Source organism: Microbulbifer salipaludis (assembly GCF_017303155.1).
Lineage (GTDB): Bacteria > Pseudomonadota > Gammaproteobacteria > Pseudomonadales > Cellvibrionaceae > Microbulbifer > Microbulbifer salipaludis.
Genome location: NZ_JAEKJR010000003.1, coordinates 57,672 through 115,342, shown reverse-complemented (window position 1 = coordinate 115,342; position 57,671 = coordinate 57,672). Strand labels below are relative to the sequence as shown.

The window sequence follows — 57,671 nt, the reverse complement described above, 5'->3', positions numbered from 1 at the left end:
GACCCTGACAGCCTGGTGCTGACCCTGCCCCTGCAGGCGGGGCACAGTACGCTCACCATGCTGGCGTATATCGGCGGTTTCTCGGCGGCCACCGGGATGGTGATTGTTGCCGTACTCACCCTGGCGGTTATGGTGTCCAACGAGCTGGTGGCGCCAGTGTGGCTTTATCTCAGCCGCTTTACCCGCCTGACGGCGGTCTCTCTGGGTACCCACCTGCGCCTGATTCGCAGCCTCAGTATTCTGCTGCTGATGCTGATGAGCTGGGGCGTGCACCTGGGGATTTCCGGCACCGAGGCGCTGGCGTCCATTGGCCTGGTGTCTTTCGCGGCGGCCGCACAGTTGGCACCGGCTTTGATTGCGGCGCTGTACTGGCCCGGCGCCCACCGGCGCGGGGTCTGGGCGGGCCTGATGGCCGGTTACGGCCTGTGGTTCTTCTGTCTGGTATTGCCCGCCATGGTGGGAGACGGGGAATTGATGCGCCACGGTCTGCTGGGTATCGAGCTGCTGCGCCCGCAGCAGCTGTTTGGGCTGTCTGGGCTGGATCCGCTGAGCCACGGCGTTTTCTGGAGCCTGCTGGGGAACATCGTGTTGCTGGTGGGTGTGTCCCTGCTGTGCCACCAGGATGACAACGACCGGCGCCAGGCGCAGGCGTTTGTATTTCCTCAGCAGGGCGAGGAACCGACTCCGGACCTGTTGCCCACCGGGATTCGAATGGGGCAGGTGCGCAGCCTGTTGCAGCCGTTTGTTGGGCCGGCGCGGCTGGAAGAAATCTGGAACACGTTTGAGCTGCGCAGTCACCAGCGATTACTCCCGGATGACACCGCGTCGCGCTTTGTGATCGCCGAAGCCGAGCGCATGCTCGCGGGTATCGTCGGCTCTGCGGCCGCACACCAGGTCATGGGCTTGTTGCACAGCAATCGGCCGCTGAAGCTGGAGGACATCGCGCGCCTGGTCGACAGCACTTCCCAGCGCCTGCGCTTCAGCCAGGAATTGCTACAGACCACTGTGGAGACCATCAGCCAGGGTATTAGCGTGGTGGATGCGGAGCTCCGGCTGGTGGCCTGGAACCGGCACTATCTGGAGCTGTTCGATTATCCCGAGCGACTGTTGTACATCGGCTGCCCGGTGGCTTCGCTCTACCGGCACAACGCCGAGCGCGGCCTGTATGGGGATGTAGACGATCCGGCCGCGCTGGAGGCGCATGTGGAGCGGCGACTGGATCTGCTGCGTCACGGCAGCGCACACCGTTTTGAGCGCCGGCTGCCCAGTGGGGCCATTGTCGAGGTGCGCGGCACGCCCATGCCCGGGGGTGGCTTCGTCACCACCTTTACCGACATCAGCGAGTATCGGGCGGCGGTCGACGCGCTGGAGGAAACCCGCCGCAGCCTGGAAGACCGTGTACAACAGCGCACTGCCGAGCTGTCTGAAAGTAACCACGCTCTGCAGCAAGAGAACCGCCGCCGCGCTGAGGCGGAGGTAAAAATCCGCGAGTTACACGCCGCCAAAACCCGCTTCCTTGCCCACACCAGCCACGACTTGCTGCAGCCCATTAATGCCGCGCGCCTGTTTATCGCCTCGCTGCAAAACAAGGCCGCCGCTGGCAGCTGGCGTGAGATGGGGGACGATATTCACCACATCGACAGCGCACTGACCTCGGCGGAACAGTTGATCGGGGCGCTGCGGGAAATCAGCCGCCTGGACGCGGGCAACCTCAAACCGAGGCGGGAGCCTTTTCCGCTGCGGCAGTTGCTGGACGGGCTAAATGCAGAGTTCTCCGCGCTGGCGCGGGAGCGCGGCCTGGCCCTGCACTATGTGCCTACCGACGCCTGGGTGGTCAGCGATCGCCACCTGCTGCGGCGCATATTGCAGAACCTGCTGAGTAACGCTCTGCACTACACCGCCCGTGGTCGCGTGCTGTTGGGGGTGCGGCGGCGGGGTGCGCACGAGGGTGAGCCCACGCTGGAAATCCAGGTCTGGGATACCGGGCCAGGTATTGCTGAAGAGGCCAAGGAGACGATTTTTGACGAGTTTGTGCGCCTTGGCGGCAGTGAGCGCAGCGCCGACAAGGGCCTGGGATTGGGGCTTGCGATTGCGCGGCGTAGTGCAGAGTTGCTGGGGCATCAGTTGGGGCTGGCCTCCACCCCCGGACGGGGCGCCATGTTCAGTATCCGTGTACCGTTGGGTGAGCCTGCTGCCACACAGGCGGAGGTGCCGCGGGTGACGGCCGCGGAGAGTGTAGCGGCGGTGCCGGTATTGTGCATCGATAACGAGCGGCAGATTCTGCGCGGCATGGATAGCCTGCTGAGCGGCTGGGGGTGTCGTGTCACGACCGCTGTTTCCCTGGCAGAAGCGCTCTCCAACTGGGAGGAGCGCGACCCGCCCGCACTGGTGATTGTGGACTATCACCTGGATCACGACGCCACGGGTATCGATGCGTTGGAGGCATTGTGTGCGCACTGGCAGGTAGAGTTGCCGGGTATCGTGGTGAGTGCGGATACGTCGGAAGAAGTGCGCAGCGCGGCGACCGAGCGCGGTTGGTTCTATCTGCCGAAGCCGGTAAAGCCAGCGGTATTGAGGAACCTGGTGCGGCGGCTGGCGCGCGCGGCCAGGAGCGATGTCAGTTGACCGGATTGCTCCTGGTGTCGGTTTTTTGCGGCGGGGTGAATTGCCCCGGCGCTTCCACATCGAGGCGGCTCAGGGCCAGCACCGCCTGGGTGCGGGAGTTAACCTCGAGCTTGCGGAACAGGGCGGTCAGGTGCGCCTTGACCGTGGCTTCGGTGACCTGCATTTCATAGGCAATCTGTTTGTTCAGCAATCCTTCGGCGAGCATGGTGGCCACACGAAACTGCTGTGGTGTGAGGGTGGCGATCACATCCGCCACCTCGCTGTCATCGGTGGCGCCGGCAGACTCGTAGCGCTCCGCCACCGTCGGCGGCAGCCAGATCTCTCCTTGCAGCGTGTCTTGCAGGGCCTGCGTTATCTGTTGCACCGGCGCGGACTTGGGCAGGAACCCGCAGGCACCATGGTCGATCGCCCGGCACATAATTTCCGGCTTTTCGTTGGCGGAAACCACCATCACCGGCAGCTCCGGGTATTGCCCGCTTAAGAAAATCAGCCCGCTGAATCCGTGGGCGCCGGGCATATGCAGGTCGAGTAACAACAGATCACAGTGGGGGTGCTCGGCCACACATTGCTGCAGGCTCTGCATATCACATGCTTCAAAAATTTCGGCATCAGGGAAGTTCTGCTGAATGGACAGGCGCAGGGCGTTGCGGAACAGGGGGTGGTCGTCCGCAATGATAAATTGTCGCGCGGTGTGACCGGCGTCAGTGTGTTGGTTCATCGCTTTGCAACCCTTATCGACGGGATTTTCCCGGGTTTTCCACCCGATGTGCGTGTTGGGTGAAAAGTTTACCGGGAAAAGCCCGCCGATTCCTGTTGTTATTTTTTATCGGGGCCTGCTGCTGGCTTTATGGTGCGGGGTGCCTCAGGCGGTCGCCGCCGCGCGGTTGGCCACCAGGTTGTCCACCACAGCGGGGTCCGCGAGGGTCGAGGTGTCACCCAGCTGGTCACACTCGTCGGCAGCCACCTTGCGCAGGATACGGCGCATGATCTTGCCTGAGCGTGTTTTCGGCAGGCCCGGCGCCCACTGAATCACATCGGGTGTGGCGATGGGGCCAATTTCTGCGCGCAGCCAGTCGCGCAGGGTAATGCGCATTTCGTCACTGGGTTCGATGCCGCTGTTCAGGGTGACATAGATGTAAATGCCCTGGCCCTTGATGTCGTGGGGGTAACCCACCACTGCCGCTTCCGCCACGGCCTCGTGGGCCACCAGCGCGCTTTCCAGTTCTGCGGTGCCCATGCGGTGGCCGGAAACATTGAGCACGTCGTCCACGCGCCCGGTAATCCAGTAGTAACCGTCCTCGTCGCGGCGGGCACCGTCGCCGGTGAAGTACATATTCTCAAAGGTGCTGAAGTAGGTATCGATAAAACGCTGGTGGTCGCCAAACACGGTGCGCATCTGCCCCGGCCAGCTGCCCAGCAGCACCAGGTTGCCCTCGGCGGCGCCATCGAGAATGTTGCCCTCGTTGTCCACCAGCGCCGGCTGCACCCCAAAGAACGGGCGGGTAGCCGAGCCGGGTTTCAGGGCGGTGGCGCCGGGCAGGGGCGTGAGCATGGCACCGCCGGTTTCCGTCTGCCACCAGGTATCCACGATCGGGCACTGTCCGCGGCCGAAGGTGCGGTGATACCACTTCCACGCCTCGGGATTGATGGGCTCGCCCACCGTACCTAAAAGTCGCAGGCTTTCCAGACTCGCCCCGGCGACCGGTTTGTTGCCTTCGGCCATCAGTGCGCGAATGGCGGTGGGGGCGATGTAAAGAATATTGATTTTGTGATCGTCGATGATCTGCGCCACCCGGGTGACGTCGGGGTAGTTGGGTACCCCCTCGTACATGACGGTGGTGGCGCCGTTGGCCAACGGTCCGTAGAGGATGTAGCTGTGGCCGGTGATCCAGCCGATATCGGCCGCGCACCAGTAACGTTCACCGCGGCGATAGTCGAACACATACTCGTGGGTGAGTGATGCGTAGATGATGTAGCCGCCGCTGCTGTGCAGTACGCCCTTGGGTTTGCCGGTGGAGCCAGAGGTATACAGAATAAACAGCGGGTCTTCTGCGCCCATCACTTCCGCCGGGCATTCATCGCTCTGCGCCGCAACCAGCTCGGCGTAGTCGCGATCGATGGCGGGATTCCAGTCGGTGGCGTCGTCGGTGTAATTGAAGACCACCACGTTGTCCACGGTGGTTTCCTTGCACAGGGCCACGGCGCGGTCGACGTTGTTTTTCAGCATCACTGAGCGCCCGCCGCGGCGGCCGGCATTGGCGGTGATCAGGGTGCGGGACTGGCCATCGTCCATGCGTCCGGCCAGCGCCTCGGGGGAAAAGCCGGCAAATACCACCGAGTGCACTGCACCAATGCGGGCGCAGGCGAGCATGGCTACGGCCGCCTCCGGCACCATCGGCATGTAGATAGTGACCACATCCCCTTTCTTGACACCAAGGCTCTTGAGGCCATTGGCGAAGCGGCACACATCCCGGTGCAGCTCCCGGTAGCTGATTTCCCGCGAAACTCCCGGCTCGTCACCGACCCACAGGATGGCGGTGCTGTCGCCGTGTTCGTGCAAGTGGCGATCCAGACAGTTGGCGGCCACGTTCAGCTTGCCATCGGCGAACCAGCGGATATGCAGGTCGTCCCGCGCAAAGGACGTGTCCTGAACCTGGGTAAAGGGAGCGATCCAGTCGATACGCTGGGCCTGCTCGCGCCAGAATCCGTCGGGTTCCTGGATGGAGCGGTTGTACAGCTCGAAATAGCGATCTTCATCCAGCAGTGTGTGGGCCGCATAGGGGGCGGGTACTGGATAGACGTTGGGGGTAGATTCCGGTTTGCTGGTCACGATTCGGCCTCTCATCAGTGCAGATTCTTATGCTGTGCATTCTGGCACTGGGGCTGCGTCAGGTCGTATTAGACAAAAGTCGAAAGGCGCGGGGCGGGGCAGGTGCAGGGGCGGAGAGTGTTCAGTCTCCGGATATCCCCGCGAGGCACCTAGACATTAGTCGAGTTCGGGGAGCATTTAGACTAATGGTTAATACCCATGTGCGCCGCAACGTTGTTTGCTTGGGGGTGTTCGCTGCAAACCCAATAAACAACCGCAAGGACAAAAGGTATGTCGGGAAAAATAATAAAGCACAAACTTGCCAGCGCGGTGGCGCTGGCGGCGATGACAGGTTCACTCTCGGTACTGGCGGCGGAGTCGGAAGAGACCACCGCGGCACAACTGCAACAGCGTATTGCCGAATTGCAGGCGCAGGTTGACCAGCTGGCGGCCAGCCAGCAGGCGCAAACGCTGGAGAATCCGGAGCCGCCCAAAACCACTACTTTTGGTGAAACCAATATCCAGATTGGCGGATACGTAAAGCTGGACAGTATCTTCAGTGACTACTCCGATGGCCGCTCTGCCACCGCGGGCGTTGGTGAAGATTTCCTGGTGCCATCGACCATCCCCATCGGCGGGGAAAGTGGCGAGGTGCACTACAACGCCCATGCAAAGTCCACCCGGTTGTTCTTCAAATCTTCTACCGAAGCGGGTGCGGGCAGTGTGGACACCCACATCGAAATTGACGCCATGGCGGGTGGGCAGGGGGATGAGCGCATCAGCAACTCCTACGCCCAGCGCCTGCGCCACGCCTATGTGAACTGGAAGATGGACGGCGACCGCTCGCTGTTGGCCGGGCAAACCTGGTCCACATTTTTTAACGTGGGCACACTACCGGAAGGGTTGGACTTTGTCGGCCCGGTGGGCACGATTTTCGAGCGTCAGCCGCAACTTCGTTACACCCACGGACTGGGCAGTGGCAAGGTGATGGTTGCCGCGGAAAACCCGGCTACCACCCTCTACAACGGTAGCGAGAACCCCTACGACGATAACAGCCGTCCGGATCTGATCCTGCGCTATGACAACCGTATCGGTGATCTCAGCTATTCCTTCGCCTCCATGAGCCGCGAGCTGGCCTATGACCACGCCGATGGCAGTAACGAATCTGAGCAGGGCTACGCCATCAGTCTGGCGGGCAAGTGGCAGCTGGGGCGCGATGATCTGCGCTTTATGTACAGCTACGGCAATGCGCTGGGCCGCTACCTGGGACTGAACAGTTACCGCGGTGGCATCATCGACCCGGTAGATGGGGGTATCGAGCTGATCGACCAGCACGGTGGTTATGTGGCACTGCGGCATTTCTGGAATGACCAGTGGCGCAGCAACCTGGTGCTCTCCGCGACGGCTGCGGATAACCCGGCACTGGTCTCCGATATGACCCCGTCCGCGTACCAGAGCCTGCACCTGAACCTGATGTATTCGCCAGTTCCGAAAATGACCCTGGGCGGTGAGTACATTTTCGCCAGTAAAGAAGTGGAGAATGCCAGCGGCCTGCTGAGCGATGACCAGGGGGAAATGCAGCGCATGCAATTCTCGGTCAAGTACGTATTCTGAGGGCGTCGATCGCCAAATTTTTTAAGAATAATTGAGGAGAATGAGCGATGAGTTTCAAAAGCAAGCAGGACGCCAAGGCCTATTGGCGCGAGAACCTGAGACTGATGTTCAGTCTTTTGGTTGTGTGGTTTGTGGTGTCCTTCGGATGCGGCATTCTATTCGTCGAAGAGCTGAATACCATTCGCATGGGCGGTTTCAAACTGGGCTTCTGGTTTGCCCAGCAGGGTGCCATCTATACCTTCCTCGTACTGATTTTCGTGTACGTGTACAAAATGAATCAGATTGATCACAAGTACGACGTATACGAAGACGAGGATGCTGCGGAAGCGGCCCAGCCGCAGGCCGCCCCGGAAGCGCAACAGCTGCAGGGAGGGCACTAAGCCATGGACGTCCAGACTCTTACTTTCCTTATTATCGGCGCGACCTTTGTGCTGTATATCGGCATTGCACTTTGGGCGCGCGCCGGCTCCACCAACGACTTTTACGTGGCCGGCGGCGGTGTGCATCCGGTGGCAAACGGCATGGCGACGGCGGCGGACTGGATGTCGGCGGCCTCGTTTATCTCCATGGCGGGCCTGATTTCGTTTATGGGTTACGACGGTGCCGTGTACCTGCTGGGGTGGACCGGTGGCTATGTACTGCTGGCCCTGTGCCTGGCGCCTTACCTGCGTAAATTCGGCAAATTTACCGTGCCGGACTTTATCGGGGACCGCTACTACTCCCAGGCGGCACGTACGGTGGCCGTGATTTGTGCCATCTTCGTATGCTTCACCTACGTGGCCGGTCAGATGCGCGGTGTGGGTGTGGTGTTTTCCCGCTTCCTCGAAGTTGACATTATTACCGGCGTTATCATCGGCATGGGTGTTGTGTTCTTTTATGCCGTGCTCGGCGGTATGAAGGGTATTACCTACACCCAGGTGGCCCAGTACTGCGTGCTGATTTTCGCCTACATGGTGCCGGCCATTTTCATCTCCATCATGATGACCGGGCACGTGCTGCCGCAGACCGGATTTGGTGGCATGTTGTCGGATGGCACCTATCTGCTGGACAAGCTTGACGGCCTCTCGACGGAGCTCGGGTTTGCGGAGTACACCTCGGGCACCAAAAGTACCATTGATGTGTTCTTTATTACTGCGGCCCTGATGGTGGGTACCGCGGGTCTGCCACACGTGATCGTGCGCTTCTTCACCGTGCCCAAGGTACGTGACGCGCGCAAGTCGGCCGGTTGGGCGCTGCTGTTCATTGCCCTGCTGTATACCACTGCACCGGCGGTTGCCACCTTCGCACGGGTGAACATGATCGACACCATCAATGGTCCGGATGGTCAGGGCACCGCCCATGCGGAAGCGCCCAGCTGGGTAACCAATTGGGAAGAAACCGGCCTGATTACCTGGGAAGACAAAAATGCCGACGGCAAGATGTTCTACTCCGGTGACGAGCGCAATGAAATGTCGGTAGACCGCGACATCATGGTGCTGGCGAATCCGGAAATTGCCAACCTGCCGGCGTGGGTAATCGCACTGGTGGCTGCCGGTGGTGTTGCCGCTGCACTGTCCACCTCTGCGGGGCTGCTGCTGGTGATTTCCACCTCCATCTCCCACGACCTGCTGAAGCGTAACCTGATGCCCAACATCAGCGAGAAGAAGGAACTGCTGTATGCCCGCGGTGCGGCAGCGGTGGCCATCTGTATCGCCGGCTACCTTGGGATCAATCCACCGGGCTTTGTGGCGCAGGTGGTCGCCTTCGCCTTCGGGCTTGCGGCCTCGTCCTTCTTCCCGGCGATCATTATGGGGATCTTCTCCAAGCGGATGAACAAGGAAGGGGCGATTGCCGGTATGGTGTCTGGCATCCTGTTTACCGCGGCCTACATCTGTTACTTCAAGTTCATCAACCCGGCCGCCAATACCCCGGAAAACTGGTGGTTTGGAATCTCCCCGGAAGGTATTGGTACCCTGGGTATGATGATCAACTTTGCGGTGGCGGCTGTGGTGGCCAAGGTCACCCGCGAAGCGCCCGGTGAAGTGCAGGACATGGTGGAGAGCATTCGTTTCCCGCAGGGTGCGGGTGCGGCCACCGATCACTAAACCTTTTTAAACGACCAAGCACAAAGAGGCGGGCCCCCGGGTCCGCCTTTTTGCGTTTTCCCCTGGTGACGTATAGAGGTTTGGTAGCGGCCGTGGATGTGCGGCACGAACGAATCGGCAGACCTATACCTGCCAGCCCATCAGCAGCAGTTCCTCTTCGCTGCCGGGCAGGGTGATGGCTTGCTCTCTGTGCAGGCCCAGCTTTTCGAGCAGGCGAATGGAGCTTGTGTTGCCGGGTGCGGCGATGGCAACGATGCGCGCGAGCCCCAGTTCGGCTTTTCCCCACGCCATCACCGCCTCCGCAGCTTCGCGTGCGTAGCCGCAACCGCGGTACTGTGGGAGAAAGGCAAAACCGATGTCCATCGCGTCGAGGCCCTCCCGGCAAATCAGGCCCGCCTGGCCTATCGGGGTGCCATCCTTCCGCTCTACGCAGTACATGCCCACACCATGAGATTGATACATGGCAATGGGGCCGCGCCGCAGGTAGTCGCGGGCATCTTGCAGGGTGCGAACGCCGCGATCGCCGATAAATCGGTGGAAGTCGGGGTCATTCACCAGGGCGAGGGTAAAGCGCGCGTCGTCTTCGCTGTCGCTCAGCATGCGCAGTCGCACGCGTTTTGTGGTGATCGTTGGCAGTTGGCCGGACGGAATGTGCGGTGGAAGCTGGGACATGATGTGCCGAAAACAGTGTGCCGATAACAGTGCGTCGGGAATAGTGTGTCGGGAATAATCCAGCGAGTGTACACGGTTGGGGAAGGTGTTGTTTGGCTCACCAAAAAAAACGCCCACCGAAGTGGGCGTTTCTATAGCACTAAGCAGGCCAGAATCAGAAGCGATAGGTCACATTCACGGAACCGTGCTCGGAGCTCGGACGTGTGGTGAGGTTGGCGCTCACCGCGATGGCGTCCGCCGCCTGCCAGCGCAATCCGACCAAGGCGCCGGCACCGTCAGCAAACAGTCCGCTGTCCTTGCTGGCGTAGCTGGGCATGGCGTTCATGTTACCGGTCATAGATTTAATCCCCACTTCCAGGGAGTCATTCTCGGTGCCGGTGGTGTCTTCGTACCACAGCTGGCCATAGGCACTCACGTTACCCCAGGCTTTGTCGGCGAAGGCACCGAAGCGCATGGTGGTGTAGCGGCGCTCCTGGCTGCCGAAATTCATCCCGAACGGATCTAGTTGCTCGCCACTGGCACCGGTGTAGGTAAATCCGTCCAGTGCTGCTTCGGTGTAGCCGTCCACTTCGGCGGTGACCTTGGTCACACCGGCGAAGGGCCCAAAGCGGGCGTCACTACGGGAGATATTGAAACCGGCAGTGAGGTCCAGGGTGGTGTTCTCGCCGCCGGTTTCACCCATAAGCATCTCGTTGAACTGGCTACCCAGCTGCAGCTGACGGCCAATACGGTCGTAGTCCACGTCGGTCACGGTAGCACTGGCGTCCACAAAGAAGCCCTGGCCGTGGAAGCGGGAATACAGGCTGTAGTTGGTGGAGGTGGAGTCGATATCGCTCCGGTCGTTGCCCAGCGACAGGTCAGACCGGCTGACGGCAAAACCCAGCTGCAGGTTGTCGCGCAATGCGTAGCCAGCGCCGATCAAGCTGCCGGTGGCATCGCCCGAGGCGGAGGGTGCCAGGTTGTTGTCGTAGTCGCTGTTGCCGAATACGCCGCTGACAAATACGCCGGTTTCCGCGGTGCGGTAGCGGCTGCCGGCAAAGCCTTCCTCTAGTGCGCTCACGTGCGCGCGGGACGCCTGCAGGCCCATGTCCGGTAGCTGGCCGGCAACCTGTGCGGCGTTCACCACGGCGGTGTAGTAGTCGCCCAGCAGTCGCTGCGCGGCCTGGGAAGGATGCACCGAGTCATTGAAAATCAGCTGGTCGGCATCCGGGGCGGTGCCATTTTGGCCATAAATCGGGTGTTCGATACAGCCATCGCCGGAGAAGCACAGGGTGTTCTGGTCAAACTCGCCGGAAAATCCGAACGCCGCCGCGTTGGCCAGGCTGACCTTGACGATGCCCTCCATGTCCACCATCAGAACGCCATCGATGTCCCCGGCGTTCGCCAGCAGGGTGGTGTTGAACAGGGTGACCGCGTCACTGGCCTGCGCCAGGGTGGCATCGATGGCCATCGCCAGCTGTGCGTCGGCATCTTCCTGGGTCATTAGCCCTGCCGCTACCGCATTGGCCAGCTGGGCCGCTTCCGGGCTGGCGGCGACCGCCTGGCTGACAGCCGCGAACATGCCGGGGGTATTGCTGATGTCCGGCACGTTGGATACCAGAATGTAGTTGGCGCCGGCGTCCGATAGCGCCTCGGCGCCATCCGCCAGCATGGAGGCGGCGAGCCCCGCCTGGGCGCCGAACTGCTCCGCGGTCATGGCGCCGCTGAGGGAGGCCGTGAATCCGGCCAGCAAATCATTGCCGCCGCCGTTGACCCAGTAGAGCGCCTTGCCGTCTGCGCGACCGCTGGCGGTCTCCAGGTACCCTAGGCCCAGCGGGTGGGGGTTACCGGTTATTCCCGAGTCCGCGACGATCTGGCCCGGCGCCGCGTTGATTTGTGCCTGCAGGCCATCGGCCTGGGCGGTCAATAGTGCGGCGGTGGCGGCATCGCCAGCGGCTGCCGCCTGCGCTGCACCGGCACGGAGTTGCTCAACAACGGCGGGGCCTTGCAGCAGCAGTCCGAGCAGGTCGAGGTTGGCGTACAGGCCGGTGGCGGTTTCGCGGGTGGGGTCGGGGAGCAGTGCGCTGACGAAGCTATGCGTATTGACGTCCAGGGTAAGGCCCTGCTCTGCCAGATATTCCAGGTAGCCGCGGGTGCCGAGTATGTTCAGCAGCACGTCCGCCGCGCGGTGGCCTCCCACGGCCCAGCCGCCGCCCACATTGGGTAGTGCAGCCCGCACCTGGGCCTCGGCCGACGCCAGCAGTTCTTCCTGCGAGAGCGTGGGGTCCACTTCCGGTAGGCACAGGTTCAGGCCGGCGCACGATGGGGTCACCGGGCCGAGACCGAGATTTTGCGAGAGCAGGCTGATGGCGGCTTGCTTGTCATCACCACTGGTGAAAACGCCAGCGTTGCCAACATCGGTGAGACTGTCACCGAATGCAATTACTTGGGAAAAGGGCGAGTCGTCGGCAGAAGCGGTAGCGCTCAGGCCGCAGGACAGGGTGGCTACCGCAATGGCTGCCGCCAGGCTGCGCTTGGCGTTGGGCATGTTGATCTCCTTACATCGCTACGCACAGTGTTATTTGTTGCCATGAGAGGCTTATATGCTGTGCTCGCGTCTTTATTTTTATTGGGCGTTTCATTCGGTTTGGTCCCTGAAGCACCAGGGGCTGTCCGATATTAACCGAGCTGAGGGGGAGATTGAATGATGCGTCAAAACTAAATGTGCCTGACCGGTCACTTTTTATTTGCCGTAGGCAGTGGTTCAGGCGCCATCCGTAGAAATTGGCGTCAATCTGGAAACCAGCTGCCGGATTGGGTCACGAAGGTGGCCGTTTTACCGCGCTAGCGCAGGGTATGCAAAAACTGCAGATGTCGTTCGTATTGGGACACCATGTCGGTGAGTAGCTGATCCTTGGTCCAGCCCATGACATCGTAATCCTGACCGCCTTCAAACAGATGTACATCGGCGCGGAAATAGACATCGGGTGAACCTTCGTCGCGGTCGTCGCTCAGTTCCTGCTCAGGGTTGGCGGCATCGGGTTTTACCGTGGCCTTGGGGTGCAGGCCGTAGACAAAACTCACTTCATCCCCGTGCAGTACTTCCACTTGAACGGAGTGCTTTTCGCCCTTTGTAACCTTTGCCTCGTAGCCATTTTTTTCCATTTCCTCGGCAAATTCCTGCAGTGCCTGGTGTCCGGTCTCTTCGATAAATTCCTGCACTTCCGCGAGCGAAGGCAGTTGCAGGGCATTTTTCAGGCGTCGTTGCCACACCACCGGGTTACGGGCACTGATCGGGGCCACCGGCGCACTCTGCGTGATCCGCTTGGCGGTCTCCGTGCGCAGGGCTTTTACCAGCCCATACATGGCAATGAGCAATATGGCGGAGAAAGGTAGTGCACTGGCAATCACCGCCGTTTGCAGAGAACCGAGCCCGCCGGCGAGCAGCAGTGCTATAGCAACCACGCCAATCAGGAAGCACCAGAATATCCGTTGCCAAAGCGGGGTGTCGTCGCGCCCGTGGGAGGACAGCATGTTGACTACCAGTGCACCGGAGTCCGCGGAGGTGACGAAAAACACGATCACCATGATCACCGCCACAAAGGAGAATACGGCGGAGAAGGGGAACTGCTCCAGGAACTGGAACAGGGCGACCGACTGATCCTTGGCGACCACCTCCCCTAGCTGCGTCAGTCCTTCGTTGAGGATCATGTGGATGGCGGAATTCCCGAAAAATGTCATCCATAGCATGGTGATCATTGCCGGTACCAGCATGGCACCGATGACGAAATCGCGAATGGTACGCCCGCGGGAAATGCGCGCAATAAACAAGCCGACAAATGGCGACCAGGACATCCACCAGCCCCAGTAGAGGATGGTCCAGCCACCCAGCCAGTCGGTGGGTTGATAGGCAAACAGGTTGAAGGTCTTGCCGACTATTTCTGACAGGTAGCTGCCAAAGTTCTGTACAAACGCCTGCAGCAGGTAAACGGTGCTGCCCAGCAGCAGCACCATCAGTAACATGATACCCGCCAGCGCCATATTGATCTGGGATAGTCGCTTGATCCCGGCATCGAGCCCCAATACCACCGATACGGTGGCGAGCAGGGTGGTGACCACAATCAGCGCCACCTGAACGCCAGACCCCACTGGCAGTCCGAACAGATGGTTGAGCCCGGAATTGATCTGCAACACGCCGTAGCCCAGTGTGGTGGCTACCCCGCACACGGTGCCGACAATGGCAAACACATCCACGGTATGGCCGATAGGGCCATAAATGCGCTCACCGAACATGGGGTAGAGCGCCGAGCGCAGCGTGAGCGGCAGTTTGTGCCGGTAACTGAAGTAAGCGAGGATCAGCGCGACGATGGCGTAGATGGCCCAGGCGTGAAAACCCCAGTGGAAAAAGGTAATCACCATGGCCTCGCGCGCGGCCTCCACGGTGCCGGTTTCTCCCACCGGCGGCTGCAGGTAGTGCATCACCGGTTCTGCAACACCAAAAAACAGCAGGCCGATCCCCATGCCAGCGGAGAACAGCATGGCGAACCAGGAAAGGAAATCGTAATCGGGCTCAACGTGATCGGGCCCCAGCTTAATCTCACCAAAGCTCGACATGGCAATAATGATGGTGCCAATCAGAATGATGGCGACCACCATCACGTAGTACCAGCTCATGTGCACCACGACCCAGGACTGTATGGCCTTGAATGTGGCGGTTGCGTTATCCGGCGCAAGCACGGCGTAGGCGACCATTAACAGCAGAACCGCCGTTGCCGAATAGAATACCGGCGGGTTGAAGCGGGCGAGGTCCACGTTTTTTGCCTTGTCCATTGCGCAGTTTTCCCCAGAGATTCAAATAGGACTTGGTGTCGATGTTGCGGAATGTGTGATGGGTCCGGGCGAAACCCACGCCGGATAGTTTGAGCATAGCCGATGAATCAAGTTAGGCTATGTGTGAATATTCAGAGAGTGCTTCATGCTGATTGTTTCTAAACACATCCAGTTGCCCGATACCGAAATCGAGGTCAACGCGGTGCGCGCCCAGGGCGCGGGCGGGCAGAATGTCAACAAGGTCGCCACGGCCATTCATTTGCGCTTTGACGTGATGGCTTCCAGTTTGCCCGCAGATATCAAGCAGCGTGTACTGGCGCTGCGTGACCAGCGCATTTCGGCCGATGGTGTTGTGGTGATCAAGGCGCAACGCTTCCGCACGCAGGAAAAAAATCGCGAGGATGCGCTGGCGCGTTTACAGGCCTTGATCGCTGGCGTACTGAAAACCCCTAAAAAGCGCGTGCCAACCAAGCCGACGCGGGGCTCGAAAGAGCGCCGTTTGCAGAGCAAGTCCCGGCGTGGACAGATTAAATCCATGCGCGGAAAAGTTTCCGATACATAAACCGACAATAAAGCCCGGTTCGTTTTACCAAGGAGAGCTCATGTCTACCCGTTATCACGCCGATGCGTTGCATAAGTTTGCCAGTGATCTGTTTGCTTCAACGGGACTGTCCCGCGAGCGCGCAGACGTCATGGCGAATACATTTTTACAGGCAGATCTCATGGGTTTTACCACCCACGGGTTGCACCGGGTTGCCAGTAATCTGCAATGGTTGAAGGATGGCGTGTCGCGCCTGGATGGTGAGCCGGAGGTGCTGCAGGATCGCGGTAATTGCTTCAACTGGGATGCGAATTTTTTACCGGGGCCGTGGGTGCTGAATCAGGCGATTGGGCAGGCGCTGGATCGCGTCAGCGAATACGGAGTGGTGACCGCGACCATTCGCCGCAGCCAGCACATCGCCTGCCTCGCGGCCTATTTACCGCAGATCATCGAGAAGAATTGTGTAGCACTGCTCACCTGCTCCACACCGGCCGAACGCACGGTGTCACCGCAGGGCAGTAAAGAACCGCTGTTTTCCGCGAACCCCATCGCCTTCTGTGCGCCTGCCGGTGACTTTCCTCTGCTGTTTGATATCAGTATGTCGGTCACTGCCGGTGGCTATGTGGCGCGCGCCGAACGCGAGGGCAAGAAATTGCCCGCTGCCTATTTGAAAGATAGCGATGGCAATCTGTCGGACGATCCCGCGGCATTTGCCAATGGTGGCAGCATCCTGCCGGTGGGTGGCGCGGACCACGGTTACAAGGGCGCAGCCTTGTCCGCCATGCTGGAAGTGTTGTCGATGGGGCTCAGTGGCTACGGGCGCGCGGACAATACCCAGGATGACGATGAGGCAAACTCGGTATTCCTGCAAATCATTGACCCGCGTGCCTTTGGTGCCCCGCAGGACTTTTTGCGGCAGACCCGCGCGTTGGCCACATTGTGGGGCGACTGTGCGCCCGATAGTGACGCGACGGGCGGCGTGCGGGTGCCGGGGCAGCGCGCCTGGGCATTGCGGCAAGATCAGCTGGCGCACGGGGTGCGCTTGTATCCCACCATCGAGGAGGATCTCAAGGTACTCGCTGTACAGCACGACCGTGACATGCCGGCGCCCATTACCGATCAGGAGTGACTTGGCCAGTGAATTGCAGTCGAGTAATCGGATGACGGCATTGTGGCCCCTCGCGCTGCGCAGCAGAAATCGGGGCGTATTGTTCCACGTGACTTTGCGCCCGCAGCGGGAAAAAGGCGCCATGCAGGACTAGGATAGGGGGACGACCTAAAGCTGGCTCCGGTGCCGGGTCCGCGCGTTTGCTATCTGGGCATCAAGTCCCGGGTGTTAAAAAAACGGAGTAGGCGGGCCGGCTAACGGGATAACCGGAGAACAAAAAACAGAAGACGACAGGATTGCGTCGTTCAACAGGAGAGATAGCCATGAAAGAATTGCTCAGCATGTCTGCGATGGAGTTGCTCGATGGGTTCCGGGAGAAACGGTTTTCTCCCGTGGAGGCGGCCCAGGCGATGCTCGGGCAAATCGAACGCTGTAATCCTGTCGTCAACGCCTACAATCTGGTCGACCCGGAAACCACCCTGGCGTTTGCGCGAGAGTCCGAGCAGCGCTATCTGGAAGGGGATGTCGTCGGACCGCTCGACGGGGTGCCCGTCGCCATCAAGGATGTTTTCCTCACCCCACAATGGCCCACCATCAAGGGCTCCAACACCATCGACCCTGAATCCACACTGGGCAAGGAAGCGCCGTGTGTTGCCGCGCTGAATCGCAATGGCGCGGTGCCACTGGGGAAAACCACCACGCCGGAGTTCGGCTGGAAGGGCGTGACCGACAACCCGGTGGATGGTGTCACCCGCAACCCCTGGAACCCGGATAAAACCGCCGGCGGATCCAGCGGTGGTAGCGCGGCGGCGGTGCCGCTGGGCATGGGGCCGCTGGCGCTGGGAACCGATGCCGGTGGGTCTATTCGTATCCCTGCCGGATTCAGTGGTCTTGTGGGCCTGAAACCCAGTTTTGGTGAAGTGCCGCACTGGCCCGCCAGCCCATTTGGCACCCTGGCTCATGCGGGCCCCATGACCTGGACGGTGGCAGACTGCGCGCTGATGATGAATGTGCTGAGCGAGCCTGACTACCGGGATATCAATGCCATACCCCGGCGCAACATCGATTACCTGGCGGCAATCGAAGGCGAGCCACAGGACTTGCTGCGTGGAGTGCATATCGCGTTCAGTGCCACCCTCGGTTACGTGCAGGTGGACAAGGAAATCGCACAGGCGGTGCAAGCCGCCGCACTGCAACTGCAGTCGCTGGGTGCGGAAGTGACCGAGGTCGACCCCGGCTTTGATGATCCTCTGGGGGCATTCGGGCACCTGTTTTATGGCGGTGCGGCCAATGCACTGCGCACGATCGGCAAAAAGCAGCGTGCGCTGATGGACCCACAGTTGGTGGCCGTTTCTGAAAAAGCCGCGCAACTTTCCATGCTGGATTACCTGGAGGCGACCAATGAGCGCGCCGCCCTGAGTGAGCGCATGGCGGGCTTCCACAATAAATACGACCTGCTGCTGACGCCCACCTTGCCGATCACCGCATTCACTGCCGGTCGCGAAGTGCCGGAAGACTGGCCGAGTACCCGCTGGCCCTCGTGGACGCCGTTTACCTATCCCTTCAACATGACCGGACAACCGGCGATCTCGGTGCCCTGTGGTTTCGGCGCCGCCGGGCTGCCCATCGGCCTGCAGCTTGTGGGGGCGCGCTTTGATGATCGCTCGGTATTGCGTGCGGCCCAGGCTTATCAGCTGGCGGCGCCGCTGACCCACAAGCGTCCGCGCCTGTTTTATGAAGACGCGCAGCAGGGTGCGGCAACAGGAGTGGATGCATGAGTCGGCTGGATTTTGATTTTTACGAATCGGAAGATCCGGTATGGAACCCCGCACTGCTCACCATCCCGGTGCCGGGTATTCGTAAAATGGTGAATATGGCGGCCACCATGGAGGACGTGATCCATCTCTCCATTGGCCAGCCCGATGCGCCCACACCGCCGCACGTGGTACAGGCCACCGTGGATGCACTGAACGCAGGCCAGACCGGTTACACCATGGACGCCGGGCTGCCGGAGTTGCTGGATGCACTGGCAGATTATTACGGCGAGCGCTCCGGGCGTACGCTCAGTCCGGAAAATATCCTGATCACCACCGGCGCCACGGAAGCGGTGTATCTGGCGCTGACCGCGGTGTCTGCACCGGGGCGTGAATTTATCGTGCCGGACCCGTCATTCATGCTGTACGCGCCGCTGATCCGGATGAACGGTGGCGAGGTCAAATACATTCCCACCCGGGCGGAAAACAATCATCAACTCGATCCGCAGGAAGTGATCGATGCGATCGACACCAACACGCACGCGATCATTCTCAATTCCCCCAGCAATCCCACCGGTACGGTTTACCCGCGGGAGACCGTGGAAACCATCGTGCAGGAAGCGGCCTACCGCGGGATTTATGTGATCAGCGACGAGGTCTACGATCACCTGATTTACGACGACAGGGATTACGCCAGCGTACTGTCCTGCTGCTCGGATCTCGATCATGTCATGGTCATGAGCAGTTTCTCCAAAACCTTCAGCATGGCGGGTATGCGGGTTGGCTGGTTGATAGCGAGCCAGGGGGCCATTCGCAAACTGCGCCGCTACCATATGTTCACCACCACGGTGGCCAATACACCCTGTCAGTGGGGGGGCGTCGCCGCGCTCAGGGGCGACCGGCGCTTTGTGACCGATGTGGTAAATACTTACAAGAAACGTCGCGACCGTCTGGTGGAGCTGGTGGATCAAACCCCGTACCTGGAAGGGTATATACCGGAGGGGGCTTTCTATATGTTCCCCGCCCTGCCCGAAGGGGTAAACGGCAACAATGTGGCATTGCGCCTGTTGCGGGAAACCGGCGTCTGCACCATTGCCGGTGATACCTTCGGCGAGAGCAGCCGCAATGCGTTGCGTTTCAGCTACGCCACGTCCATTGAAAATATCGAACGGGCTTTCGAACGTATTATTCCGTGGATGGAAAAGCAGGACTTCAGCGTCTAGTTATCGATTGATTTTTTTGTGTGATTGGCCTGTTCCCTTTTAGGGGCGGCAAGCGAGTCAGGGGGACAAGCGAGCGCACTTTGTATCGCTTTTAATGAAAACTCCGCACATGCTGTAGCGCCTTCCAGGCAAGGCAGTCGATCTTTTTTCCAATCAGGTGGATCACACTATATTGCTGCGCCTGCGTGTCCCGACTGATTTGTAAATGACCTTCTATCAGCAAGACTTTTCCGCGCAGGATTTCTTTGCGGTAACGCTCCTGTACCGGCTTCCAGAGCACCACATTGATTACACCGGTTTCATCTTCCAGGGTCAGGAACAGAACCCCGGCCGCGGTGCCTGGGCGCTGGCGGCAGGTGACCAGGCCGAGGACCCGGATTCGTTCACCATCGTTGCGGCTGGCCAGATCGCAGGCCTGCGCGATTCCCGCAAGGCGGTGCTGTTTGCGCAACAGCGTTACCGGGTGCTCGCGCAGCGTCAGGCCGGTACTCTGGTAATCGCAGTTGATATTGTCTTCCTGCCCGGTGTCCGGTTGGTGCTGGGTTGGCGCGGTATGCTCCAGCTGGTTGTTCAGTGCCTGCCAGGTACTGTGAAAACGGTTTTCGGCAATACTGTAGAAACAGTTGGCATGGGCGAGGATGGCGTTTTGCCGGGTGGGGAGGTTTGCCCGCCGGGTGAAGTCCTGCAGGGACTGGAAATTCCCCTGTACCCGTGCGGCTTCAATGGTTTCTACCGATTCCTCGGCCAGCCCCTTGATCAGGCGCATCCCCAGGCGTACAGCCGGGCCTCTACTGGTATCTGCCTGTTCCTCTGCATTTTCTTTGTCGGCCAGTGCCAGGCTGTGGTGCCAGCCACTGTAGTTTACGTCCAGCGGCAATATTTTTACGTTATGGCGCTGGGCGTCGTAGACCAGCTGTGCCGGGGCATAAAACCCCATGGGCTGACTGTTGAGCAGGCCACAGTAAAACGCGGCGGGATGGTGGTGTTTGATCCAGGCCGAAAAATAGGCGAGCAGGGCGAAGCTGGCGGAGTGGGACTCGGGGAAACCGTAAGAGCCAAACCCCTTCATTTGTTCGAACAGCTGCTCCGCCAGGCTGTGGGTGTAGCCGTTGGCGAGCATGCCGTTGATCAGTTTTTCACGAAACTGCAGCAGATTGCCGTTCTTGCCCCAACTGGCCATGGCGCGGCGCAGGGCATCGGCTTCACCGCCACTGAAGCCCGCGGCCACCATGGACAGTTTGATCACCTGTTCCTGAAAAATGGGTACCCCCAGGGTGCGCGCCAGTACCGGGCGCAGGTTTTCATGGGGGTACACCACGGGTTCCAGTTGTTGCTTGCGGCGCAGATAGGGATGCACCATGCCACCCTGAATGGGCCCCGGACGGACAATGGCAATCTCGATCACCAGCTCGTAGAACTTCCGTGGCTGTAGCCGTGGCAGCATGCTCATCTGTGCGCGGGATTCGATCTGGAAAACCCCCACCGTGTCAGCGCGGCACATCATTTCATAAACGGCGGGGTCATCCGGCGGGATATCGCGCAGGCGCATCCTGTTTCCATACAGCGCCATATACGTGAGGGATTTGCGCAGGGCGGTGAGCATGCCCAGTGCGAGGATGTCCACCTTCATCAGCTTCAGGTCTTCAATGTCCTCCTTGTCCCACTGCACAATGGTGCGCTCATCCATAGCGGCATTTTCAATGGGCACCAGTTGACTCAGTGGCCTCTCGGTAATCACAAAACCACCCACATGCTGTGAAAGGTGGCGCGGGAAACCGTAAATCTGCTCCAGCAGCACTGGCAGCATTCGGCCGGCAGTACTGTGCGGGGCGATCCCCACTTTTTTCATCTGCTGCGGAAAGTCATCCAGCGTGTCCCACCAGCTGCGTTCCGCCTGCAACTGCTCAATGACCGCGGCACCGAGCCCCAGCGCCTTGCCGATATCCCGCAGCGCGCTTTTGAACCGGTAAGTGATTTTTGCAGCGGCGAGGCCGGCGCGCTCACGGCCATACTTGCGGTAAATATACTGGATGATTTCCTCGCGCCGTTCGTGCTCGAAATCCACATCAATATCCGGCGGCTCGTTGCGCTCGCGGGAGATAAAACGCTCGAACAGAAGGCCAATTTTGTGCGGGTCGATTTCGGTAATGAACAGGCAGTAGCACACCACGGAGTTGGCGGCGGAACCGCGGCCCTGGTAAAGAATATGCTGGCTGCGGGCGAATTGGACAATGTCGTAAATAGTAAGAAAGTAATGCTCGTACTTTAGCTCGGCGATGAGTGCCAGCTCCACTTCGATCTGCTGCTGGATGCGCGGTTCCGGGCCCGCGGGCCAGCGTGTTTGCACGCCGGCCTCGACCAGTTCACGTAGATATTCGCTGGCGTTCTTGCCGGGTGCGAGTACTTCAGAGGGATACTGGTATTGCAGCTCGGTCAAACTGAAGGTGCAGAGGTCGGCAATTTTCAGCGTATTGTGAATGCTTGCCTGCGGGTAAAGGGCAGCGATCTCTTGCCGGGTGCGCAGGTAGCGCTCGGCATTCTGTTGCAGGCGGTAACCGAGTTGACCCAGAGTGCAGTTGTGATAATTCGCATTGAGTACGTCCTGTAATGGCTTGCGGGTGCGGCAGTGCATCAGGACCGCGTTGGTGGCGACCACCGGCAGCTGCTGGGATTCGGCCGCGCAGAGGAGTTTCTGCAGCCTGAGGTTTTCACCCGGCAACAGGTGCAGGCTCAGGGCGATATACAGGCGCTTGCCAAAGTGCTGTTGCAGTACGTCGGGTACTTGCAGGGATTCCCCGCGGGGTAGCCACAGGCAGAGCGCATGCGTGCAATACTGGATGACGTCCTGCAGCGATGTCTGGTACTGGCCCTTTTCCGCGCGCAGGCGCGAGGTGGAAATCAGCTCGCAGATCTCACTGTAGGCGATGCGATCCGGTGCCAGTAACACCAGTTCCTGCTGATCTTCCGCGAGCCGGAAAAAACTGCCACAAATAAGCTTCAGCGAGTGGCCCTCGGCGCGGCGCTTTTCCAGCTCCGTATAGGCGCGTACCACTCCCGCCATGGAGCACTCGTCGGTGATGGCGAGTGCGCGGTAACCGAGTCTGCAGGCAGCCGCCACCAGCTCTTGTGGGTGCGAGGCGCCCTGTAGGAAAGAGAAATTACTCTGACAGAAAAGCTCTGCGTACTGCATGCAGGGGTGTCTGAAACTCGGTAGTGATCGGGCGGCGCTCAGGAATACACGCCGTGGAGAAACCAGTGCTCTGACGTCAGGTCCTGAAACACCCAGTAGAGGCTGCCCTGCTCCCCGCGGGCGATGTAGTAGTCGCGCGCATGGCGGTGGTGCTGCCACCAGTAACCGTCGATGCGCTCCGGGCCCTGGAGCAATCGCAGCTCCCCGTCGTAAAACAGCTTGTGGTCCCGTTGCTGGATGCGGTCGGGTCTCGACAGCAACCAGTTGGGGCGGGGGGCATGGACCGGGGTGAGCTGATGACCGCGTGCCTTGCTGTGCAGGGTGAGGCTGTCGGCATTCTGCCAGGCCTGTTCCGGCAGGTAGCTTTCCTTGAGGGTGACCGCAGACAGGGCCTGGTGCCCCAGCCGGGCCTTGAGTTTATCGATCAGCTGGTAGCTTTCATGCTGCTTGCTGCCTTCATCGAAAAAGTCCTCCCGCAGGCTGTGGCTTTCTATCGCCTGTAGTTGCTGGCACTTGAGTGCCAGCGCCTGCACGGGCTCTTTCAGTGTTACGCGCTCAAACTGCAGCTTGGTCAGTGCGATCAGTCTTTGCGGGTCCAGTAGCGGCTGGGAGATGTCTACCGTGACTTGCTGGCTGCCGCGGCTGCCGTAATCGAGCGTCCAGCACAGCCGCTGGCTGTACAACTGGCGGCGTTGCAGCTGCCGGCACAGCTCCCGCACCAGGCGTCCGGCGGGGAACAGCAGCTGCTCACTGTTATCCAGTGGGCTTGGGAAAAACAGTTCACTATCAAATTCTGCCGGCGGCTCGAAGCTGGGTATCGGGTCCGGGCGGGTACCATTCAGGCGGGCGAGGTAGTCGATAAAACTGTGCCCGAAGCGGCCACCTACTTCTGACAGGGGGATGGCCAGCAGCTGGCTGACGCGCTTGATCCCGCAGGCATACAGCTTGGTAATGGCCGTGTGACTGCAGTCCAGGAATTTACTGGGGGCGAAGCTGATCCACTGCCGCCACTGCTGGGGGGTGGGCGCGCTTCGGGTTTCTGCCAGCCACTGGCGGTGCTCCGGTAGCTGGCTGAGCAGGTGCGCGGCAGAAGGGCTGTGGCCCAATCCCATGCTGTGGCTGATACGCATTTTGTGCAGTTCCTTGCCCAGCTGCTGTAACAGGGGGGCGAGGCCGCGGTGGGCCTTGAGGCTGCCGCTGATTTCCAGATAGAGGCAGGCGAAATTGCTATCGGGCTGATTCTTTTCACTTTCGGCACTGCGTGGTGATACCACGGGAGTAAAGCTGTAGGCCCACTGGGCCAGGTGCTGCAGCAGTTGTTCCTCGCGCTCCCGGTCCCGGTCCAGCAGCTGCAGTTCCGCGCAGTAGGCGCAGGCGGTGGCGATGCTGAGCCCGGGCTCGATATTGTGCGTATAGGCGGCGTTGTTGGCCTCAATAATCAGACTGTTCTGGGTTACTGCCAGGGGAGCATCGTCGCCGGCGCGGTGGGCGCGGACCAGTGCTTCCAGGGGCAGCTTCGGGAGCTGTATGCAAAGCCAGAGCATGTTGGAGTCTCCTGTCGGAGCTTGGTTAATTGGTAGATACGCTGCGCTTATCTACCCTACGGCATTGTTACTGGTGGTTGTGCGTAGGGTGGATAAGCGCAGCGCATCCACCAGAGAGCGTACCGTCGATTCAGTGGAGCGGCTGGTCCTGCCGCACCAGGTCCGGGTTGCGCGCCAGGTGCAGGCGCTGGCCGGATTTGCCGCTCAGCTGTTTGAACAAATGCAGTGCCAATTGCTCGCCATCGCTTTTCAGTTGCAGGCGCAGGGCCGCGGGCGACGGGGTTTGTGCACAGGAGCCGGGGCGGAAGTGAAAGTGCAGGCAATCGCCATCGCGCGCCGCCAGCTGCAGGCGGCGAAGGTCTTTGTCTGCGTGGGTTTCCTTGCCCTGCCACTGGATCAGGGCGCCGCAGGCGCCGGACTGCAGGGACTGCTCCGCTGCCCATAACTGATCCCGCTGGCCCCTGGGGTGCAGGATCAGCAGCTTTTCCAGCTGCACACCGGCCTGCGCCAGCGCCGGGGCATAGGGAATGTGTGGTGGATTGACCAGTATCACCATGCGCCCCTGGCGGGTGAGCTCTGCCAAGGTGGGGAGTATCAGGGACATCTCGCCAATACCGGCCTTGTCGACCAAAAGCTCCGTGGTGGCGGCACGGGGCCAGCCGTGCCCGGCCAGCAGTGCATCCAGGCCGCGGTAGCCGGTGCTGATACCGGTGCGCGGGCGACGCTGGCCACTGGCCAGTTGCCAGATGTCCGGGCGGGCAAGCAACTGCTGCAATGGCCGTGGCCGCTCTTGCCCTGTTGTCCCTTGCCCTGATGTCCCTTGCCCTGGGGGGATAGATGGCTCGTTGCTGGCCTGCTGAGCTAACTGCTTGTTTTGCAAAAAGTTTTCGGCGCTGTTCACGATTGGCTCGCTCCACACGGGTGGTCTGACAGGGGTTGGCTGTATGTGCATACAGTATCTACTGGCAATTTATACAGTAGTCATCCAGTGTCGGCAAGCCCACACCGGGCCTGTACGCGCTGAATTCGACGGCAATCAGTGATACTTTTTTGCACAGGGCAAACCGGCTATGATTCGGCCTCTTTAAATGACTGCCAGAAATGAACAAGTGAGGGGAAAGGGTGAGCATCAAATCCGATAAGTGGATTCGTCGCATGGCTGAAAATGAGGGCATGATCGAGCCCTTCGAGCCGGGCCAGGTACGTCACGGTACATCGGGTGATCGCCTGATTTCCTACGGCACGTCGAGCTACGGCTACGACGTGCGCTGTGCCAGCGAGTTCAAGATTTTCACCAATGTGCACTCCGCCACCGTGGACCCCAAGGCGTTTGATGAAGACAGCTTTGTGGATGTGGAGGGCGACTACTGTGTCATCCCGCCCAACTCCTTCGCGCTGGCGCGCACCGTGGAGTACTTTCGCATTCCACGCTCGGTACTGACCATCTGCCTGGGTAAGTCCACCTACGCCCGCTGCGGCATCATCGTCAACGTGACCCCGCTGGAGCCCGAGTGGGAAGGTCACGTGACCCTGGAATTCTCCAACACCACCAACCTGCCCGCGAAAATCTACGCGAATGAAGGTGTGGCACAGATGCTGTTCTTCGAGTCCGACGAAATCTGCGATGTGTCCTACAAGGACCGCGGTGGCAAATACCAGGGGCAGCGCGGCGTCACCCTGCCGAAGACCTGATCTGACCACGAATGACAGACCTTCCTACCCAGACCGATGTGCTGATCATCGGCGCCGGCGCCGCCGGCCTGATGTGTGCCTCGGTGGCGGGCAAGCGTGGCCGCAGTGTGCTGGTGCTGGACCACGCCAACAAGGTTGGTAAAAAAATCCTGATGTCCGGCGGCGGCCGCTGCAACTTCACCAACCTGTACACGGCGCCGGACAACTTCTACAGCGAAAACCCCCACTTCTGTAAATCCGCCCTGGCTCGTTATACCCAGTGGGACTTTATTGCGCTGGTGGAAAAGCACGGTATCCCCTACCACGAGAAAACTCTTGGTCAGTTATTCTGCGACAACAAGTCCCGGGATATCGTCGACCTGCTGCTTACGGAGTGTCGCGAGGCGAAAGCGCAGATACGCACCCGCTGTGAAATCCAGCGCATCGAGCCTCTCGATGAAGCGCAAGCGAAAGGCTTTGTGGTGCACACCTCGCTGGGGAAAGTGGTGTGTGAATCCCTGGTGGTCGCTACCGGCGGCCTGTCGATCCCCACCATGGGTGCTACCGGTTTTGGCTATGACCTGGCCAAGCAATTCGGCCACAACATCATTCCCACCCGCGCGGCGCTGGTACCGTTTATCCTGAACAAGCGCGCGCTGGCGCGGCAGCAGGAATTGCCGGGCACTTCACTGGCGGTGAATGCCAGCTGTGCCGAGGGCCACTTCCACGAGCAGATGCTGTTTACCCACAAGGGACTGAGTGGCCCGGCGGTATTGCAGATTTCCAGTCACTGGAAAGAGGGTATGCCGGTGACCTTCGATCTGGCGCCGGGGCTGGATTTATCCGACTGGCTCAGCGAACAGCGCGGTAACAAGCAGGAGAGCTTCCTGCACACGGTACTGGCGGAGCTGTGGAGCAAGAAGCTGGTACAGTTCTTCCTGCAGAGAATCGGCCTGGATAGCAAGCCGCTCAAGCATTACAGCGAACAGGCATTAAAAGACGTGGGCGAGAAGCTGCAGACCTGGACGTTGACTCCTGAAGGCACCGAGGGTTACCGCACCGCGGAAGTTACCCTGGGGGGCGTGGATACCAACGAGGTGTCGTCGCGCAGTATGCAAAGCATGAAGCAGCCGGGGCTGTATTTTATCGGTGAGGTACTGGATGTTACCGGTTGGCTCGGCGGATTCAATTTTCAATGGGCCTGGGCATCTGCCCATGCCGCCGGTGGGGAGGTCTGATCAATGGGTGATGTATTGCCATTCAAACGCAAAACCCCTTGGGAAAAACACAAGGGCAGCAGTCTGTGCCGTGATGGGTTTCACAAGTGGGTGGTCGTCACCGAGCGCAAGTTTGATGTGAAGCAGGGGAAGCTGGTCACGGAGTACCGTTGCCAGCGGTGTGGAAAAACCAAGACCGAGTTGCTGTAATTAAAATTACTGTAAATAAAAAGCCGGCACGAATGCCGGCTTTTTATTATTGCGGCCTGAATTACTGCTTCGGCGCCGCTACGCCCATCTCTTCCAGCAGATTATCGGCGTGATCCACTTTCTCCATTACCCACAGCATGTATTCCACATCCACATGGATGGCGCGGGTGTTGTCGTTGAAGTCCCAGTCGGCATTGATGCTGTCGTAGGTGCCGTCGAACACCAGACCGATGAATTCACCCTTGCCGTTCATGGTGGCAGAACCGGAGTTACCGCCGGTGATGTCCACGGTGGTAAGGAAGTTCACCGGCACGGAATCCAGTTTTTCATCGTAGAAACGACCGTAATCCTTGTTCTCAATCGCCTCCAGCAGTGCCTGGGGCGCATCGAACGGGTCTTCACCGGTGTATTTGGCCTCAATACCACGCAGGGTGGTGAAGGGGACAAAGCCGTCTTTGCCATCGTTGCCATCTGCAGCGCCTTTGATAGTGCCGGCAGGCGGGGTGTAGCCTTTCACCAAGCCGTAGGTCAGGCGCAGGGAACTGTTGGCATCCGGGTAAACCGGCTTGCCTTGCTCATTGTAGTAGGCGATCAGCAGGTCCATATACTTCGGGCGTACTTCGGCGAAGCGGCCTTCCATTTCCTTATCGTGCTGTTCGATCGCCAAGCGGTCGTCATAGGTGGCCACCGCCAGCTGAATAAACGGATCGTCACTATTGCGGAATTCTTCCGGTGACTTTTCCATCCACGCGAGGCGACTCTCGGTTTCAGTGAGGCCGGTTTTCTCATACATGGCCGAGAGTTGCTGCTGCAGTGCATCACCACTCAGCCCACTTTTGAAGAAGCTATCGAAACTGCCCAAGCGCTGGTTCTTCGGCAGGGCGTTGTAGCGCTCGATGAAGTAGGTCCAGATGGCCTGATCCACACCCGGCGCGAAGTTGCGCTCAATGCGCTTCATGCTTTCAGTGAAGCGCGTAATGTCCCGCTCCTGATAGCCAGGCTCACGCTCCATGTTGGGCTTCTGTTTTTCCAGGCTCAGGCGATACAGGCGTTGCGCTGCGCTGAGCATGGAGGAGCGGTTCATGTAGCCGAGCAGCAAATCGCGCTCCTGTGTGGACTGCTTTTCGCTGATCAGCTTTTGCAGATCGGCGATGACGGATGCGTACTGTTTGCTGGCTTCCGGGTTGGCGTCGATCCATGCCTGCAGGTCTTTTTCCAGCTGCTGTTTACGGTTCAGCAGGTCGCTGCGGTTGTAACCCTCCATCATGCCGGTGAAGTTTTTGGCGTAGTTATTCAGGCCTGCTACAAGGCTCGCGTACTTGAGTGCTGCATCCTTGTTGTCTTCGGTGGCCTTGCCGATCACCTCGGACCACTCCGCCAGTACTTTCTGCATGGTGGGGTAGTACCAGGTGAAGTTGTTGCTTACTTCCTCTGCGGTGCGGTAGCGGTTGGTGCGCCCGGGGTAGCCGGCCACCATCACGAAGTCACCTTCCTGCGGACCTTTGGTAGACACGGTCAGGTGATGCTTGGGCTGGTAGGGCACGTTGTCTTTGGCGAAATCCGCCGGTTTGCCGTCTGTGCCCACATAGGCGCGCAGGAAAGCGTAGTCACCGGTGTGGCGTGGCCACATCCAGTTGTCGATATCGCCACCAAACTTGCCGATGGAGGAGGCGGGCGCATGTACCAGACGTACATCGCGGATCGCCAGTTGCTTGATCAGGTAATAGCTGGCGCCGCCGTAGTAGCTGTACACCTCGCAGCGGTGGCCCGGGTCGGACTCACATTCGGCCACCAGCGCCTTTTCCGCATCTTCAATGGCCTTGAAGCGGGTGGCTCCGTCCATGCCATCGCTGAGCTTGCTGTTGATCTTGTCCGTGACTTCATTCATGTCCACGGTGACATAAATGCGCGAGCCCGGTGCTGCGGGAACTTCTTCTTCCAGGGTTTTGGCGAGGAAGCCGTTGGCCAACAGGTCGTTGTCTTCAGTGGAGTTGTAGGAGATGGAGCCATAGGCGCAGTGGTGGTTCGTGGCCACCAGGCCTTTGGGGGACACGAATGAGGCGGAACAGCCACCCAGGCTGACCACGGCATTCATCGGGAATTTGGTGAGATCCGTCATGGTTTTCGGATCGAGCGTGAGGCCGAGATCGTTCAGCTTGTCACCCAGCTCCGGCAGCTGGCGGGGCATCCACATGCCCTCGGTGGAGACGCCAGCGGCTGTATCGTCGGAAACGCTGTCGGTCTGTGCTGCTTCCGTGGCAGGGGTATTGTTGCCGGCGGCACCTGCCTGTGATTCGGTTGGATCCGCGGGTTTACCACAGGCGGCGAGCAGGGCGATGGAGAGCGCCAGCCCAAATTTTTGCGTGAGCTTGTTGTTATTCACTGTCATTCCTTCAAGCAGTTTATTGGTGGTCTGCAGGGTTCAATGGCGCCGGGGGTTGTCCCGGGAGCACAAAAAATAAACGGCCACTGTGGCGACCGTAAGCACGGATACTGCCACAGAAGTTCGGTTACTGAAATTATCTGCGTGTCAGTGAGAAGACGCGCTGAGACAAGCCTCCCTCAGTGTAGAATCTACCGGGAAGGTGATTGAAGGGGTGGGAGAACACGATGTTGGACAAGCAGGACCTGGTGGATATTGCGCGCACCAAGATGCCATTTGGTAAATACGCGGGGCGGGTGCTGATCGATCTGCCCGAAGAATATTTGCTGTGGTTTGCGAAAAAAGAATTCCCCCACGGGCGGCTTGGGCACCTGATGGCGCTGACCCTGGAAATAAAAATTGAGGGTCTGGAGGGCCTGGTCAAACCCCTGAAAAAACAATGAGCCCCGCAAGGAGCCCATTGTTCATTCCGTGTGATGTAACCAGTGTGCGCAGCGCTTAACGATAGACGCGACGACCGTAACGATCGTAGTAATAACGACGTTTTTTCTCGCGGTCGTACAGATAACCACCGGCACCACCCAGTGCCGCACCCACCGCGGCACCGCCGGGTCTGCCGGTAACCAGGGCACCGGTTACGGCACCGATACCAATGCCGGTACCGACGCGGCGATCACTATCGCTCATGTTGGCACAACCGGCGGTAGTCAAAGAGAGCGCCAGCGCGGAAGCCAGGCCGGCGTGTTTGAGAGTCTGAAACTGCATAAATACTCCGTCTACGTTTGCTCCGATATCGCAGGGGGAGTGTATGGTCGCCGCCCGGGCCTCCCAACGGCAACGATGGGGGAAAGGCGGACTCGGGATAAAAATGAGAAAAAAGTGTGGGGTGCGCCTGCCCAATCTTATACTGGTAACAGTCCCGGGAAGACTCCCCCATCGCGAGACGAGGTGGAGTGCCAACAACAAGCGGTCCGTAACCGAGACTGGACATGACCGTAAATAGACCCACAGCGGGTGACCACTGATCTGGAATTGATTGATTTCAGCGAGTGAAAGAGCGGGAAGTTTCAGTCAGCTTGATTGGGAAAATGGGGCGAAGCGGTCGACGCAGGTCGGCCGCTTTTCCGTTGTGTCTTCGAGGTGTGCGTCTGTCGTGCATGGCATCCGATGATATTTCGTTGCGAAAGCAAATCGGAAGCTTCCTCCCGTCCGGTGTTCATTCCGGTGAAGATTTGAGCGCCAATAACTGATCCCCGCGTGTGACTTACCTCTCAAGACTGCCTGAGGGGGCTGGTCAGGTCGGCTGGTAGCGGGGTAAGGTGAAAACCTGATGACATCGCTGTCATATTTTTATGAAAAAATGACAGCGATGTCATTGTGCGGGCTGCAGACCGCGCGTCGAGAGGTACCTGTTCAAGAAGTTATTGAATACCACAGTAACAAGCAGTACCGGCATACGCAGTTACATGCCGTTCCATCGAGGGCAGTGAAGCCCGTCGAGGTTTGACGGATATCGCACACCGCTGCCTTCGTTGATAGATCCTTACCCATAAAAGATAACGACAAGGTGACAATCAATGAAAGGGCTCACTCCAAGCCACTGGCGCCGCGCACTCCTGGCGCTCGGTCTCGCCAGCTCCTCTGCCATCGCCGCGCCCGGCGCTCCCACCATCGACTGGATGGAAACCAGCTTCGCCATTATTGAAGTCGATGAGGCGGCCACTGCCTACGAGCAGCTGGTAACGATCAACGACTATGCGGAAGTACCGGTCGCCTGGTCCAAGTGGTCCGGCGATCCGGCGACCACCGCACAGTACCTGCTCAACGGCGAAGTGGTGCTGGAACAATCTGTCAGCGGTGGTGCCACCCAGACTGGCTCCGCGACACTGCAGGTTGCCCAGGGCGGACAATACTCCCTGCAGGTGGCACTGTGTAACGACGATGGCTGCGCGACTTCCGCGGCGAAAGACATCGTAGTTGCCGACACCGACGGCAGCCACCTGGACCCGATCACCGTAAACGCCGGTGAAAACAACCAGCCATACCAGAACACCAGTAATTCAGTGGTGGGCACTTACTTTGTGGAGTGGGGCGTATACGGGCGCAAGTTCTCCGTCGACATGATGCCTTCCTACAACCTGACCCACCTGATCTACGGGTTTATTCCCATTTGTGGTGGCGACGGTATCAACGACAGCCTCAAGGAAATCGAAGGCTCCTTCCAGGCCCTGCAGCGCTCCTGTTCCGGTCGTGAGGACTTCAAGGTTTCCCTGCACGATCCGTTTGCCGCACTGCAAAAAGCCCAGGCCGACCAGACTTTCTCGGATCCCTACAAGGGTAACTTCGGCCAGCTGATGGCCCTGAAGCAGGCCTACCCGGACCTGAAAATTCTGCCTTCCATCGGCGGCTGGACCCTGTCCGACCCCTTCTATTTCTTCAGCGATGCGGCCAAGCGTAAAACCTTCGTCGATTCCGTCGAAGAATTTATGCGCACCTGGAAATTCTTCGACGGTGTGGATATCGACTGGGAATACCCGGGTGGCCAGGGTGCCAACCCGAGCCTCGGCGACCCGGCGATCGATGGTGAAACCTATCGCCTGCTGATGCGCGACCTGCGCGCCATGCTCGACGGCCTGGAGCAGGAAACTGGCCGTAAATACGAGCTCACTTCTGCAATTGGTGCAGGCTCCGACAAGATCGAAGATGTGGATTACACCGATGTACAGCAGTACATGGATTACTTCTTCGTAATGACCTACGACTTCTACGGCGGCTGGAGCAACGAAGTACTGGGTCACCAGGCTGCTCTGTACGCGCCAACCTGGCGCCCGGATACCGACTACACCACCCACAACGGCATCCAGAACCTGCTGGGCCTGGGTGTTGATCCCGGCAAGCTGGTGGTGGGTGCCGCCATGTATGGTCGCGGCTGGACCGGTGTTTCCGGCTGGACTGGCAACGATCACATGACCGGTACCGCCACCGGCATGGTGAGCGGCACCTGGGAAGATGGGGTTGTGGACTACCGCGATATCGTCGGCCGCATCGCCACAGGCGAATGGGAGGAGTATTACGACGCGGCCGCGGAAGCGCCGTATATCTTCAAGCCGAGTACCGGTGACCTGATCACCTACGACAACCGTCGTTCGGTGATGGCCAAGGGCGCCTATGTACAGTCCAACAACCTGGCCGGTCTCTTCTCTTGGGAAATCGACGCCGACAACGGCGACATCATGAACGCCATGCACGAGAGTCTTGGCCACGGCGATGGCTTCGACAATCGTGCACCGGTGGCGCGCGCGGGTGGTGACCAGAGTGTCGATAGTGGTGCCAGCGTTACCCTTGATGGCAGCACCTCCAGTGACCTGGACAATGACCCGCTGAGCTACAGCTGGACACAGGTTTCCGGTACCAGTGTGACCCTGCAAAACGCCACGAGCGCTGCCGCCAGCTTTATCGCCCCAGCGGTGACTGCGGACGAAGAACTGGTGTTTGCACTGACCGTCTCCGATGGCGCCGCTTCAGACTCCGATCAGGTTTCTGTGATGGTGGCCGCGGACCAGCCGAACCAGGCACCCAGTGCCGATGCTGGTGCCGACCAGATCGTGATCACGCCGGCCACCGTCACCCTGAGCGGTGCCGCTTCCAGTGATCCCGAAGGCGATGCTCTGACCTACAGCTGGACCCAGATCTCCGGTGCCAGTGTCAGCCTGAGCGATACCTCTGCGGTCAGCCCGAGCTTCACCGCCGCAGAAGTCGCTGCCGAGCAGGAGCTGGTATTTGAGCTGAACGTCAATGATGGCTCGCTGAGTGACGCTACCCCGGATCAGGTCAGCATCTTCCTGCTGCCGCCGGATGCGAACACACCGCCGGAAGTTTCCGTACCGGCACAGGTCACTGTTCAGGAAGGTGCCAGCACTTCCATCACCGCAACCGGCAGCGATGCCGACGGTGATGCGCTGACCTACACCTGGAGCGGCATGGCCAGTGGAAGCGGCGATACCATCGTCATCACCGCACCGCAGGTGGAAGCCGATACTGATTTCACCCTCACGGTGACCGTGAGCGATGGTATCGACAGCGCCAGTGCCAGCGTCACTGTGACCGTAACCAACAGTACCGGTGGTGGTGGCTGTGACATGACCGACCCGAATGCGGGTAACTTCCCCGCGTGGCAGTCCGGTAGCACCTACCTCGGTGGTGATCGGGTGAGCTTTGATAATCTGGTGTGGGAAGCCAAGTACTGGACCCAGCAGGAGCCCGGCTTCAGTGCTGCCGACTGGAAACTGGTCAGCGATGTGGAAGTGCCCTGGAATGCCAGCACCGCCTACAACGGGGGTGACGAAGTGAACCACAACGGCAAACGCTACCGTGCCAAGTGGTGGACCCAGGGGCAAGACCCGAGCAGTTCTTCCGACTGGGAGGAGATCGGCGACGCAACCTGTAACTAAGCAGTAAGCAGCAACCAGAGGGCGCCACGGCGCCCTCTGTTCTTTTCGATGTTCTTTCGACAGATCTTAAAAATAACCTGAGAAAACACTATGAAAAGGCAATTACTGAGCTTGCTCGTACTCGGGCTGCTCGCGTTCGAGGCAGCGGCGGTGGACTGCAGTGCCCGCCCACAATGGGAGGCGAGCGCCATCTATGTGGGTGGCAATTCGGTACAGCACCTGGGCAACGCCTATACCGCCAACTACTGGACCCAGAACAATGACCCGGTAACACACTCGGGCACCTGGGCGCACTGGAAGTACGATGGTGCCTGCGATGGCGGTTCATCCTCAAGCTCTTCTTCCAGCTCGTCCTCGAGTTCGTCTTCCAGTTCCTCCTCAAGCTCCTCAAGCTCCAGTGGTGGCTCCGGTGGCGGTTCCTGCACTTCGCTGCAGTACGTGGCGGGCACCAGTTATGTGGCAGGGCAATTGGTACAAAACGTTGGGCAGGAATTTCAGTGCAATATCGCCGGCTGGTGTTCCTCCAGCGCGGCCTGGGCCTATGCGCCCGGGGAGGGCGCCCACTGGGAAGATGCCTGGAGTCAGGTTGGCAGCTGTGGCAGTTCTTCCTCCAGTAGCTCTTCCGGTGGCGGTTCCAGCTCATCCTCCAGCAGCTCCGGTTCTTCTAGCTCTTCGGGCGGATCTTCCTCTGGGGGCAACAGCGGCCTGCTGCCGAAGCACGCATTGGTGGGCTACTGGCACAACTTTGATAACGGTTCCGGCCTGTACAGGATTAGCGAAGTCTCCGATGTGTGGGATGTCATCGTAGTGGCGTTTGTGGACGATGCGGGCAACGGCAATATTGCGTTCAACCTGGATCCGGGGCTCGACAAGCAGCAGTTTATTGCCGATGTGGCCGCCAAGCGCGCGGCGGGCAAAATCGTGATTGCTTCCTACGGAGGCGAGAAGGGCACGGTAACGCTGAACACAGAGGAGAACGTGGCTAACTTCGTCAACAGCACGGCGGCGATGATTGACGAGTACGGCTTTGACGGTATCGACATCGACCTGGAATCCGGCGCTGGTGTGATGCATGGTGCACCGGTGATCCAGAACATGGTGAATGCGGTCAAGCAGTTAAAACAGCGTTATCCCGGCATGTATCTGTCTATGGCCCCAGAGCACCCCTATGTGCAGGGCGGCTATGTGTCTTACACCGGTATCTGGGGCGCGTACCTGCCGATGATCGACCAACTGCGTGATGAGCTGGACCTGTTGCATGTGCAGCTGTACAACAACGGTGGGCTTGCCACGCCGTACCGCGGGCAGGCGTATGCGGCCGGCTCGGTGGATATGATGGTGTCTTCGGCGCTTATGCTGATTGAGGGCTTCCCGCTGGGCTACGGTAACGCCGGCTTCTTTGAAGGGCTGCGCCCGGAGCAGGTAGGCCTGGCGCTCCCCTCAGGGCCCCGCGCGGCAGGTAGCGGTTTTGCCACCACTGGGGATATCAATCGTGCGCTGGACTGCCTGACCCAGCAGCTGAACTGCGACACGCTGACCCCTTCACAAGCGTACCCGACCTTCAATGGTGTGATGACCTGGTCCATCAACTGGGATATGCACGACGGGGGAATCTTCTCGGGCCCGGTGGGTAGCCACGTGCACAACCTGCCGTAACAAGCAATGGAGGCGCCATTTCATCTTTCGAAGGAAATGGCGAGCACAAAAAAACCCGGCATTTGCCGGGTTTTTTGTTTCAGGGGAGATGCGCTTAGCGATCTTCCACAGAAACGTAGTCGCGCGCGGTGTAGCCGGTGTACAGCTGGCGCGGGCGGCCGATTTTGTACGGGTTGGAGATCATCTCGTTCCAGTGCGCAATCCAGCCAGCGGTACGGCCGGTGGCGAAGATCACGGTGAACATGTCGGTGGGGATTCCGATCGCCTTCATGATGATGCCGGAGTAGAAGTCCACATTCGGGTAGAGTTTCTTCTCGACGAAGTACTCGTCTTCCAGCGCGATCTTTTCCAGCTTTTTGGCGATGCGCAGCAGCGGATCGTTCTCGGCACCCATGGCACCCAGTACTTCGTCGCAGATGCCTTGCATCACGCGGGAGCGCGGGTCGAAGTTTTTGTACACGCGGTGACCGAAGCCCATCAGGCGGAACGGGTCGTTCTTGTCCTTGGCCTTGGCCACGTACTCGTCGATACGGCTCTCGTCGCCGATCTCCTGCAGCATGTTCAGTACCGCTTCGTTGGCGCCGCCGTGTGCCGGGCCCCACAGGGTGGCGATACCGGAGGAGATACAGGCGAAGGGGTTGGCGCCTGAGGAGCCGGCCAGACGCACGGTAGAGGTAGAGGCGTTCTGCTCGTGGTCGGCGTGCAGCAGGAAGATCACGTCCATGGCCTTGGCCACAACCGGGTCGATCTTGCTCGGCTCACAAGGGTTGCCGAACATCATGTGCAGGAAGTTCTCGGAGTAGCTGAGGCTGTTGTCCGGGTACATGAACGGCTGGCCCTTGCTGTGCTTGTAGCACATGGCGGCCAGGGTCGGCATCTTGGCAATCAGGCGATCCGCAGAGATCTTGCGGTGTTCGGGATCGGTGATGTCGAGGGAGTCGTGGTAGAAGGAGGCGAGGGCGCCGACAACGCCGCACATCATGGCCATCGGGTGGGCATCGTAGCGGAAGCCCTTGAAGAAGTTGACCAGAGATTCATGGACCATGGTGTGGTTCATGATGCTGTTGACGTATTCCTTCTTCTGCTCGGGGCTGGGCAGTTCGCCATTCATCAGCAGGTAGCAGGTTTCCAGATAGTCAGACTTTTCCGCCAGCTGCTCGATGGGGTAGCCGCGGTGCAGCAGTACGCCCTTGGCGCCATCGATATAGGTGATCTTGGATTCACAGGAGGCAGTGGACATGAAGCCCGGGTCGTAGGTAAACAGGCCCTTGCTCGCCAGGCTGCTGACGTCAACAACGTCGGGACCGGCAGTGCCAGAGTAAACCGGCAGATCAAAGGGGGCATCAATACCGTCTACCGTGAGTTGAGCTTTCTTGTCGGACATTGTGGACTCCTAAAAACTATTCTTTTGCCAGCTTTCTTATTTCCACACAAATCACTGGATGATCTCGGTGATTCGACGGCCCGGATTGGGGCGCGCTCCGCGCTCACCTGTGATCACCTTTTTATGGGTAAGGCGGTTCAGGTGGTTTCTGTACGCATGCATCACCCGGAAAGTGCCGGATTCTGCGGGCTCGGAGGGCCTTCGTTGGCGGCATCCGGCGCGGATATGGGGCTAGCGGGCTTTTGAGCGCGGCCAAACTTAAGTGCCACGCCACAAATTGTCAAACCAAATTGAAATGGCTGGCCGGTTCTGCACCCGCAGGATCTTCGGTGCTGGGCGGTAGTGGCAGGGATTTTGCCTGCATGAAAGGTAACGGAGAGCGGAATCTGGCGCGGAAAATCGGTTCCGCTCAAATGATCGTTTCATACCATGGTCGAGTGTGTGGCACGGATTGCAACTGGTACAAAGCCGCCACAACGGGCAGGCGGTTCGTTGTGTTTTGAAGTTTGAATGCCTATAATCCGCGCGGCTTGCGCCGTGGTAAGACCACTTTGTACAAGACCTCTACAGGTTGTATGTATAGTAATCAGCAAGCTCGCCCGCACTCTCAACTTTTAACGGGCGCCCCGTCTTTCAGGGCAACAAGGTGTTTTTCCTGTGAACAAAAACAGACCTGTCAATTTAGACATTTCTACTATCAAGCTCCCTGCATCCGCGTTGGTTTCTATTCTGCATCGTATTTCCGGTGTGGTGCTCTTCGCCGTGGTCGCACTTCTTTTGTATATGCTGGATTCCAGTCTGGAATCTGAGCAGGGTTTCCAAAAAGTCGCCGACTCCTTTTCCAGTGTGCCGGCCAAACTGGTGTTGTTGGCTGCACTGGCTGCGCTTATTTACCACCTGATCGCGGGTGTGCGTCACCTGTTGATGGATGCAGGCGTGGGTGAGAGTCTCGAGGGTGGCCGCCGCGGCGCCGTCATCGTGCTGGTGCTTTCTGTTGTGCTCATTCTCTTGGCGGGGGTTCTGGTATGGTAAAGGCGGTTACTGGTTTCGGCCGCAGTGGTCTGTATGACTGGTTTATTCAGCGTATCAGCGCTCTGGTGCTGGTGGCTTACACCCTCTTTATAGTGGGTTTCATTTTTCTCTCCAAAGACTTCAGCTACGCCAGCTGGTCCGCGCTGTTCGAGCAGCGCTGGGTGCGAGTATTCAGCTTGGTGGCGTTGCTCTCCACAATTGCCCACGCCTGGATTGGCCTCTGGTCCGTGGTTACTGACTACCTCACCAACCGGATGATGGGCGGCAAAGCGACCGTTCTGCGTATCCTGGTTGAAGTACTGCTGGGCGCGGTCGCCGTGTTCTATGCGGTGTGGGGCATTGAAATTTTGTGGGGTGTGTAAGTAATGTCGAATATGCGAACAATAACCTTTGACGGTATCGTAATTGGTGGCGGCGGCGCGGGCATGCGCGCGGCGTTGCAGATGGCCCAGTCCGGCTTCAAGACGGCGGTGATCACCAAGGTATTCCCGACTCGCTCGCATACGGTATCTGCCCAGGGCGGTATTACCTGTGCAATTGCCAGTGATGACCCCAATGACGATTGGCGCTGGCACATGTATGACACCGTCAAGGGCTCCGATTATATCGGTGACCAGGACGCTATCGAGTATATGTGCTCGGTGGGTCCGGAGGCGGTATTTGAGCTCGAGCACATGGGCTTGCCGTTCTCGCGTACCGATGAAGGCCGTATCTACCAGCGTCCGTTCGGTGGCCAGTCCAAGGACTTCGGTCGCGGCGGTCAGGCGGCACGTACCTGTGCGGCTGCGGACCGTACCGGTCACGCGCTGCTGCACACCCTTTATCAGAACAACGTCAAGCACAACACCGTATTCCTGAACGAGTGGTTCGCGGTAGACCTGGTGAAAAATCAGGACGGTGCGGTAGTCGGCGTTATTGCCATCTGTATCGAAGATGGCGAAGTGGTCTTCATCAAGTCCAAGGCTACAGTATTCGCCACTGGCGGTGCTGGTCGTATCTTCGCCTCCACCACCAATGCGCATATCAATACCGGCGACGGCGTGGGTATGGCCCTGCGCGCAGGTGTGCCGGTGCAGGATATGGAGATGTGGCAGTTCCACCCCACCGGTATTTACGGTGCCGGAACCCTGGTCACCGAAGGGTGCCGCGGTGAAGGTGGTTACCTGATCAATAAGGACGGCGAGCGCTTCATGGAGCGCTATGCACCCAATGCCAAAGACCTGGCCGGACGCGACGTGGTCGCCCGCTCCATGGTGTTGGAGATCCTCGATGGTCGCGGTGCCGGCCCCAATGGCGATCACGTATTCCTGAAACTGGACCACCTGGGTGAAGAGCTGCTGCACAGCCGCCTGCCGGGTATCTGTGAACTGGCCAAGACTTTCGCACACGTGGATCCGGTACACACCCCGATCCCGGTTGTGCCCACCTGCCACTACATGATGGGTGGTATTCCGACCAACGTGCATGGCCAGGCCCTGACACAGGACGCCTCCGGCAACGATCAGGTGATCGAAGGCCTGTACGCCTGTGGTGAGGTTGCGTGTGTTTCTGTACACGGTGCCAACCGCCTGGGCGGTAACTCCCTGCTCGACCTGGTGGTATTCGGTCGCGCCTCTGGCCTGTTCATCGAGAAGGCCCTGCGCGAAGGCATCGAGAACCGCGAAGCCTCCGAGTCCGATATTGAAGCCGCCATGGCGCGCCTGAACCGTCTCGAGACCACCAACGACGGTGAGCGTGCGGCAGGGCTGCGCAGCGAACTGCAGAATGTCATGCAGAACCATTTCGGCGTATTCCGCCGCGGCGACTATATGGCCGACGGTGTGAAGAAACTGGAAGACCTGCGCGAGCGCATTGCCAATGTTCGCCTCGACGACAAGTCCCGTGCCTTCAATACCGCGCGTATCGAAGCGCTGGAACTGCAAAACCTGCTGGAAGTGGCTGAGGCCACTGCGATCGCTGCGGAAGTCCGCACCGAGAGCCGCGGCGCGCATGCCCGCGAAGACTTCCAGGAGCGCGATGACGAAAACTGGCTGTGTCACTCCATGTTCTTCCCAGGGGAGAAGCGGGTAGGCAAGCGTGCCGTGAACTTTGCGCCCAACACCGTAGATGCTTTCGAACCGAAAGCGCGTACCTACTAATTCGGGAGCGGAAAGAATATGTTGAAAGTAAGCATTTACCGTTACAACCCGGAAACCGATTCTGCGCCCTACATGCAGGATTACGAGCTGGATACCCAGGGCAAGGACCTGATGGTGCTGGACGTGCTGGAGTTGCTCAAGGCGCAGGATCCTACCCTGGCCTATCGCCGCTCCTGTCGTGAGGGCGTGTGTGGCTCCGACGGTATGAATATTTCGGGCAAGAATGGCCTGGCGTGCATCATGCCGATCTCCGAGGCGGCACCAAAAGGCAAGCTGGTACTGCGCCCGCTGCCCGGGCTGCCGGTCATTCGTGACCTGGTGGTGGACATGGAGCAGTTCTACACCCAGTACAAGAAAATCGAACCTTACCTGCAGAACGATACCCCGGCGCCGGCGATTGAGCGTCTGCAGTCTCCGGAAGATCGCGCAAAGCTGGACGGCCTGTACGAGTGTATTCTCTGTGCCTGCTGTTCCACCTCTTGCCCGTCCTTCTGGTGGAACCCCGACAAGTTCATTGGCCCGGCTGGTCTGCTGCAGGCATACCGGTTCCTCGCGGACACGCGCGATGAAGCCACCGATGAGCGTCTCGGTAAACTGGATGACCCGTTCAGCGTGTTCCGCTGCCATGGTATCCAGAACTGTGTGAATGTTTGCCCCAAGGGGTTGAACCCCACCCGGGCAATCGGCCACATCCGCAATATGCTGATAACCCGCGCAGTTTAGTGGGGCTTGCCCCACACGGGAACGCGGGTTCCCATCGACAATAATCACAATTAGGTCGACACCAATGCCGGTGTCAGGCTTATACGAAAAAGGGGAGGTGTCTTTTCAGCGCCTCCCCTTTTGTGAGTGAACGACAGGAAAGAGCGGCGTGAAATTCAAGGGTGCGCGCCGTCAATTGAGGTAGGCATTAATGCACGAAAGCACAATGGAGGAGCTCTGGCGTACTTCGCATATCTCCGGTGGCAACGCCGGATACGTGGAGGAGCTGTACGAGACCTATCTGCACGACCCCAGTGGTGTTCCGGAAGAATGGCGCAGTTACTTTGACAGCCTGCCGCGGGTCAATGGCGGTGACGTCTCGCATGCGGCCATCCGTCAGCACTTTGAACTGCTGGCGAAGAACCGCACCCGCCCCCTCGCTGCGCCCGGCGCCGGCTCCGTCAATGTGGAGCATGAGCGCAAGCAGATTAAAGTTCTGCAACTGATCAATTCCTACCGCCACCGTGGCCACAAGAAAGCGACCTTGGATCCCCTCGGAATCATGGCCCGCGAACAAGTGCCGGATTTGCAGCTGAACTACCACGGCCTGACCGAAGGCGACTTCGATACCACCTTCCAGACCGGCGACCTGTTCTTTGCGAATGGCGAGGCCACTCTGCGGGAAATCGTGCAGGGCCTGGAAAATACCTACTGCGGCAACCTGGGTGCAGAGATCATGCACCTGTCCAACCTGGACGAGCAGCAGTGGTTCCAGCAGCGCCTGGAGCGCAGCCAGTGCAAGCCAAACTTCGGCAATGACATCCGTACCGAGATACTGCAGCGCCTGTCCGCCGCGGAAGGCCTCGAGCGTCACCTGGATTCCAAATACCCGGGCACCAAGCGATTTGGTGTTGAGGGCGGCGAAAGCCTGATCCCGCTGATGGACGCGCTGATTCGTCGCTCCGGTACCTATTCGGTCAAGGAAATCGTGATCGGCATGGCCCACCGGGGTCGTCTGAACACCCTGGTGAATATTCTGGGCAAGAACCCGGCGGATCTGTTCGAAGAGTTTGAGGGCAAGAAAACCCTCGATACTTCCGGTGACGTGAAGTACCACCAGGGCTTCTCTTCCAATGTGATGACCCCCGGTGGTGAAGTGCACCTGGCACTGGCCTTTAACCCGTCGCACCTGGAAATCTGTGCGCCGGTGGTGGTGGGCTCCGTGCGTGCCCGCCAGGATCGCCGCGGCGACAGCGCCGGCGAGAAGGTGATGCCGATCAACATCCACGGGGACGCCGCGTTTGCCGGCCAGGGCGTGGTGCAGGAAACCCTGCAGATGTCCCAGACCCGCGGCTATTACACCGGCGGCAGCATTCATCTGGTACTGAACAACCAGGTGGGCTTCACCACCAGCAAGCGCGAAGACGCCCGCTCCACCGAGTACTGTACCGATGTGGCGAAGATGATCGACGCCCCGGTGCTGCACGTAAACGGTGACGATCCGGAAGCCGTGGTGCTGGCTGGCCTGCTGGCGGTGGATTACCGCTACGAATTCAAGAAAGACATTGTCATCGATCTGGTGTGTTACCGCCGTCGTGGCCACAACGAGACTGACGATCCCTCCGGCACCCAGCCGCTGATGTACCAGACCATTCGCAAGCACAAGACGGCGCGTACCCTGTATGCGGAAAAGCTGATTGCCGAAGGGGTTCTGGACAAGGCAGCCGCCGACAAGCTCGCCAATGACTACCGCGACAAGCTGGACCGCGGTGAAGATGTGGCGACGGGCCTCGTCAAAGAGCCGGACTCCTCCATGTTTGTGGACTGGCGCCCGTACCTGAACCACGAGTGGACCGCCGAAGGCGACACCAGCTTCCCGCTGACCAAGCTGAAAGACGTTGCCACGCGCATGACCACCGTGCCCGATGGCATTGTCATGCAGCGCCAGGTCTCCAAGATTTATGACGATCGCCGCAAAATGGCGGGCGGTGCACTGCCCCTGAACTGGGGTATGGCCGAGACTTTGGCCTATGGCACATTGCTGGAGCAGGGCTATATGGTCCGCTTCACCGGTGAAGACGTGGGTCGCGGTACTTTCTCGCACCGCCACGCGGTCATTCACAGCCAGAAAGACGGCCAGAGCTACGTCCCCCTGCAGCACATGCACGAGGGCCAGCCACGCTTCGACATTTACGACTCGCTGCTGTCGGAAGAAGCGGTCCTGGCGTTTGAATACGGTTACGCCACCACTACCCCGAAATCCCTCGTGGTGTGGGAAGCGCAGTTTGGTGACTTTGCCAACGGTGCCCAGGTGGTTATTGACCAGTTCATCACCTCCGGTGAGCACAAGTGGGGCCGTATGTGCGGCTTGGTGATGCTGCTGCCACACGGCTACGAAGGTCAGGGGCCGGAGCACTCCTCCGCGCGTCTGGAGCGTTTCATGCAGCTGTGTGCCGAGCACAACATCCAGGTGTGTAACGCCACCACGCCGGCACAGATCTTCCACCTGTTGCGTCGTCAGGCAATCCGCCCGATGCGCCGCCCGCTGGTGATCATGAGCCCGAAATGGATTCTGCGTCACAAGCTGGCTACCTCCAGCCTGGACGAACTGGCCAGTGGCCAGTTCCACAATGTGATCCAGGACGATGGTGTTGATCCCGCCAAGGTGAAGCGCCTGATCATCTGCTCCGGCAAGGTTTACTACCATCTGCTGGAAGCGCGTATGGAGCGTGAGCAGGAAGATGTTGCGCTGGTACGCCTGGAGCAGCTGTATCCCTTCCCAGACGACGAATTCCTGTCTGCGGTCTCCGCATTCAAGAATATTAAGAGTGTGGCCTGGTGTCAGGAAGAGCCCATGAACCAGGGCGCCTGGTACTCCAGCCAGCACCACCTGCGTCGCCTGCTGAAAGAGGCACATCCCAAGCTGGAGCTGGAATATGTTGGCCGCGCAGCGTCTGCTGCACCGGCGGCGGGCTATATGTCCACCCACCTGGAAGAACAGAATACGTTCATCAATGAGGCGCTGACTGTCAAATAAGGCAGCAGTACAACGAAGAGCAATCTCAGGAAACAGGAACAATGACCATCGAGATTAAAGCGCCAACTTTCCCGGAATCTGTTCAGGACGGCACCGTTGCCACCTGGCACAAACAACCGGGTGAAGCCGTGTCCCGCGATGAACTGATCGTGGATATTGAAACCGACAAAGTGGTGCTGGAAGTTGTCGCACCCGCAGACGGCGCCATCAGCGAAATTATCAAGGGCGAGGGCGACACCGTCCTGTCCAACGAAGTGATCGCCAAGTTTGAAGAAGGCGCAGGTGCTGGTGCCGGTGCAGCTTCTGAGGCCCCGGCCGCAGAACCCGCCGCCGAAGCCCCGGCTGCAGGCGGTGAGAAAATTGCCATGCCTTCCGCCAAGAAAATGGCGGCAGAAAAAGGCGTAGACCTGGCCGGTGTTGAAGGCACCGGTAAAGGTGGTCGCGTACTGAAAGAGGACGTGATGAAAGCGGGCACTGCACCGGCTGCTGCCGCTGCACCGGCTGCTGCCGCCCAGGTTGACGTGGCTCCTGGCGAGCGTGTTGAGAAACGCGTTCCTATGACCCGCATGCGCAAGCGCATCGCCGAGCGCCTGCTGGATGCCTCGCAGTCTACCGCCATGCTCACCACGTTCAACGAAGTGAACATGAAGCCGATCATGGATCTGCGCAAGAACTACAAAGACCTGTTCGAGAAGACCCACAACGGCACGCGCCTGGGCTTCATGGGCTTCTTTGTAAAAGCTGCTGTTGAAGCGCTCAAGCGTTACTCCGCAGTGAATGCCTCCATCGACGGCAACGATATCGTTTACCACGGTTATCAGGACATCGGTGTCGCGGTTTCTTCTCCGAAAGGCTTGGTGGTTCCGATTCTGCGTAATGCGGAAAACATGGGCCTGGCGGACATGGAGAACAATATCCGTGATCTGGGCCTGCGCGCGCGTGACGGCAAGCTGTCCATCGAGGAAATGACCGGTGGCACCTTCACCATCACCAACGGTGGTGTGTTTGGCTCCCTGCTGTCGACGCCGATCCTGAACCCACCGCAGACTGCAATTCTCGGTATGCACAAGATCCAGGAGCGCCCGATGGCGGTCAACGGCAAAGTGGAAATCCTGCCGATGATGTACCTGGCGCTGTCTTACGACCACCGCCTGATCGATGGCAAGGAAGCGGTAGGCTTCCTGGTTGCGATCAAGGAAATGATCGAAGACCCGGCTCGAATTCTGCTCGAAGTTTAAGCTCAAGTTTTGGAGAAAGGGCGGTTTACCGGGTTTATCGGTAGCCGCCCGACGCATATGAGCCTGTAAATAGATTCAGGCATCAGCGGCAGCAAGACCGCCTCAGGAGAGCCGGGCAGACTCCCGGCCATGCGGAAACACCGCATTCGTTGAATCCTTTCAAATTTGGAACAGACCATGTCAGAAAAATTTGACGTAATAGTAATTGGCTCCGGCCCCGGTGGTTACGTCGCTGCAATCCGTGCGGCACAGCTGGGCCTGAAAACTGCCTGTGTTGAAAAGTGGACCAACAAACAGGGTAAGGTCGTCAACGGCGGCACCTGCCTGAACGTGGGCTGCATCCCTTCCAAGGCGCTGCTGGACAGCTCCTGGAAATACCACGAAGCCAAAGACGATTTCGAAGTCCACGGTATTGACGCCGGCAAGGTCAAAATTGACGTTAAGAAAATGATCAGCCGCAAGGACGATATCGTCAAAAAGCTGACCGGTGGCGTCGCTGGCCTGTTTATGGCCAACAAGGTGACCTCGATCGAAGGTACCGGCAAGCTGGTTTCCGGCAAGAAAGTAGAAGTCACCGATCACGACGGCAAGACCACCACTTACGAAGCCGAAAATGTCATTCTGGCATCTGGCTCTGTGCCGGTGAACATCCCGCCGGCGCCGGTTGACGATAAAATCATCGTTGACTCCACCGGTGCACTGGAATTCACCGAAGTGCCCAAGCGTCTGGGTGTGATCGGTGCTGGTGTTATCGGCCTGGAGCTCGGTTCTGTATGGAACCGCCTCGGTTCCGATGTTGTGGTCCTGGAAGCGCTGGATAACTTCCTCGCCATCATGGATCAGCAGATCGCCAAAGAATCCCAGAAGATCTTCAAGAAGCAGGGCCTGGATATTCGTCTGTCCTGCCGCGTTACCGGCTCTGAGGTAAAAGGCAAGGAAGTTGTCGTTACCTATCAGGACAAAGACGGTAAAGAGCATCAGGAAACCTTCGACAAGCTGATCGTGTGTGTGGGCCGTCGCCCTTACACCGAAGGCCTGCTGTCGGAAGACGCCGGCGTGAAGCTGGACGAGCGCGGCTTCATCTACGTCAACGATCTGTGCATGACCTCCGCTCCGGGTGTCTGGGCGGTCGGTGACGTGGTGCGCGGCCCGATGTTGGCCCACAAGGCCTCGGAAGAAGGTGTTGTGGTTGCCGAGCGCATTGCCGGTCAGAAGCCGATGATGAACTACGACGTGATCCCGAACGTGATCTACACCCACCCGGAAATCGCTGCAGTTGGCCGTACCGAAGAACAGGTCAAGGCCGATGGCGAACCCTACAATGTAGGCGTTTTCCCGTTTGCCGCCTCTGGCCGTGCCATGGCAGCCAACGACACCCACGGTATGGTGAAGATCATCGCCCACGCAGAAACCGACCGCGTACTTGGCGCCCACATTGTTGGCCCGTCTGCCGCGGATCTGGTGCAGCAGGTAGCCATCGCCATGGAATTTGGTTCCAGCGCAGAAGACATCGGCATGACCGTGTTCGGCCATCCGACCCTGTCTGAAGCGGTGAAAGAAGCCGCGCTGGCAGTGAACGGTCACGCGATCCACATCGCGAACCGCAAGAAGCGCAAGTAAGGCGGAGACGCAAGTCTCCGTTAGTGGCGGGCCATCTGGCCCGCCGATTCATTTCAAAGTCCTGGACTTGTAACAAGTCAGTTTCAGGGGTTTGTTTTAAGGTGCAGAGCAATCTGCAATTGGTAAACACATTTCAAATGTGAATTGGTATTGACTATGAACTTGCATGAGTATCAGGGCAAACAACTGTTTGCAGCATACGGATTGCCGGTTTCCAAAGGCATCGCAGCGGAAACCCCGGCAGCAGCAGCAGCGGCAGCAGACGAAATCGGTGGCAACAAGTGGGTTGTTAAGGCCCAGGTACACGCCGGTGGCCGCGGTAAAGCAGGCGGCGTTAAGCTGGTAGATTCCAAAGCGGAAATTGAAGAATTTGCGAAGAAGTGGCTGGGTAACAACCTGGTTACTTACCAGACAGACGAAAACGGCCAGCCGGTATCCCGCATTCTGGTTGAGAGCTGCACCGACATCGACCAGGAACTGTACCTGGGCGCGGTTGTAGACCGTTCCACCCGTCGCATCGTATTCATGGCCTCCACCGAAGGCGGTGTTGAGATCGAGAAAGTTGCGGAAGAGACTCCGGAAAAAATCCTGAAAGCCACCATCGATCCGCTGGTAGGCGCTCAGCCTTACCAGGCACGCGAGCTGGCGTTCAAACTGGGTCTTGAAGGCGACCAGATCAAGCAGTTCACCAAGATCTTCATGGGTCTGGCGAAAATGTTTGAAGAGAAAGATCTGGCCCTGCTGGAAATCAACCCGCTGGTAATCACTCCAGAGAAAAACCTGCACTGCCTGGATGCGAAAATCGTCATCGACAGCAATGCCCTGTACCGTCACCCGGACCTGCGTGAAATGCACGACCCTTCTCAGGAAGACGAGCGCGAAGCACACGCTGCCAAGTGGGACCTCAACTACGTAGCGCTGGATGGCAACATCGGCTGCATGGTAAACGGTGCTGGCCTGGCTATGGGTACCATGGACATCGTCAACCTGCACGGCGGCAAGCCGGCCAACTTCCTGGACGTTGGTGGCGGCGCGACCAAAGAGCGCGTGGTTGAAGCGTTCAAGATCATCCTGTCTGACGAAAACGTGAAGGCAGTACTGATCAACATCTTCGGCGGTATCGTCCGTTGCGACATGATTGCTGAAGGCGTTATCGGCGCGGTGAAAGAAGTTGGCGTTACGATTCCGGTTGTTGTTCGCCTCGAAGGTAACAACGCAGACCTGGGCGCCAAAGTACTGAGCGACAGCGGTCTGAACATTATCGCTGCCACCAGCCTGACCGACGCGGCAGAGCAAGTGGTTAAAGCTGCGGAGGGTAAATAATCATGTCAGTACTGATTAATAAAGACACCAAAGTAATCTGTCAGGGCTTCACTGGCTCCCAGGGTACTTTCCACTCCGAGCAGGCTATCGAGTACGGTACAAAAATGGTCGGCGGTGTAACCCCGGGCAAAGGCGGCCAGACTCACCTGGGCCTGCCGGTATTCAATACCGTGAAAGAAGCCGTCGAAGCCACCGGCGCAGAAGCCTCCGTAATCTACGTACCGGCGCCTTTCTGTAAGGACTCCATCCTGGAAGCAGCCAACGGCGGCATCAAGCTGATCGTGTGCATCACCGAAGGCATTCCTACCATGGACATGCTGGATGCCAAGGTGAAGTGCGACGAGCTGGGCGTACGCCTGATTGGCCCGAACTGCCCGGGCGTGATCACTCCGGGTGAGTGCAAAATCGGCATCATGCCGGGCCACATCCACAAGCCGGGCAAAGTGGGCATCGTATCCCGCTCTGGTACCCTGACTTACGAAGCTGTAAAGCAGACCACCGACCACGGCTTCGGCCAGTCCACCTGTGTGGGCATCGGCGGCGACCCCATCCCGGGCTCCAACTTCATCGACATCCTGGAAATGTTCCAGAACGACCCGCAGACCGAAGCGATCGTAATGATCGGTGAGATCGGCGGCTCCGCAGAAGAAGAAGCGGCTGCGTACATCAAGGAAAACGTCACCAAGCCGGTAGTTTCCTACATCGCTGGTGTAACCGCTCCTCCTGGAAAGCGCATGGGCCACGCTGGTGCGATCATCTCCGGTGGTAAAGGTACTGCAGACGAGAAGTTTGCGGCACTGGAAGACGCCGGTGTGAAAACCGTCCGCTCCCTGGCGGAAATCGGTAACGCACTGAAGGAAGTAACTGGCTGGTAATCAGCGTTTATTTCTGAGTTGAAAAAGCCGCCCTCGGGCGGCTTTTTTTATGTCTGAAGATCGGGAATCTGGCACTGGTGAATTAGATGTAAACCGGTCAGGAGTGCATTTTTTGAGCGCCCCTGAGCCATCTGTACCGTATTCAGCAGCCTATGGCTCGTGTGCACAGAATGAGATAGTCTAACTCACTGATTTATAAAGAAATGGTGTGGCCGAAAAGAGCCATTGGGAATTCTAGAACAAGAGCCATAGGCTTCTTTTTTCTATCGTCAAATCAAGCTCTGCTTGGCAACTAATTGATTATTAAAGATTTTTTAAATCGTTATGAATGCGCCGCCAGAGAACAGCAGCCTGGTGATAAGAAGCCTTAGGCGTATGAATAAAACTGTTATGTGAGCACAAGGATTGAGCTATGAGCGTAAATCTGAAAGAGATAGATGGGGTAAAAATTCAGCCAAAACATTTAGCCTTATGTCATTGCGGCTCTGTAAAAATTGAACTGGATCTACCTGATGGTCTTATAGATCTTCGGCGTTGTGATTGTTCTTTATGCCGTAGAAGAGGCGCAATTGCCGCGTCAGTTTCGCTAGATGGTATTACTGTCTTAGAGGGGCAGGAGCATTTAAAGCTCTATCAATTCAACACCAACACAGCGAAACACTATTTCTGCGGAAACTGCGGAGTTTATACGCATCATCAGAGGCGCTCCAATCCAACTCAATACGGGTTCAATGTGGCGTGTCTAGAGGGTATAAACCCGCTAAAAGTAGAGGGTATTCCAACGTACGATGGTGTAAACCATCCGGCGGACCAAGGGTAACCCACATAACAATCACGGGCAGTGATGCTCCGGCCCTTCGGGCCTCCGCGGGACGGCTTACCTTATGCACGTTTTACGCGGGTCGCTTCGCTCCCATTTTCGCGTAAATCGCGCATAAGGTAAGCCGCCCCTGCCGTGGGCGTTAATTGCTCACTAAATTTGTATGAGCTGCGAGGAAAGGATGCTTCGAAAATTTTTGATCAGCTCGGTGTGCGTATACCTTGGCGTGGGACTCGTGATTGGTCTATTTCTGTATAATCAGGATCTAAATACATTTGAATGCCTTGCTCCTGATGAGCCACATGGATATATAACAATATTCAGGTCAAGTGGCGGAAATCCCGATCCGGAAAAATGTACATCACATGGAACTCGATTAAAGTCGCTCATAAAAATTCCAGCAGCAATGGCAATCGGGCCGCCATTGATAGTTTATTCTGTTTTACGCAAACGTGCGGAGCGAGAACTAATTAATGAGCGAGGAGCCGGCAATTAACAAGGCCAGGCAGTATGCTACGGGCCTTCGGCCCTTCGCGGGACGTTTTACCTTGTGCGCTTTTTGCGCGGTCGCTGAGCTCCCATTTTCGCGCAAAAAAGCGCACAAGGTAAGTCGCCCCTGCTGGCGGCGTTAAGTGCCCAAGGAGAATCAAGAATTGTTCGAGTCGAGTGAGCTGAATGAAATTCTAAATGTAGAGCTAGCTCGTGGTAACGAAGTAGCTGAAGCTTCTGGATGGCCTCCAAAGTGCAAAAATTTAGTAATCCTGAAACGTCGCTTTCACAAGCCCTATAAATCCGAGGCTTTGGAGTACCGGAAAATAAATGACCCGCATTACTGGTTTGCGGAATATTCAACAATTAATAATGTGGAGTGTCTAGCGTGCAAGTAGCTCAGCACTTAACAAGGCCAGGCACAATCGCCCCTTCGGGGCTGGACCTCCGCACTGCGTGCTCCGGCCTGTGCTGGCGGCGTTATGTATAGGAACCATCATGGTTGAGTTTTCCTTCCAAGGAGGTCGTGGCGGTGTGATCTCGGGAAAAATCGACGGTCGGACCGGTCATATGGAGTGGGAAATGCTTATTGGCGAGATCAATTTCGTCGTATACCGCGGCAGCGGGTGCTGGCCCGGCAAAGAGAAATTGAAAATGTCTGAATTTGAAGAGGCTCGGTTCCTAGAAGAATTCGCTAATTGGGCAAAGCCAAAGAAGTTTAACTATGAAGTCGAGTAAGCCAACATTGTGCAACATTACATAACAATCACAGGCAGTAAAGCTCCGGCCCTTCGGGCCTCCGCGGGACGGCTTACCTTATGCTCGTTTTGCGCGGGTCGCTTCGCTCCCATTTTCGCGCAAAACGTGCATAAGGTAAGCCGCCCCTGCTGTGGGCGTTATAAGGCATAAAGAGCATGGCATCGTACAAGGAATTTGTTGCGCTAATTGACCAGGTGCTTGGTGAAATCAAGTCAAGGAGCCCGGAGCATGGATCGCTGGAATGGTATTTAAGCAACCATATATCTAAGCTTTCTGAAAACTGCCATAAGTCCAATAGTGCCAGCGAAGTTAGTAACAGCATCAAGTCATTAATGCGGTTTGCTGCTGACAGTCTTGATTGGGATTCAGAGTTATCGAAAAAGGTAATCCAAATCTCTGAGTACCATTCCGGCTTAATCAAAGGCGCAGAGTAAATGCCTTATAACAAGTTGCTGCACGCTGACACATACTGCTACGCTCGTTTTTGTGTGTCGCTGCGCTCCATAATACACAAAAACGCTCTCCGCAGTATGTGCAGGTGAGCAAGGCGTTAAGTGCAAGTTATGTCACTATCTCTTGAAGAGGCAGAAGTAATAGCAAGAAAGTATTGCCAAGTTGAAGGTTTGACCTGGAACAATGGCTCTAGGATTGAGAAAGACTCCTATTATTTCTTTCCTATTGGCTACATCGGATCAAGTGGAGTAATCATAGATAAAAGGCACGGGAAACTCGTAGTGCTTGGTTCTGGTTTTAAGCTAGAGGATCAGTTTTGGGCTTACGAAAGGGGGTTAATTCCAGGAAATGTTAATCTCAAAATACTGGCAATAAACAGAGAGCTTAAGGCAGTAGAAAAATATATCTTTCGCACACTTTGTGATAACAAGCTTCCAAGAAATTTTCGATCGTTAAGCCTATCTAATCGTAGAAGCCTAAAGAAAGAGCTAAAAGAAGAAGCTAAATTTAAGGCAGAAAACTTACCATGTGAATTGAAAGGAGTTTTTCTTTCCTTCGACATGCACTGGTTTCAATGGGTAGAGGAAAATTCGGTATTCGACTACGAGGTATTCGAGTGTGACTGCACTTAACAAGCAGCGGCAGAGCGACAGCCAACGCTACGCACATTTTGTGTTACTCGCTGGCGCTCAAACATTAACACAAAATGTGCTCCGCGCTGGCTGCTCCTGCGCTGGGCGTTAAGTGCCCAAGGAGAATCAAGAATTGTTCGAGTCGAGTGAGCTGAATGAAATTCTAAATGTAGAGCTAGCTCGTGGTAACGAAGTAGCTGAAGCTTCTGGATGGCCTCCAAAGTGCAAAAATTTAGTAATCCTGAAACGTCGCTTTCACAAGCCCTATAAATCCGAGGCTTTGGAGTACCGGAAAATAAATGACCCGCATTACTGGTTTGCGGAATATTCAACAATTAATAATGTGGAGTGTCTAGCGTGCAAGTAGCTCAGCACTTAACAAGGCCAGGCACAATCGCCCCTTCGGGGCTGGACCTCCGCACTGCGTGCTCCGGCCTGTGCTGGCGGCGTTATTGGTGCCGGTCGGTATTTTTTTGTTTTTCGTGGTTGCTGAAATTTTAGTGCCACTAAATAGCTTCCAATATCGAGCCGTTTTGGCCGGTTGCTATTCAATCAGATCCGTTCCTAGAGTGTTCGGTCTGTTTTGGTAGAAGAGGGCAGTCCGGAGTTATCTTTCGGAGTGCCAGTAAGATGGAAAATAATTGGGGAATGTGCGTTATTCTTTCCTCGTAAATTTTAGGCAGTGGCCAGCCAAGTCGTGGCTGGCATAGTGCTAGTAGCTGGTTCAGAGTGCGGCCGCAATAACCAGGCTAGGCAAGATCGCCCAAGGCCCCTGCGGGGCCCCGGGCTGGACAGCCTACGCTGCGCTCCGGCTGCCCCTGCTAGCGGCGTTATGCATCAGTAATGAGAAAATTCGTACTTACACTTAGTTTGGTCTTTTCTTCAGCGATCTCGGTTGCCCAAGAGGCAGTTGAGGAGATAGAGCCAATCTACCCAATGCCTCCGGTTTGTAGAGAGCTATCGGGATCAGTAAAGCTAGCCTTCCAAATTGATGAAGCTGGAGAGGCTAAAAATATAAAGGTCGTCAAGGCAGAAACGGAAATATTCAATAGAGCCGCCATCAAGACGCTAAGCAAGTACCGGTTCAAAAAAGGAACTTACGTTGTAGGTGACACGTACAACAAAGTCCTGGAGTTTAAGCCCAAACATAAGTGCCAGCGCAATGCATAACAAGCAGCGGCAGAGCGACAGCCAACGCTACGCACCTTTTGTGTTACTCGCTGGCGCTCAAACATTAACACAAAATGCGCTCCGCGCTGGCTGCGCCTGCGCTGGGCGTTATGCGTAGAGACTGATGAAGTTTACTCTCAAACTTATAGGAATCTTAACCTCGGCATTTCTTGGTATTTGCTTATTCTTTTTCATTCTCGGTGGGTTTATTTTTGGCTGGGACCGTCCTTCTTGTGATGAAGACTCTGAGGCTGTTAGATATGCACGCTCATTATCTGAAGAGCGTTTGGAGTTGCTCTACCATCAAATGCATAACTACTCTCTGAGTGAAGATACGCCATTCGGTGGATACTCCAGGCTACAAAATAATGAGCTGCCTTATGAATTCAATGATTTAGAGGTGGTAAAGGTAAGACCTAAGCAGGGAGACATTATGGTGCAGGGTTGCTTCGATCACTATGTTTACCTTGGATTTAGCGGGTTAAATGACAGTTTGGAAAAAGAAATCGTGCTGAGTTACGGTGAGTTTCCAGTTTTAACAGAGGTCCTATGGCGCTCAGAGTAAGCGCATAACAATGCGCTGCAACGGGACGGCTTACTTTGTGCACTTTATGCGCCGTCGCTTCGCTCCATTGTTGCGCAAAAAATACACAAAGCAAGCCGCCCCTGAGCGCGGCGTTATGCAATACGGAGAGTTGCATGAGCACATCAAGGAAGATGTTAGTGGTATTGATTCTGGCTTTTCTGATCCTTACTGCACTGGTTTTCAAGCCTCAGATAAAGAGTTTTTATGAGCAGCAGTTCATTCTATGGAGCATTGATCGAGTAAACTCAGAAAGAGTGGTAAATTCATGCCGTGTACGGTTTTGTATAGTAACCGCGTACTCGAATCGTGGTAACTTTACTTTCTATTACCTCGGTAGTAGCGATATCTCCGAGAAAGTAAATTTAATAAATAGCGTAATGGAAGAGTGGCCAGATTCAAGAAGCCAGTGTGAAGCAATGTTTTCCATAGATGGAGCAAAACATTGTCTGGTCTCGGGGCAAGCTATTTTCCAGGCTCCTAGCGAGTAGTGCATAACAATCAGCGGCAGAGCGACAGCCAACGCTACGCACCTTTTGTGTTGCTCGCTGGCGCTCAAACATTAACACAAAATGTGCTCCGCGCTGGCTGCGCCTGCGCTGGGCGTTATGCATCTTAAATATGAGTAATTTACCAAGTACAGATGGGTGGGATCTCTTTACCCTATTTAAAGGAATCTTCTCGGGCTATCTGTTCATGGTTCTAGGAGTGACTTTCATCGCAGGCGGTGGATATATTTTAGGCATTCCCGTCCTCTTGTTCTCAATTACTACGTTCTTTGATCGCGTTGTAAAGGCGCTACTTGCTCACGTACCGATGTATCGTTGGGTAACTTGTATAGCGTTTTTGGCTGGCGCACTAGCAGCTTACATTGCCATTGCGTCCAACGTGGGCTCGCAGCTCACACTCTTACTGATTCTATTAGCAGGCGCGATAGGTACTTATTGGGGATATTTCACAATAAATCTGTATAAACGAGAAAAGGTGCGTATTTTCGGGGCCTTAGATGCATAACAAGGTGCGGCAGCTGACGTCTTACTTTGTGCACTTTTTGCACGGTCACTGCGCTCCCATTTTCGTGCAAAAAGCACACAAAGTAAGCCGCTGCTGCGCACGGCGTTAAATGAGCTCTGAAAATTGCGCATAGGTAGCCGGATATAATGAAACTGAACTTTATGCAGCCATTTTAGTAACCTTCTCGGTGCATTTTTATAAGGATAATTTTTGTGAAAAGTTGGTTTTTTTCTTGGCGTTTCTATTGTTGCTGAGGTGATCGCAACATCGAGCCTGAAGGCCAGTTCGGGCTTCACAAAATTCTGGCCTAGCGTGGTTGTTGTTCTGGGTTACGCCTTCGCATTCTATTTTCTTTCACTGGCCTTAAAGGCAATTCCTGTTGGCATCGCTTATGCAATTTGGGCTGGTTTAGGTATTGTACTGATTTCAATTTTAGGCTGGATAATGTTTGGTCAAAAATTGGATGTGGCGAGTGTAATTGGCATGGCATTGATAATTTCTGGCGTAGCCGTCATAAATCTTTTCTCAAAGGTCAGTGCCCATTAGCATTTAACAAGCGTTGGTATCTCAAGAAGTCGGCTAACTTTAGTATCGGCCAGCGGTTGATATCGCGATATATCGGTTTTCTACAGAACGCCTTGCCTTATGCATGGTTTGCCTTGAGGAACTCCACCACTGCTGTTTGATCGCCACGAAAGATTATGCGGTCAGACTTCTGTGATATCTGGTAGTCGTACATGGGGTCGTAGTAGTCACGCAGGAGGCGGGTTATCCATTCGCGGTGATGTTCGACATCGCCGTTACTGCTTTGAACCTGCAAGGCCTGTTGCATGATTGCCTGAAGTTCCTGATATCGTTGGCCGCCAAGGCGCTTCGATATTTTTGACAGGTTTTGCAGTAGTGCGGTGGCGAATTTTTCTGGTCCCTCTTCTGTGCCGAAGCAATCGATGAACTCAGCGCACAGGTCAATCACATAATCCCGCAGGATTCTCTCGACGCGGTTTTCGAATGCGTCATCCAGCCAGGCGATGGGCAGTGTGGCCATGCGCTGATGTAGGGAAAATGGAATCGAGCATTTTCCGATCAGCCGGCTTTCATCTTCCAGTACAAACTGCTGCTGGCCAGCGGCGCGCCGTTTTAGCAGGTCGATGGCCAGTGCGTTTTCGAAGCCGATTTGTGGCGGTTGCGCCGTTGCCCGTTTGCCGAAACTGGACCCCCTATGGTTGGCGTGGCCTTCTAGGTCCACCGCATTCTCCAGTTGCGCGAGCACTTCGGTCTTGCCGGTGCCGGTCATGCCACCCACCAGGATAAACTGGCATTGCTGCACGGCACTCTCAATTTCCTGAAGGAGAAAACTCCGCATTGCCTTGTAGCCGCCGGTGATGCGGGGGTAGTCGACACCGGCTTCATGTAGCCATTGCTGGCTGATCTGGGAGCGCAGTCCGCCGCGAAAGCAAAACAGGTAGCCCTGGGGGTTCGCCTGAGCAAACTCCGCCCACCGGTCCACCCGCTGCTGTTTTATTTTCCCGCGGACAAGCGTGTGGCCGAGGGAGATGGCCGCTTGCTGACCATGCTGTTTGTAGCAGGTGCCGACCTTTTGCCGCTCGGCGTCGGTCATGAGCGGTAAGTTGACCGCGGTGGGGAAAGAGCCCTTGCTGTACTCCGTGGGGGCGCGGGTGTCGATTAGCGGAAGGTCGCGCAAAAAGATATCGCGGTAGTTCTCGCTGTCCGGGCGCGGTTTGGAGATATTGTTCATGCTGGGGCTTTTGCTCATCGCACGATGACCGCAGGTGTCTCGGCGGCGCTATCCCGGGCGACCAGCGTGCCGATGGGGGAAAGCTGCAGGCCGGCTTCCGCGACGGCGGCAAGAAATTCGGGCTCTCCTTCCGGGGTGACGGCTACGAGTAGTCCACCACTGGTTTGGGGGTCGGCGAGCAGTCGTTTTTGTTGTTCTTCTGCCAGCTGTACGCGATGCCCGTAGCTGTCGAAGTTACGCCCGCTGCCACCGGGTACGCAGCCGTGCTCGAGGTAGTGTTCAACCCCGGCGATACGCGGTACGGCAGAAAAGTCGAGCATGGCGGTGAGTCCGCTGCCATCGGCCATCTCGACCAGGTGGCCAAGTAGTCCAAAGCCAGTGACATCGGTCATGGCCGTGACGGCGGGAATACGTGCGAAGCGGCTGCCGGCGCGGTTGAGTGTGCACATCAGGTCGCGGGCTGTGTTTGCATCCTGTGCGCGCAGTTTTCCCTGTTTTTCGGCTGTGGTCAGTATGCCAATGCCCAGTGGTTTGGTCAGGTACAGCCGGCACCCTGCGGTCGCAGTATCGTTGCGTTTCAATAGCGCTTTCTCCACAACGCCGGTAACTGCCAGACCGAATATCGGTTCGGGTGCGTCGATGGAGTGGCCGCCGGCCAATGGAATACCGGCTTCGGCACACACTGCACGGCCGCCGCGAATGACTTCGCGCGCGACTTCCGGTGGCAGCAGATTGACGGGCCAGCCGAGTATCGCGATGGCCATCAGGGGGTCGGCGCCCATGGCATATATGTCGCTGATCGCGTTGGTGGCGGCGATGCGGCCAAAGTCGAAGGGATCATCCACAATGGGCATGAAGAAGTCGGTGGTGGATACCACTCCGCGGGTATCGTCGAGGGCGTACACCGCAGCATCGTCGCGCGCACTGTTGCCTACCCACAGGTTGGGATCATCGAACGGATTGCCGCTATCAGCGAGAATCCTGTCCAGCACCGCAGGGGAGATTTTGCAGCCACAGCCGGCGCCATGGCTGTATTGCGTCAGGCGCACAGGTGCGGTTGTGGTCTCAGCGAATGTGTCGGGGTT

At 57.7% G+C, this 57,671-nt stretch carries 44 protein-coding genes and 1 pseudogene (2 of these 45 cut by a window edge); 32 read left to right on the top strand and 13 right to left on the bottom strand.

Annotated features, from left to right (window positions below; genetic code table 11):
* Window positions 1–2,625 carry the 3' portion of a hybrid sensor histidine kinase/response regulator gene (locus tag JF535_RS15730; RefSeq protein ID WP_207004054.1) on the top strand. 909 nt of this gene lie to the left of the window's left edge, so only the last 2,625 of its 3,534 coding nucleotides appear in the window; its start codon lies beyond the left edge, outside the window; its stop codon occupies window positions 2,623–2,625.
* Here the strand turns inward: JF535_RS15730 and JF535_RS15725 are convergent.
* Window positions 2,618–3,343: a response regulator transcription factor gene (locus tag JF535_RS15725; protein WP_207004051.1), complete on the bottom strand. Its 726-nt coding sequence runs from the start codon at window positions 3,341–3,343 to the stop codon at window positions 2,618–2,620. The two genes, JF535_RS15730 and JF535_RS15725, sit on opposite strands and share 8 nt — an antisense overlap.
* A 144-nt stretch (window positions 3,344–3,487) precedes the next feature.
* Window positions 3,488–5,470 carry an acetate--CoA ligase gene (gene acs / locus JF535_RS15720; RefSeq protein ID WP_207004049.1) on the bottom strand — a complete coding sequence of 661 codons (1,983 nt, stop codon included), beginning with the start codon at window positions 5,468–5,470 and terminating at the stop codon, window positions 3,488–3,490.
* A gap of 255 nt (window positions 5,471–5,725) precedes the next feature.
* Here acs and JF535_RS15715 point away from each other — a divergent pair, with 255 nt between their 5' ends.
* From JF535_RS15715 to JF535_RS15705, 3 genes are read left to right on the top strand one after another with little or no spacing between them, the layout of a single operon-like run.
* On the top strand, window positions 5,726–7,048 hold the full coding sequence (locus JF535_RS15715) for a DcaP family trimeric outer membrane transporter (protein ID WP_207004041.1): 1,323 nt from the start codon (window positions 5,726–5,728) through the stop codon (window positions 7,046–7,048).
* Window positions 7,049–7,095: 47 nt separating this feature from the next.
* Entirely contained in the window at window positions 7,096–7,428 is a 333-nt protein-coding gene (locus JF535_RS15710) for a DUF4212 domain-containing protein (protein WP_207004039.1), read from the top strand.
* 3 nt (window positions 7,429–7,431) lie between these two features.
* A complete protein-coding gene (locus JF535_RS15705; protein WP_207004037.1) occupies window positions 7,432–9,132 on the top strand; it encodes a sodium:solute symporter family protein in 1,701 nt (566 codons plus the stop codon).
* 123 nt (window positions 9,133–9,255) lie between these two features.
* On the opposite strand, the gene JF535_RS15700 is transcribed toward JF535_RS15705, so the two are convergent.
* The 3 genes from JF535_RS15700 to JF535_RS15690 all read right to left on the bottom strand — a co-directional run bounded on the left by JF535_RS15700 (window position 9,256) and on the right by JF535_RS15690 (window position 14,613).
* Window positions 9,256–9,804, bottom strand: coding sequence for a GNAT family N-acetyltransferase (locus JF535_RS15700; protein ID WP_242524053.1), 549 nt, complete (start codon window positions 9,802–9,804; stop codon window positions 9,256–9,258).
* A gap of 154 nt (window positions 9,805–9,958) precedes the next feature.
* The gene (locus JF535_RS15695) at window positions 9,959–12,331 is read right to left on the bottom strand and encodes an autotransporter outer membrane beta-barrel domain-containing protein (protein WP_207004035.1); all 2,373 of its coding nucleotides are present in this window, start codon (window positions 12,329–12,331) and stop codon (window positions 9,959–9,961) included.
* Between the two features lie 296 nt (window positions 12,332–12,627).
* Window positions 12,628–14,613, bottom strand: a complete 1,986-nt coding sequence (locus JF535_RS15690; RefSeq protein ID WP_207004031.1) for a BCCT family transporter — start codon at window positions 14,611–14,613, stop codon at window positions 12,628–12,630.
* A gap of 145 nt (window positions 14,614–14,758) precedes the next feature.
* Here JF535_RS15690 and arfB point away from each other — a divergent pair, with 145 nt between their 5' ends.
* From arfB to JF535_RS15670, 4 genes are all read left to right on the top strand, one after another.
* Window positions 14,759–15,175, top strand: a complete 417-nt coding sequence (arfB, locus tag JF535_RS15685; RefSeq protein ID WP_207004029.1) for an alternative ribosome rescue aminoacyl-tRNA hydrolase ArfB — start codon at window positions 14,759–14,761, stop codon at window positions 15,173–15,175.
* A 40-nt stretch (window positions 15,176–15,215) separates the two neighbouring features.
* On the top strand, window positions 15,216–16,283 hold the full coding sequence (locus tag JF535_RS15680) for an Ldh family oxidoreductase (protein ID WP_207004027.1): 1,068 nt from the start codon (window positions 15,216–15,218) through the stop codon (window positions 16,281–16,283).
* 302 nt (window positions 16,284–16,585) lie between these two features.
* Window positions 16,586–18,040 carry an amidase gene (locus JF535_RS15675; RefSeq protein ID WP_207004025.1) on the top strand — a complete coding sequence of 485 codons (1,455 nt, stop codon included), beginning with the start codon at window positions 16,586–16,588 and terminating at the stop codon, window positions 18,038–18,040.
* On the top strand, window positions 18,037–19,239 hold the full coding sequence (locus tag JF535_RS15670) for a pyridoxal phosphate-dependent aminotransferase (RefSeq protein ID WP_207004023.1): 1,203 nt from the start codon (window positions 18,037–18,039) through the stop codon (window positions 19,237–19,239). Before JF535_RS15675 ends, JF535_RS15670 begins: the two co-directional genes overlap by 4 nt.
* A 91-nt stretch (window positions 19,240–19,330) precedes the next feature.
* Here JF535_RS15670 and JF535_RS15665 read toward each other — a convergent pair whose 3' ends face one another.
* The 3 genes from JF535_RS15665 to imuA all read right to left on the bottom strand — a co-directional run bounded on the left by JF535_RS15665 (window position 19,331) and on the right by imuA (window position 24,748).
* The gene (locus tag JF535_RS15665; RefSeq protein ID WP_207004021.1) at window positions 19,331–22,429 is read right to left on the bottom strand and encodes an error-prone DNA polymerase; all 3,099 of its coding nucleotides are present in this window, start codon (window positions 22,427–22,429) and stop codon (window positions 19,331–19,333) included.
* A gap of 38 nt (window positions 22,430–22,467) precedes the next feature.
* A complete protein-coding gene (locus JF535_RS15660; protein ID WP_207004019.1) occupies window positions 22,468–23,973 on the bottom strand; it encodes a Y-family DNA polymerase in 1,506 nt (501 codons plus the stop codon).
* A gap of 130 nt (window positions 23,974–24,103) precedes the next feature.
* Window positions 24,104–24,748, bottom strand: coding sequence for a translesion DNA synthesis-associated protein ImuA (gene imuA / locus JF535_RS15655; RefSeq protein ID WP_242524052.1), 645 nt, complete (start codon window positions 24,746–24,748; stop codon window positions 24,104–24,106).
* A gap of 347 nt (window positions 24,749–25,095) precedes the next feature.
* On the opposite strand from imuA, the gene dcd reads away from it, so the two are divergent.
* Genes dcd through JF535_RS15640 form a run of 3 tightly spaced genes read left to right on the top strand, consistent with a single transcriptional unit; the run spans window position 25,096 to window position 27,071 of the window.
* Window positions 25,096–25,665, top strand: coding sequence for a dCTP deaminase (gene dcd / locus JF535_RS15650; protein ID WP_066962746.1), 570 nt, complete (start codon window positions 25,096–25,098; stop codon window positions 25,663–25,665).
* An 11-nt stretch (window positions 25,666–25,676) separates the two neighbouring features.
* Window positions 25,677–26,882, top strand: coding sequence for a BaiN/RdsA family NAD(P)/FAD-dependent oxidoreductase (locus JF535_RS15645; RefSeq protein WP_207004015.1), 1,206 nt, complete (start codon window positions 25,677–25,679; stop codon window positions 26,880–26,882).
* A 3-nt stretch (window positions 26,883–26,885) separates the two neighbouring features.
* Window positions 26,886–27,071: a hypothetical protein gene (locus JF535_RS15640; protein WP_066962752.1), complete on the top strand. Its 186-nt coding sequence runs from the start codon at window positions 26,886–26,888 to the stop codon at window positions 27,069–27,071.
* A gap of 61 nt (window positions 27,072–27,132) precedes the next feature.
* Here JF535_RS15640 and JF535_RS15635 read toward each other — a convergent pair whose 3' ends face one another.
* Window positions 27,133–29,454 carry a S46 family peptidase gene (locus JF535_RS15635; RefSeq protein WP_422880019.1) on the bottom strand — a complete coding sequence of 774 codons (2,322 nt, stop codon included), beginning with the start codon at window positions 29,452–29,454 and terminating at the stop codon, window positions 27,133–27,135.
* A 227-nt stretch (window positions 29,455–29,681) separates the two neighbouring features.
* Here JF535_RS15635 and JF535_RS15630 point away from each other — a divergent pair, with 227 nt between their 5' ends.
* On the top strand, window positions 29,682–29,897 hold the full coding sequence (locus tag JF535_RS15630; RefSeq protein WP_207004011.1) for a DUF3820 family protein: 216 nt from the start codon (window positions 29,682–29,684) through the stop codon (window positions 29,895–29,897).
* Between the two features lie 55 nt (window positions 29,898–29,952).
* On the opposite strand, the gene JF535_RS15625 is transcribed toward JF535_RS15630, so the two are convergent.
* The gene (locus JF535_RS15625; protein WP_207004009.1) at window positions 29,953–30,219 is read right to left on the bottom strand and encodes a hypothetical protein; all 267 of its coding nucleotides are present in this window, start codon (window positions 30,217–30,219) and stop codon (window positions 29,953–29,955) included.
* A gap of 812 nt (window positions 30,220–31,031) precedes the next feature.
* Between JF535_RS15625 and JF535_RS15620 the strand changes: the two genes are divergently transcribed.
* Entirely contained in the window at window positions 31,032–33,905 is a 2,874-nt protein-coding gene (locus JF535_RS15620; RefSeq protein WP_242524051.1) for a glycosyl hydrolase family 18 protein, read from the top strand.
* Between the two features lie 90 nt (window positions 33,906–33,995).
* Window positions 33,996–35,561, top strand: a complete 1,566-nt coding sequence (locus tag JF535_RS15615) for a glycosyl hydrolase family 18 protein (protein ID WP_207004006.1) — start codon at window positions 33,996–33,998, stop codon at window positions 35,559–35,561.
* A gap of 94 nt (window positions 35,562–35,655) precedes the next feature.
* On the opposite strand, the gene gltA is transcribed toward JF535_RS15615, so the two are convergent.
* Complete coding sequence (gltA, locus tag JF535_RS15610) at window positions 35,656–36,945, bottom strand: citrate synthase (RefSeq protein ID WP_066962764.1); 1,290 nt, start codon at window positions 36,943–36,945, stop codon at window positions 35,656–35,658.
* 657 nt (window positions 36,946–37,602) lie between these two features.
* On the opposite strand from gltA, the gene sdhC reads away from it, so the two are divergent.
* The 18 genes and pseudogenes from sdhC to JF535_RS15520 form a co-directional block, all read left to right on the top strand.
* Window positions 37,603–37,977 (top strand): succinate dehydrogenase, cytochrome b556 subunit, encoded by a 375-nt coding sequence (sdhC, locus tag JF535_RS15605; RefSeq protein ID WP_207004004.1) that lies wholly within the window; start codon window positions 37,603–37,605, stop codon window positions 37,975–37,977.
* Complete coding sequence (gene sdhD, locus JF535_RS15600) at window positions 37,971–38,339, top strand: succinate dehydrogenase, hydrophobic membrane anchor protein (RefSeq protein WP_207004002.1); 369 nt, start codon at window positions 37,971–37,973, stop codon at window positions 38,337–38,339. The genes sdhC and sdhD overlap by 7 nt, the downstream gene beginning before the upstream one ends.
* Window positions 38,340–38,342: 3 nt before the next feature.
* Complete coding sequence (sdhA, locus tag JF535_RS15595; RefSeq protein ID WP_066962773.1) at window positions 38,343–40,115, top strand: succinate dehydrogenase flavoprotein subunit; 1,773 nt, start codon at window positions 38,343–38,345, stop codon at window positions 40,113–40,115.
* Window positions 40,116–40,133: 18 nt separating this feature from the next.
* A complete protein-coding gene (locus JF535_RS15590; RefSeq protein WP_207004000.1) occupies window positions 40,134–40,838 on the top strand; it encodes a succinate dehydrogenase iron-sulfur subunit in 705 nt (234 codons plus the stop codon).
* Between the two features lie 190 nt (window positions 40,839–41,028).
* Window positions 41,029–43,854, top strand: a complete 2,826-nt coding sequence (locus JF535_RS15585) for a 2-oxoglutarate dehydrogenase E1 component (RefSeq protein ID WP_207003998.1) — start codon at window positions 41,029–41,031, stop codon at window positions 43,852–43,854.
* A 41-nt stretch (window positions 43,855–43,895) separates the two neighbouring features.
* Entirely contained in the window at window positions 43,896–45,092 is a 1,197-nt protein-coding gene (gene odhB, locus JF535_RS15580; RefSeq protein WP_207003996.1) for a 2-oxoglutarate dehydrogenase complex dihydrolipoyllysine-residue succinyltransferase, read from the top strand.
* Window positions 45,093–45,269: 177 nt separating this feature from the next.
* On the top strand, window positions 45,270–46,712 hold the full coding sequence (lpdA, locus tag JF535_RS15575; RefSeq protein WP_207003993.1) for a dihydrolipoyl dehydrogenase: 1,443 nt from the start codon (window positions 45,270–45,272) through the stop codon (window positions 46,710–46,712).
* Window positions 46,713–46,868: 156 nt separating this feature from the next.
* The gene (gene sucC / locus JF535_RS15570; RefSeq protein ID WP_207003992.1) at window positions 46,869–48,035 is read left to right on the top strand and encodes an ADP-forming succinate--CoA ligase subunit beta; all 1,167 of its coding nucleotides are present in this window, start codon (window positions 46,869–46,871) and stop codon (window positions 48,033–48,035) included.
* Between the two features lie 2 nt (window positions 48,036–48,037).
* Window positions 48,038–48,910, top strand: coding sequence for a succinate--CoA ligase subunit alpha (gene sucD / locus JF535_RS15565; RefSeq protein WP_078086032.1), 873 nt, complete (start codon window positions 48,038–48,040; stop codon window positions 48,908–48,910).
* A 412-nt stretch (window positions 48,911–49,322) separates the two neighbouring features.
* Window positions 49,323–49,730 (top strand): GFA family protein, encoded by a 408-nt coding sequence (locus JF535_RS15560; RefSeq protein ID WP_207003989.1) that lies wholly within the window; start codon window positions 49,323–49,325, stop codon window positions 49,728–49,730.
* A 987-nt stretch (window positions 49,731–50,717) separates the two neighbouring features.
* The gene (locus tag JF535_RS15555; protein WP_207003987.1) at window positions 50,718–50,957 is read left to right on the top strand and encodes a hypothetical protein; all 240 of its coding nucleotides are present in this window, start codon (window positions 50,718–50,720) and stop codon (window positions 50,955–50,957) included.
* 176 nt (window positions 50,958–51,133) lie between these two features.
* Window positions 51,134–51,412 (top strand): hypothetical protein, encoded by a 279-nt coding sequence (locus JF535_RS15550; RefSeq protein WP_207003985.1) that lies wholly within the window; start codon window positions 51,134–51,136, stop codon window positions 51,410–51,412.
* 129 nt (window positions 51,413–51,541) lie between these two features.
* Window positions 51,542–52,063, top strand: coding sequence for a hypothetical protein (locus JF535_RS15545; protein ID WP_207003983.1), 522 nt, complete (start codon window positions 51,542–51,544; stop codon window positions 52,061–52,063).
* Between the two features lie 843 nt (window positions 52,064–52,906).
* On the top strand, window positions 52,907–53,233 hold the full coding sequence (locus tag JF535_RS15540) for a TonB family protein (protein WP_207003981.1): 327 nt from the start codon (window positions 52,907–52,909) through the stop codon (window positions 53,231–53,233).
* Between the two features lie 124 nt (window positions 53,234–53,357).
* On the top strand, window positions 53,358–53,798 hold the full coding sequence (locus tag JF535_RS15535; protein WP_207003979.1) for a hypothetical protein: 441 nt from the start codon (window positions 53,358–53,360) through the stop codon (window positions 53,796–53,798).
* Between the two features lie 46 nt (window positions 53,799–53,844).
* A complete protein-coding gene (locus JF535_RS15530; RefSeq protein ID WP_207003978.1) occupies window positions 53,845–54,027 on the top strand; it encodes a hypothetical protein in 183 nt (60 codons plus the stop codon).
* A 410-nt stretch (window positions 54,028–54,437) separates the two neighbouring features.
* Window positions 54,438–54,830 (top strand): hypothetical protein, encoded by a 393-nt coding sequence (locus JF535_RS15525; RefSeq protein ID WP_207003977.1) that lies wholly within the window; start codon window positions 54,438–54,440, stop codon window positions 54,828–54,830.
* 228 nt (window positions 54,831–55,058) lie between these two features.
* Window positions 55,059–55,376 (top strand): annotated as a pseudogene (locus JF535_RS15520) (SMR family transporter); the annotation flags it as partial.
* 97 nt (window positions 55,377–55,473) lie between these two features.
* Here JF535_RS15520 and mnmH read toward each other — a convergent pair.
* Both mnmH and selD read right to left on the bottom strand, forming a co-directional pair.
* Window positions 55,474–56,604 (bottom strand): tRNA 2-selenouridine(34) synthase MnmH, encoded by a 1,131-nt coding sequence (gene mnmH, locus JF535_RS15515; RefSeq protein ID WP_242524050.1) that lies wholly within the window; start codon window positions 56,602–56,604, stop codon window positions 55,474–55,476.
* Window positions 56,601–57,671: the 3' portion of a selenide, water dikinase SelD gene (gene selD, locus JF535_RS15510; RefSeq protein WP_207003976.1), read on the bottom strand. It continues 15 nt past the right edge of the window; the window shows 1,071 of its 1,086 coding nt (coding positions 16–1,086); the start codon falls outside the window, past its right edge; it ends in the stop codon at window positions 56,601–56,603. Before selD ends, mnmH begins: the two co-directional genes overlap by 4 nt.

Bases quoted from the DNA above. Each gene is read 5' to 3' on its own strand.
- JF535_RS15725 (WP_207004051.1), bottom strand. From the start codon at position 3,343: ATGAACCAACACACTGACGCCGGTCACACCGCGCGACAATTTATCATT.
- acs (WP_207004049.1), bottom strand. From the start codon at position 5,470: ATGAGAGGCCGAATCGTGACCAGCAAACCGGAATCTACCCCCAACGTC.
- JF535_RS15715 (WP_207004041.1), top strand. From the start codon at position 5,726: ATGTCGGGAAAAATAATAAAGCACAAACTTGCCAGCGCGGTGGCGCTG.
- JF535_RS15710 (WP_207004039.1), top strand. From the start codon at position 7,096: ATGAGTTTCAAAAGCAAGCAGGACGCCAAGGCCTATTGGCGCGAGAAC.
- JF535_RS15705 (WP_207004037.1), top strand. From the start codon at position 7,432: ATGGACGTCCAGACTCTTACTTTCCTTATTATCGGCGCGACCTTTGTG.
- JF535_RS15700 (WP_242524053.1), bottom strand. From the start codon at position 9,804: ATGTCCCAGCTTCCACCGCACATTCCGTCCGGCCAACTGCCAACGATC.
- JF535_RS15695 (WP_207004035.1), bottom strand. From the start codon at position 12,331: ATGCCCAACGCCAAGCGCAGCCTGGCGGCAGCCATTGCGGTAGCCACC.
- JF535_RS15690 (WP_207004031.1), bottom strand. From the start codon at position 14,613: ATGGACAAGGCAAAAAACGTGGACCTCGCCCGCTTCAACCCGCCGGTA.
- arfB (WP_207004029.1), top strand. From the start codon at position 14,759: ATGCTGATTGTTTCTAAACACATCCAGTTGCCCGATACCGAAATCGAG.
- JF535_RS15680 (WP_207004027.1), top strand. From the start codon at position 15,216: ATGTCTACCCGTTATCACGCCGATGCGTTGCATAAGTTTGCCAGTGAT.
- JF535_RS15675 (WP_207004025.1), top strand. From the start codon at position 16,586: ATGAAAGAATTGCTCAGCATGTCTGCGATGGAGTTGCTCGATGGGTTC.
- JF535_RS15670 (WP_207004023.1), top strand. From the start codon at position 18,037: ATGAGTCGGCTGGATTTTGATTTTTACGAATCGGAAGATCCGGTATGG.
- JF535_RS15665 (WP_207004021.1), bottom strand. From the start codon at position 22,429: ATGCAGTACGCAGAGCTTTTCTGTCAGAGTAATTTCTCTTTCCTACAG.
- JF535_RS15660 (WP_207004019.1), bottom strand. From the start codon at position 23,973: ATGCTCTGGCTTTGCATACAGCTCCCGAAGCTGCCCCTGGAAGCACTG.
- JF535_RS15645 (WP_207004015.1), top strand. From the start codon at position 25,677: ATGACAGACCTTCCTACCCAGACCGATGTGCTGATCATCGGCGCCGGC.
- JF535_RS15640 (WP_066962752.1), top strand. From the start codon at position 26,886: ATGGGTGATGTATTGCCATTCAAACGCAAAACCCCTTGGGAAAAACAC.
- JF535_RS15630 (WP_207004011.1), top strand. From the start codon at position 29,682: ATGTTGGACAAGCAGGACCTGGTGGATATTGCGCGCACCAAGATGCCA.
- JF535_RS15625 (WP_207004009.1), bottom strand. From the start codon at position 30,219: ATGCAGTTTCAGACTCTCAAACACGCCGGCCTGGCTTCCGCGCTGGCG.
- JF535_RS15620 (WP_242524051.1), top strand. From the start codon at position 31,032: ATGAAAGGGCTCACTCCAAGCCACTGGCGCCGCGCACTCCTGGCGCTC.
- JF535_RS15615 (WP_207004006.1), top strand. From the start codon at position 33,996: ATGAAAAGGCAATTACTGAGCTTGCTCGTACTCGGGCTGCTCGCGTTC.
- gltA (WP_066962764.1), bottom strand. From the start codon at position 36,945: ATGTCCGACAAGAAAGCTCAACTCACGGTAGACGGTATTGATGCCCCC.
- sdhD (WP_207004002.1), top strand. From the start codon at position 37,971: ATGGTAAAGGCGGTTACTGGTTTCGGCCGCAGTGGTCTGTATGACTGG.
- sdhA (WP_066962773.1), top strand. From the start codon at position 38,343: ATGTCGAATATGCGAACAATAACCTTTGACGGTATCGTAATTGGTGGC.
- JF535_RS15590 (WP_207004000.1), top strand. From the start codon at position 40,134: ATGTTGAAAGTAAGCATTTACCGTTACAACCCGGAAACCGATTCTGCG.
- JF535_RS15585 (WP_207003998.1), top strand. From the start codon at position 41,029: ATGCACGAAAGCACAATGGAGGAGCTCTGGCGTACTTCGCATATCTCC.
- odhB (WP_207003996.1), top strand. From the start codon at position 43,896: ATGACCATCGAGATTAAAGCGCCAACTTTCCCGGAATCTGTTCAGGAC.
- lpdA (WP_207003993.1), top strand. From the start codon at position 45,270: ATGTCAGAAAAATTTGACGTAATAGTAATTGGCTCCGGCCCCGGTGGT.
- sucC (WP_207003992.1), top strand. From the start codon at position 46,869: ATGAACTTGCATGAGTATCAGGGCAAACAACTGTTTGCAGCATACGGA.
- sucD (WP_078086032.1), top strand. From the start codon at position 48,038: ATGTCAGTACTGATTAATAAAGACACCAAAGTAATCTGTCAGGGCTTC.
- JF535_RS15560 (WP_207003989.1), top strand. From the start codon at position 49,323: ATGAGCGTAAATCTGAAAGAGATAGATGGGGTAAAAATTCAGCCAAAA.
- JF535_RS15555 (WP_207003987.1), top strand. From the start codon at position 50,718: ATGGTTGAGTTTTCCTTCCAAGGAGGTCGTGGCGGTGTGATCTCGGGA.
- JF535_RS15550 (WP_207003985.1), top strand. From the start codon at position 51,134: ATGGCATCGTACAAGGAATTTGTTGCGCTAATTGACCAGGTGCTTGGT.
- JF535_RS15545 (WP_207003983.1), top strand. From the start codon at position 51,542: ATGTCACTATCTCTTGAAGAGGCAGAAGTAATAGCAAGAAAGTATTGC.
- JF535_RS15540 (WP_207003981.1), top strand. From the start codon at position 52,907: ATGAGAAAATTCGTACTTACACTTAGTTTGGTCTTTTCTTCAGCGATC.
- JF535_RS15535 (WP_207003979.1), top strand. From the start codon at position 53,358: ATGAAGTTTACTCTCAAACTTATAGGAATCTTAACCTCGGCATTTCTT.
- JF535_RS15530 (WP_207003978.1), top strand. From the start codon at position 53,845: ATGCGCCGTCGCTTCGCTCCATTGTTGCGCAAAAAATACACAAAGCAA.
- JF535_RS15525 (WP_207003977.1), top strand. From the start codon at position 54,438: ATGAGTAATTTACCAAGTACAGATGGGTGGGATCTCTTTACCCTATTT.
- mnmH (WP_242524050.1), bottom strand. From the start codon at position 56,604: ATGAGCAAAAGCCCCAGCATGAACAATATCTCCAAACCGCGCCCGGAC.